Origin of the sequence: Celerinatantimonas sediminis (genome assembly GCF_046054195.1) — a bacterium.
In the GTDB taxonomy this organism is placed as follows: Bacteria; Pseudomonadota; Gammaproteobacteria; order Enterobacterales; family Celerinatantimonadaceae; genus Celerinatantimonas.
In genome coordinates this window covers 115,343-173,013 of record NZ_JBEQCS010000004.1, presented here as the reverse complement: position 1 = coordinate 173,013, position 57,671 = coordinate 115,343, and the positions used below count along the sequence as shown (strand labels likewise).

The 57,671-nt window shown below is 42.3% G+C and carries 57 protein-coding genes (2 of these 57 running past the window's edge); 35 read left to right on the top strand and 22 right to left on the bottom strand.

Going from position 1 to position 57,671, the window contains the following annotated elements:
• From nuoM to ABTQ23_RS07120, 7 genes are all read left to right on the top strand, one after another.
• Positions 1-1,464, top strand: the 3' portion of a protein-coding gene (gene nuoM, locus ABTQ23_RS07150) for an NADH-quinone oxidoreductase subunit M (RefSeq protein WP_408614988.1). Its footprint begins 63 nt before the window's first position; only the last 1,464 of its 1,527 coding nucleotides appear in the window; its start codon lies beyond the left edge, outside the window; it ends in the stop codon at positions 1,462-1,464.
• A gap of 6 nt (positions 1,465-1,470) precedes the next feature.
• A complete protein-coding gene (nuoN, locus tag ABTQ23_RS07145) occupies positions 1,471-2,931 on the top strand; it encodes an NADH-quinone oxidoreductase subunit NuoN (RefSeq protein ID WP_408614987.1) in 1,461 nt (486 codons plus the stop codon).
• A 305-nt stretch (positions 2,932-3,236) separates the two neighbouring features.
• On the top strand, positions 3,237-3,881 hold the full coding sequence (adk, locus tag ABTQ23_RS07140) for an adenylate kinase (protein WP_408614986.1): 645 nt from the start codon (positions 3,237-3,239) through the stop codon (positions 3,879-3,881).
• Positions 3,882-3,989: 108 nt separating this feature from the next.
• Positions 3,990-4,967, top strand: coding sequence for a ferrochelatase (hemH, locus tag ABTQ23_RS07135; protein WP_408614985.1), 978 nt, complete (start codon positions 3,990-3,992; stop codon positions 4,965-4,967).
• 33 nt (positions 4,968-5,000) lie between these two features.
• Positions 5,001-6,308, top strand: a complete 1,308-nt coding sequence (locus ABTQ23_RS07130) for an inosine/guanosine kinase (protein WP_408614984.1) — start codon at positions 5,001-5,003, stop codon at positions 6,306-6,308.
• 199 nt (positions 6,309-6,507) lie between these two features.
• Positions 6,508-8,220 carry a sensor domain-containing diguanylate cyclase gene (locus ABTQ23_RS07125; protein ID WP_408614983.1) on the top strand — a complete coding sequence of 571 codons (1,713 nt, stop codon included), beginning with the start codon at positions 6,508-6,510 and terminating at the stop codon, positions 8,218-8,220.
• Between the two features lie 144 nt (positions 8,221-8,364).
• Positions 8,365-8,859, top strand: a complete 495-nt coding sequence (locus ABTQ23_RS07120; RefSeq protein WP_408614982.1) for an Hcp family type VI secretion system effector — start codon at positions 8,365-8,367, stop codon at positions 8,857-8,859.
• Between the two features lie 158 nt (positions 8,860-9,017).
• On the opposite strand, the gene ABTQ23_RS07115 is transcribed toward ABTQ23_RS07120, so the two are convergent.
• Positions 9,018-9,356, bottom strand: coding sequence for a hypothetical protein (locus tag ABTQ23_RS07115; RefSeq protein WP_408614981.1), 339 nt, complete (start codon positions 9,354-9,356; stop codon positions 9,018-9,020).
• A gap of 255 nt (positions 9,357-9,611) precedes the next feature.
• Here ABTQ23_RS07115 and ABTQ23_RS07110 point away from each other — a divergent pair, with 255 nt between their 5' ends.
• The gene (locus ABTQ23_RS07110; protein WP_408614980.1) at positions 9,612-10,109 is read left to right on the top strand and encodes a TIGR00645 family protein; all 498 of its coding nucleotides are present in this window, start codon (positions 9,612-9,614) and stop codon (positions 10,107-10,109) included.
• Between the two features lie 42 nt (positions 10,110-10,151).
• Entirely contained in the window at positions 10,152-10,751 is a 600-nt protein-coding gene (locus ABTQ23_RS07105; RefSeq protein WP_408614979.1) for a glutathione S-transferase family protein, read from the top strand.
• 1,329 nt (positions 10,752-12,080) lie between these two features.
• Here ABTQ23_RS07105 and ABTQ23_RS07100 read toward each other — a convergent pair.
• Positions 12,081-12,341, bottom strand: coding sequence for a biotin/lipoyl-containing protein (locus ABTQ23_RS07100; RefSeq protein ID WP_408614978.1), 261 nt, complete (start codon positions 12,339-12,341; stop codon positions 12,081-12,083).
• Positions 12,342-12,754: 413 nt separating this feature from the next.
• Positions 12,755-13,216, bottom strand: a complete 462-nt coding sequence (locus tag ABTQ23_RS07095) for a hypothetical protein (RefSeq protein WP_408614977.1) — start codon at positions 13,214-13,216, stop codon at positions 12,755-12,757.
• Between the two features lie 621 nt (positions 13,217-13,837).
• Here ABTQ23_RS07095 and ABTQ23_RS07090 point away from each other — a divergent pair.
• On the top strand, positions 13,838-14,050 hold the full coding sequence (locus tag ABTQ23_RS07090; RefSeq protein ID WP_408614976.1) for a cold-shock protein: 213 nt from the start codon (positions 13,838-13,840) through the stop codon (positions 14,048-14,050).
• Positions 14,051-14,196: 146 nt separating this feature from the next.
• Here the strand turns inward: ABTQ23_RS07090 and ABTQ23_RS07085 are convergent, their stop codons facing one another.
• A complete protein-coding gene (locus tag ABTQ23_RS07085) occupies positions 14,197-14,418 on the bottom strand; it encodes a hypothetical protein (RefSeq protein ID WP_408614975.1) in 222 nt (73 codons plus the stop codon).
• 391 nt (positions 14,419-14,809) lie between these two features.
• Between ABTQ23_RS07085 and ABTQ23_RS07080 the strand changes: the two genes are divergently transcribed.
• On the top strand, positions 14,810-15,271 hold the full coding sequence (locus ABTQ23_RS07080; RefSeq protein ID WP_408614974.1) for a YbaK/EbsC family protein: 462 nt from the start codon (positions 14,810-14,812) through the stop codon (positions 15,269-15,271).
• A gap of 48 nt (positions 15,272-15,319) precedes the next feature.
• Here ABTQ23_RS07080 and ABTQ23_RS07075 read toward each other — a convergent pair whose 3' ends face one another.
• Together ABTQ23_RS07075 and ABTQ23_RS07070 are read right to left on the bottom strand one after the other, a co-directional pair.
• Positions 15,320-15,637 (bottom strand): DUF496 family protein, encoded by a 318-nt coding sequence (locus ABTQ23_RS07075; RefSeq protein ID WP_408614973.1) that lies wholly within the window; start codon positions 15,635-15,637, stop codon positions 15,320-15,322.
• Between the two features lie 150 nt (positions 15,638-15,787).
• Positions 15,788-17,020, bottom strand: coding sequence for an HD-GYP domain-containing protein (locus ABTQ23_RS07070; RefSeq protein WP_408614971.1), 1,233 nt, complete (start codon positions 17,018-17,020; stop codon positions 15,788-15,790).
• Positions 17,021-17,236: 216 nt separating this feature from the next.
• Between ABTQ23_RS07070 and ABTQ23_RS07065 the strand changes: the two genes are divergently transcribed.
• The 3 genes from ABTQ23_RS07065 (at position 17,237) to ABTQ23_RS07055 (ending at position 20,514) form a co-directional block, all read left to right on the top strand.
• On the top strand, positions 17,237-17,860 hold the full coding sequence (locus tag ABTQ23_RS07065) for a flavin prenyltransferase UbiX (protein ID WP_408614970.1): 624 nt from the start codon (positions 17,237-17,239) through the stop codon (positions 17,858-17,860).
• Between the two features lie 2 nt (positions 17,861-17,862).
• Positions 17,863-18,852 carry a YbgA family protein gene (locus ABTQ23_RS07060; RefSeq protein WP_408614969.1) on the top strand — a complete coding sequence of 330 codons (990 nt, stop codon included), beginning with the start codon at positions 17,863-17,865 and terminating at the stop codon, positions 18,850-18,852.
• Positions 18,853-18,975: 123 nt separating this feature from the next.
• On the top strand, positions 18,976-20,514 hold the full coding sequence (locus ABTQ23_RS07055; RefSeq protein ID WP_408614968.1) for a PIN domain-containing protein: 1,539 nt from the start codon (positions 18,976-18,978) through the stop codon (positions 20,512-20,514).
• 60 nt (positions 20,515-20,574) lie between these two features.
• On the opposite strand, the gene fur is transcribed toward ABTQ23_RS07055, so the two are convergent.
• From fur to ABTQ23_RS07030, 5 genes are all read right to left on the bottom strand, one after another.
• Positions 20,575-21,006: a ferric iron uptake transcriptional regulator gene (gene fur / locus ABTQ23_RS07050; protein WP_408614967.1), complete on the bottom strand. Its 432-nt coding sequence runs from the start codon at positions 21,004-21,006 to the stop codon at positions 20,575-20,577.
• Between the two features lie 227 nt (positions 21,007-21,233).
• A complete protein-coding gene (locus ABTQ23_RS07045; RefSeq protein WP_408614966.1) occupies positions 21,234-21,899 on the bottom strand; it encodes a transglycosylase SLT domain-containing protein in 666 nt (221 codons plus the stop codon).
• Positions 21,900-22,015: 116 nt separating this feature from the next.
• Positions 22,016-22,543 carry a flavodoxin FldA gene (gene fldA / locus ABTQ23_RS07040; RefSeq protein WP_408614965.1) on the bottom strand — a complete coding sequence of 176 codons (528 nt, stop codon included), beginning with the start codon at positions 22,541-22,543 and terminating at the stop codon, positions 22,016-22,018.
• Between the two features lie 15 nt (positions 22,544-22,558).
• Positions 22,559-22,852 (bottom strand): LexA regulated protein, encoded by a 294-nt coding sequence (gene ybfE, locus ABTQ23_RS07035; RefSeq protein WP_408614964.1) that lies wholly within the window; start codon positions 22,850-22,852, stop codon positions 22,559-22,561.
• A 156-nt stretch (positions 22,853-23,008) separates the two neighbouring features.
• A complete protein-coding gene (locus tag ABTQ23_RS07030) occupies positions 23,009-23,797 on the bottom strand; it encodes an alpha/beta fold hydrolase (RefSeq protein ID WP_408614963.1) in 789 nt (262 codons plus the stop codon).
• A 188-nt stretch (positions 23,798-23,985) separates the two neighbouring features.
• Here ABTQ23_RS07030 and seqA point away from each other — a divergent pair, with 188 nt between their 5' ends.
• The 10 genes from seqA (at position 23,986) to ABTQ23_RS06980 (ending at position 37,191) form a co-directional block, all read left to right on the top strand.
• Entirely contained in the window at positions 23,986-24,480 is a 495-nt protein-coding gene (gene seqA / locus ABTQ23_RS07025) for a replication initiation negative regulator SeqA (protein ID WP_408614962.1), read from the top strand.
• A 45-nt stretch (positions 24,481-24,525) separates the two neighbouring features.
• A complete protein-coding gene (gene pgm, locus ABTQ23_RS07020; protein ID WP_408614961.1) occupies positions 24,526-26,175 on the top strand; it encodes a phosphoglucomutase (alpha-D-glucose-1,6-bisphosphate-dependent) in 1,650 nt (549 codons plus the stop codon).
• 294 nt (positions 26,176-26,469) lie between these two features.
• Entirely contained in the window at positions 26,470-28,950 is a 2,481-nt protein-coding gene (locus ABTQ23_RS07015) for a glycogen/starch/alpha-glucan phosphorylase (protein WP_408614960.1), read from the top strand.
• Between the two features lie 125 nt (positions 28,951-29,075).
• Positions 29,076-30,104 carry a succinylglutamate desuccinylase gene (gene astE / locus ABTQ23_RS07010; RefSeq protein ID WP_408614959.1) on the top strand — a complete coding sequence of 343 codons (1,029 nt, stop codon included), beginning with the start codon at positions 29,076-29,078 and terminating at the stop codon, positions 30,102-30,104.
• Positions 30,105-30,114: 10 nt separating this feature from the next.
• Positions 30,115-31,095: a FecCD family ABC transporter permease gene (locus ABTQ23_RS07005; protein ID WP_408614958.1), complete on the top strand. Its 981-nt coding sequence runs from the start codon at positions 30,115-30,117 to the stop codon at positions 31,093-31,095.
• Positions 31,088-31,846, top strand: a complete 759-nt coding sequence (locus ABTQ23_RS07000; RefSeq protein WP_408614957.1) for an ATP-binding cassette domain-containing protein — start codon at positions 31,088-31,090, stop codon at positions 31,844-31,846. Before ABTQ23_RS07005 ends, ABTQ23_RS07000 begins: the two co-directional genes overlap by 8 nt.
• 46 nt (positions 31,847-31,892) lie before the next feature.
• Positions 31,893-32,021 carry a hypothetical protein gene (locus tag ABTQ23_RS06995; RefSeq protein WP_408614956.1) on the top strand — a complete coding sequence of 43 codons (129 nt, stop codon included), beginning with the start codon at positions 31,893-31,895 and terminating at the stop codon, positions 32,019-32,021.
• 264 nt (positions 32,022-32,285) lie between these two features.
• The gene (gene ydiJ / locus ABTQ23_RS06990) at positions 32,286-35,327 is read left to right on the top strand and encodes a D-2-hydroxyglutarate dehydrogenase YdiJ (protein ID WP_408614955.1); all 3,042 of its coding nucleotides are present in this window, start codon (positions 32,286-32,288) and stop codon (positions 35,325-35,327) included.
• Positions 35,328-35,759, top strand: coding sequence for a hotdog fold thioesterase (locus ABTQ23_RS06985; protein ID WP_408614954.1), 432 nt, complete (start codon positions 35,328-35,330; stop codon positions 35,757-35,759). It begins immediately after the preceding gene.
• 127 nt (positions 35,760-35,886) lie between these two features.
• Positions 35,887-37,191, top strand: coding sequence for an MFS transporter (locus ABTQ23_RS06980; RefSeq protein ID WP_408614953.1), 1,305 nt, complete (start codon positions 35,887-35,889; stop codon positions 37,189-37,191).
• Between the two features lie 31 nt (positions 37,192-37,222).
• Here ABTQ23_RS06980 and ABTQ23_RS06975 read toward each other — a convergent pair whose 3' ends face one another.
• The 5 genes from ABTQ23_RS06975 to ABTQ23_RS06955 form a co-directional block, all read right to left on the bottom strand.
• The gene (locus ABTQ23_RS06975; protein ID WP_408614952.1) at positions 37,223-37,660 is read right to left on the bottom strand and encodes a YqaA family protein; all 438 of its coding nucleotides are present in this window, start codon (positions 37,658-37,660) and stop codon (positions 37,223-37,225) included.
• 8 nt (positions 37,661-37,668) lie between these two features.
• Positions 37,669-38,370, bottom strand: a complete 702-nt coding sequence (locus tag ABTQ23_RS06970; RefSeq protein ID WP_408614951.1) for a gamma-glutamyl-gamma-aminobutyrate hydrolase family protein — start codon at positions 38,368-38,370, stop codon at positions 37,669-37,671.
• Positions 38,331-39,326 (bottom strand): amidoligase family protein, encoded by a 996-nt coding sequence (locus tag ABTQ23_RS06965; protein WP_408614950.1) that lies wholly within the window; start codon positions 39,324-39,326, stop codon positions 38,331-38,333. The genes ABTQ23_RS06970 and ABTQ23_RS06965 overlap by 40 nt, the downstream gene beginning before the upstream one ends.
• The gene (locus ABTQ23_RS06960) at positions 39,323-40,378 is read right to left on the bottom strand and encodes an AI-2E family transporter (RefSeq protein WP_408614949.1); all 1,056 of its coding nucleotides are present in this window, start codon (positions 40,376-40,378) and stop codon (positions 39,323-39,325) included. Before ABTQ23_RS06960 ends, ABTQ23_RS06965 begins: the two co-directional genes overlap by 4 nt.
• Before the next feature lie 161 nt (positions 40,379-40,539).
• Positions 40,540-41,775 (bottom strand): DEAD/DEAH box helicase, encoded by a 1,236-nt coding sequence (locus ABTQ23_RS06955; protein WP_408614948.1) that lies wholly within the window; start codon positions 41,773-41,775, stop codon positions 40,540-40,542.
• 179 nt (positions 41,776-41,954) lie between these two features.
• Between ABTQ23_RS06955 and ABTQ23_RS06950 the strand changes: the two genes are divergently transcribed.
• The 8 genes from ABTQ23_RS06950 (at position 41,955) to ABTQ23_RS06915 (ending at position 49,281) form a co-directional block, all read left to right on the top strand.
• Entirely contained in the window at positions 41,955-42,482 is a 528-nt protein-coding gene (locus ABTQ23_RS06950) for a GNAT family N-acetyltransferase (protein ID WP_408615044.1), read from the top strand.
• 88 nt (positions 42,483-42,570) lie between these two features.
• A complete protein-coding gene (locus tag ABTQ23_RS06945; RefSeq protein ID WP_408614947.1) occupies positions 42,571-43,110 on the top strand; it encodes a GNAT family N-acetyltransferase in 540 nt (179 codons plus the stop codon).
• A gap of 168 nt (positions 43,111-43,278) precedes the next feature.
• Positions 43,279-45,606, top strand: a complete 2,328-nt coding sequence (locus tag ABTQ23_RS06940; RefSeq protein ID WP_408614946.1) for a glucose/quinate/shikimate family membrane-bound PQQ-dependent dehydrogenase — start codon at positions 43,279-43,281, stop codon at positions 45,604-45,606.
• 144 nt (positions 45,607-45,750) lie between these two features.
• A complete protein-coding gene (locus ABTQ23_RS06935) occupies positions 45,751-46,386 on the top strand; it encodes a hypothetical protein (protein ID WP_408614945.1) in 636 nt (211 codons plus the stop codon).
• Between the two features lie 123 nt (positions 46,387-46,509).
• A complete protein-coding gene (locus ABTQ23_RS06930; RefSeq protein ID WP_408614944.1) occupies positions 46,510-47,055 on the top strand; it encodes a hypothetical protein in 546 nt (181 codons plus the stop codon).
• Between the two features lie 3 nt (positions 47,056-47,058).
• On the top strand, positions 47,059-47,964 hold the full coding sequence (locus ABTQ23_RS06925; RefSeq protein ID WP_408614943.1) for a DUF72 domain-containing protein: 906 nt from the start codon (positions 47,059-47,061) through the stop codon (positions 47,962-47,964).
• A gap of 31 nt (positions 47,965-47,995) precedes the next feature.
• Positions 47,996-48,382 carry a nuclear transport factor 2 family protein gene (locus ABTQ23_RS06920; RefSeq protein ID WP_408614942.1) on the top strand — a complete coding sequence of 129 codons (387 nt, stop codon included), beginning with the start codon at positions 47,996-47,998 and terminating at the stop codon, positions 48,380-48,382.
• A 218-nt stretch (positions 48,383-48,600) separates the two neighbouring features.
• Entirely contained in the window at positions 48,601-49,281 is a 681-nt protein-coding gene (locus tag ABTQ23_RS06915; protein WP_408614941.1) for a class I SAM-dependent methyltransferase, read from the top strand.
• A 30-nt stretch (positions 49,282-49,311) separates the two neighbouring features.
• Here the strand turns inward: ABTQ23_RS06915 and ABTQ23_RS06910 are convergent, their stop codons facing one another.
• Entirely contained in the window at positions 49,312-49,896 is a 585-nt protein-coding gene (locus tag ABTQ23_RS06910) for a GNAT family N-acetyltransferase (RefSeq protein WP_408614940.1), read from the bottom strand.
• A gap of 168 nt (positions 49,897-50,064) precedes the next feature.
• Here ABTQ23_RS06910 and ABTQ23_RS06905 point away from each other — a divergent pair, with 168 nt between their 5' ends.
• Positions 50,065-50,712: an SDR family oxidoreductase gene (locus ABTQ23_RS06905; protein ID WP_408614939.1), complete on the top strand. Its 648-nt coding sequence runs from the start codon at positions 50,065-50,067 to the stop codon at positions 50,710-50,712.
• 113 nt (positions 50,713-50,825) lie between these two features.
• Here the strand turns inward: ABTQ23_RS06905 and ABTQ23_RS06900 are convergent, their stop codons facing one another.
• Positions 50,826-51,596, bottom strand: coding sequence for a DNA repair protein (locus tag ABTQ23_RS06900; RefSeq protein WP_408614938.1), 771 nt, complete (start codon positions 51,594-51,596; stop codon positions 50,826-50,828).
• Positions 51,597-51,623: 27 nt separating this feature from the next.
• Positions 51,624-52,316, bottom strand: a complete 693-nt coding sequence (locus tag ABTQ23_RS06895) for a sensor histidine kinase (RefSeq protein ID WP_408614937.1) — start codon at positions 52,314-52,316, stop codon at positions 51,624-51,626.
• Positions 52,317-52,462: 146 nt separating this feature from the next.
• Between ABTQ23_RS06895 and cysB the strand changes: the two genes are divergently transcribed.
• Positions 52,463-53,449, top strand: coding sequence for an HTH-type transcriptional regulator CysB (gene cysB / locus ABTQ23_RS06890; RefSeq protein ID WP_408614936.1), 987 nt, complete (start codon positions 52,463-52,465; stop codon positions 53,447-53,449).
• A 27-nt stretch (positions 53,450-53,476) separates the two neighbouring features.
• On the opposite strand, the gene ABTQ23_RS06885 is transcribed toward cysB, so the two are convergent.
• From ABTQ23_RS06885 to pabB, 3 genes are read right to left on the bottom strand one after another with little or no spacing between them, the layout of a single operon-like run.
• Positions 53,477-54,853 carry an L-serine ammonia-lyase gene (locus ABTQ23_RS06885; RefSeq protein ID WP_408614935.1) on the bottom strand — a complete coding sequence of 459 codons (1,377 nt, stop codon included), beginning with the start codon at positions 54,851-54,853 and terminating at the stop codon, positions 53,477-53,479.
• Positions 54,854-54,856: 3 nt separating this feature from the next.
• Positions 54,857-55,435 (bottom strand): CoA pyrophosphatase, encoded by a 579-nt coding sequence (locus ABTQ23_RS06880; RefSeq protein WP_408614934.1) that lies wholly within the window; start codon positions 55,433-55,435, stop codon positions 54,857-54,859.
• On the bottom strand, positions 55,435-56,784 hold the full coding sequence (pabB, locus tag ABTQ23_RS06875) for an aminodeoxychorismate synthase component I (protein ID WP_408614933.1): 1,350 nt from the start codon (positions 56,782-56,784) through the stop codon (positions 55,435-55,437). The genes ABTQ23_RS06880 and pabB overlap by 1 nt, the downstream gene beginning before the upstream one ends.
• A gap of 343 nt (positions 56,785-57,127) precedes the next feature.
• Here pabB and ABTQ23_RS06870 point away from each other — a divergent pair, with 343 nt between their 5' ends.
• Positions 57,128-57,671: the beginning of a fumarate hydratase gene (locus ABTQ23_RS06870; RefSeq protein WP_408614931.1), read on the top strand. Its footprint extends 974 nt past the window's final position; only the first 544 of its 1,518 coding nucleotides appear in the window; its start codon is at positions 57,128-57,130; its stop codon lies beyond the right edge, outside the window.

The following is a 57,671-nucleotide window of genomic DNA, read 5'->3' as shown; positions in this document are numbered from 1 at the left end:
CGTTTTAGTCGTGTTTTGCCGCGTTGGATTGCGGTGATTTCGATGGCGCTAACTTTGCTGGTGTCGTTGCTGCTTTGGGGGCAGGGACATTATAGCTTAGCTGTACCGCAGGGAATTCCCCAGTGGCAAGCTGAATATGTATTACCGTGGATCCCACGTTTTGGCATCTCGATTCATTTAGCATTAGATGGATTGTCGTTGCTGATGGTGGTCTTGACTGCCTTTTTGGGATTGCTCGCGGTTGTTTGTTCGTGGCGTGAAATTGAGCGCTATGAAGGCTTTTTCCATCTGAATCTGTTGTGGATCATCGGCGCCGTGATGGGCGTGTTTATTGCCATTGACCTGTTTTTATTTTTCTTCTTCTGGGAGATGATGCTGGTTCCAATGTATTTCCTCATCGCGTTATGGGGACACAAAGGTTCTGACGGGCAAACACGTATTCGCACTGCTATCAAATTCTTCATCTATACCCAGGTTAGCGGGTTAATTATGCTGGTCGCCATTTTAGGCTTGGCATTTGCTCATCATAGTGCAACCGGTGTATGGACCTTTAACTACGAGCAGTTATTGGGGACTCATTTAAATAGTACTGTTGCTTATCTATTGATGCTTGGGTTCTTCATCGCTTTTGCGGTAAAAATGCCGCTGGTTCCTTTGCATGGTTGGCTGCCCGATGCGCATAGTCAGGCCCCAACAGCAGGTTCGGTTGACTTGGCGGGGATTTTGTTAAAGACCGCTGCCTATGGTTTGCTGCGATTCTCACTGCCGCTGTTTCCTCACGCCAGTGCCGAATTTGCGCCAATTGCCATGTGGCTGGGCGTGATCAGTATCTTCTATGGCGCGTGGATGGCCTTTATCCAAACTGATATTAAACGACTTGTTGCTTATACCAGTGTTTCCCACATGGGCTTGGTGATGGTCGCTATCTACTCTGGTAGCCAGCTGGCTTATCAGGGTGCGGTGGTGATGATGATTGCCCATGGTTTATCGGCTGCTGGTTTGTTCATTATCTGTGGTCAGCTTTATGAACGTCTGGGTACCCGCGATATGCGCCAAATGGGCGGTTTGTGGGGAAAACTTCGCTACCTGCCGGGATTGTCGATGTTCTTTGCGGTTGCATCGTTAGGGATGCCTGGAACCGGAAACTTTGTTGGCGAATTCTTAATGTTGTTCGGCAGTTACAAAGTTGTGCCTGTGATTACGATTATCGCGGCTTTTGCGCTGGTGTTCGCCTCGATTTACTCACTTATTATGATTCAGCGAGCTTATTTTGGCCAACCCAAAGCATCGGGTGAGCTGAGCGCGATGTCATCTCGTGAGCTTATTATGTTGTTATCTATTGTTGTATTGCTTGTTGCGCTAGGTTTCTTCCCGCAGGAAATTTTGGTGACCTCACATGCAGCAATGGCGAACATACAACATTGGTTTACATCGGTTTCTTCTAATTCTTATACAGGGCTGTAATTTGCCATGACCATAACTTATCAACAACTGATCGCGCTATTACCACTTTTGATCGTTGGGTTAACGGTTGTCGTGGTGATGCTAGCGATTGTCTGTCGGCGCTGCCATGCCGTTGCGGCATGGTTAAGTGTCATTGGACTTGTAATTGCGTTTATCTCGCTGGGGGCCGTGCATAGTGAAACGCCCCTTAATATTGCGCCGCTGATGAGAGCGGACGGGTTTAGCATTTTTTATAGTGGACTGGTGCTTATCGCATCACTGGCAACCTGCATTTTTGGTTACTCTTATCTCAAAGGTTATACCCATAACCGTGAAGAGTTCTATTTGTTGGTGTTAATCTCGACAACTGGTGGTTTATTGCTGGCTTATGCCAACCATATGGCTGCTTTGTTTTTGGGAATTGAACTGGTTTCAGTGCCTTTGTTTGGGCTTGCAGGTTATGCGTTTGAACAAAAACGCTCTCTTGAAGCATCTATCAAATATACGATTCTATCCGCTGCTGCCTCATCCTTTTTACTCTTTGGTATCGCTCTGTTGTATGCCGAAGCTGGCTCTTTAAGTTTTGTAAAAGTCGGAGCTAGTTTAGAGACGCAACTTCTGCATGCGCCAGTGGTATTGATTGGGTTGGGCATGATGATTGTCGGAATCGGCTTTAAGTTGTCACTGGTGCCATTTCATTTATGGACGCCAGATGTTTATCAGGGCTCACCAACACCGGTTTCGAACTATCTGGCAACCGCCAGTAAAATCGCTATTTTTGCAGTGATTACGCGATTTTTCATCGATGCGCCGGTGACCAGCAATCTGTCGGTGCAGCTGGTGTTAGGGATTATTGCCTTTATCTCTATATTATTCGGTAACTTAATGGCTGTTTCACAGCGCAATATTAAGCGTCTGCTGGGATATTCATCCATCGCTCACCTCGGTTATCTACTAGTGGCTTTAGTGGCTGTAAAAGAGCACCTATTGGCGATGGAAACAATTGGCGTGTACCTAGCTGGTTATCTGTTTGCAAGTATTGGTGCCTTTGGGGTTGTGAGTTTGATGTCTAGCCCTTATCAAGGGCGCGATGCAGATGGTTTATATAGCTATCGCGGACTGTTTTGGCATCGTCCTATCTTAGCCGCCGTGATGACAGTCATGCTGTTATCGCTGGCTGGGATCCCAATGACATTAGGATTTATCGGTAAGTTCTATATCTTGTCAATCGGCATCCAGGCACATTTGTGGTGGCTAACTGCCGCTGTTGTGATTGGTAGTGCGATTGGCCTATTTTATTACTTACGTGTGACCGTGAGCTTGTATCTTGCGCCCCGTGAAGAGTTCGAACGTGATACCACTCACGATTGGGCAACAACAGCGGGTGGACTTGTGACTTTGGTTGCCGCTGTGATTGTATTTGTGTTCGGATTGTTTCCACAGCCGATTATCGAGCTCGCTCAGATGGCACAATTTAGCGTTCATTAATCGAGGTTTAATTCGCAGTTAAACACGAGCAAATAACAGAGAAGGGTAACTTTCTCTGTTATTTTTTTACTAAAAATGCCGTATTTTTAATCATATTTTTAGAATCGACAAAATTTTTTATCTGCAAAAAATCTATCTTTAGCGCCAGGTGGGCGTAGTTAATTGATTGTTTTATCGAAGGTATTTTTTGAATTCATGGTTATTTATAGCGGCATTAATAACGGTGCTACTTGAGAAAATGGTCCGGTAAGTGTAAATTTTACGTTTTTATAAAGCATCGTATTGTTTAAAAAAGGATAAGCGTTATGCGCATTATTTTACTGGGCGCGCCCGGAGCAGGTAAGGGGACTCAGGCACAGTTCATTATGGAACGTTATGGGATCCCTCAGATTTCAACTGGGGATATGCTCCGTGCGGCAGTGAAAGCAGGCACTGAATTAGGCAAACAAGCAAAAGCTGTTATGGATGCTGGCCAACTGGTTAGTGACGAACTGATTATTGCATTGGTTAAAGAACGTGTCTGTGAAGAAGATTGCGCTAAAGGATTCTTATTAGATGGTTTCCCACGCACGATTCCTCAGGCTGACGCGATGAAAGAGAACAATATTGATGTTGATGTTGTGCTTGAATTTGATGTTCCCGATGAAGAAATCGTCAAACGTATGAGTGGCCGTCGTGTTCATCCTGGTTCAGGCCGTGTCTATCACATCGTTTATAATCCGCCTAAAGTTGAAGGTAAAGATGACGTTACCGGTGAAGATCTGATGATTCGCCCGGATGATGAAGAAGAAACAGTGCGTAAACGTCTGGCTATTTACCATGAAACGACTCAACCTTTGGTGGAATACTACAGCAAAGATGCAGAACAAGGGTTGAATAAATATTATCGCATTGATGGTACTCAACCTGTTGCTGATGTTAGTAAACAACTTGCTGAGTTGCTTGATTAATTAGCAATTTTTATGATTGAAAAAGCTGACTTAATGTCGGCTTTTTTTATCGGTTTTGGCCAATAAATGTTAAAATTTAACAGGTTGTGTTAGCTCTTAAGGATCGATATGGCAAATAAGAAGGTGTGCGTTATTCTGGTGAATTTGGGAACACCGGAAAAGCCGGATGCATCATCCGTTCGGACATTCCTTAACCGATTTTTAAGCGATAAACGGGTGGTTTCAATCCCCGATGTGTTCTGGCAGCCTCTTTTAAAAGGGATTATTTTGCCGCTGCGCTCACCGAAAGTGGCTAAACTGTACCAAAAAATTTGGCTTGAAGATGGCTCCCCTTTGCAAGTGTATAGCGAACGATTGGCGGTAAAAGTTGCGCAATTGGTGGGCAATAAAGCGCAGGTTAAGCTTGCGATGAGTTACTCGCAGCCATTACTTGACGATGTATTACAACAGAGTATTGATGAGGGATGTGAAAAGCTTATTGTTTTGCCGCTTTATCCGCAGTATTCGGTATCGACATCGGCCAGTGTGTTTGACGGCTGTGCGCGGGTATTTAATAATAATTTCGCGATTCCCTCATTTGAATTTATTCGCCAATATTATGATTTCCCCGGGTATTGCCAAACATTAGCCAAGCGAATTGAAAGCCGCGGAATTACCTATAGCCGCGAGCACCCATTGGTATTTTCGTTTCATGGTATTCCGCTGCGTTACGCTCAAAAGGGCGACCCGTATCCTTCTCAATGTGAAGCAACTGCGCAATCTGTTGCTAAAATCCTTGGACTTGATAGTTCGGCTTATAAGCTCAGTTACCAAAGCCGTTTCGGTAAAGAACCTTGGTTACAACCTTATACTGATGAAATGCTGACTTCTCTTGCTAAAGATGGTGTTAAAGCCGTTGATATTTTAAGTCCGGCATTTGCTGTTGATTGCTTGGAAACGTTAGAAGAGATAAGCCACGAGCTTAAAGATATATTTATTGAAAATGGTGGGGAACAATTTTATTACCATAAAGCGCTTAATGATGGTGATGATCACGCTGAGTTATTAGCCCAGTTAGTTTTAGCACAGCTTAAAGGGGAGTGTTAAAATGCCTCCAATTTTTAGTTCACAGCAATCAATATGAAATTTCCCGGTCGCCGTAAAACCCAACATTATTTTCCTGTTAGCGAAAAAGACCCGCTGATTCAAAGTGCTAATGCTCATATGGCTGTTGAAAACAGCTATATTGTCGGCATTGATCAGGTAATGGTTGATATCGAAGCCTCGGTGAGTGAAGAATTTATCCGTTCATTTAATTTATCGATTGGCGGTTCAACACTATTAGAAGATGAGCAAAGTGAACAGTTGGCTATGGCTTTGGCACAATTGCCAGATAAAGTTCAGTGTTATGCCGGTGGCACAGTGGCCAATACGCTGCACAATTATTCGGTGCTAGCTGATTCTCCTTCTTATTTATTGGGGGTTATGAGCAATAATATTCAAGTGGGTAGTTATGCTTATCAATATCTTTGCCATACTTCGAGCCGAGTTGACCTTCAGTATTTAGAGCCGGTGAATGGTGCAATTGGCCGTTGTTTTACCTTGATTAGCGAAGATGGCCAGCGCAGTTTTGGCATTAGCAAAGGGAAGATGAACCATTTGCATCAAGAGGCGGTTCCATCGCATTTGATTAAAAATAGCTGCGCGCTGCTTATCAGCGCTTATTTGGTGCGAACCAGCGCTGATGAAACAATTATGCAAGCAACCATGCAAGCGATTGAGTATGCAAAACAGGCTCATATTCCGGTTGTGTTGACACTTGGAACCTATCAGCTGATTGAAAGCGATCCGCTATGGTGGCGTGAGTTTATTGCTAATCATGTGGATGTGTTAGCAATGAATGAAGTTGAAGCTTGCGCGTTAACAGGGCTCAATGAGCCGCTCAAAGCGGTCAATGCTGGCCTTGATATTTGTGATTTGGTGCTTTGTACCGCGGGTGCCGATGGATTATATATGGGCGGTTTATGTGATGCGGATGCTCTGCGTCAAACCCATCATCCTTTAACTTCTGAGTCAAATTTACAGCATTTTAATGTCCATGAATTTAGCCGCGCAATGCGCCGTAGTGATTGCTCAACTATCCAAAAAATCTATAGCCATATCTCACCGTATTTAGGCGGGCCTGTAAAAATTCATAATACTAATGGTGCTGGTGATGGTGCTTTATCAGCGCTGCTGCACGACATCGTCGCAAATCGTTATCACCGCCTAAGTGTTCCTAATTCATCTAAACATGCCCGGCCATTTTTAACCTATTCATCGCTTTCGCAGATTTGTAAATATGCCAATCGGGTCAGCTATGAGGTGTTGATGCAATCATCCCCTCGGTTAAATCGCGGTTTGCCAGAGAGAGAAGAAAGTTTAGAGCAAGGATATTGGGCAAGTTAACGAGCAGTGATATTGCTAGCAAATTTAACTGGCGTAACGTGGTAAATTAGCTGTTGTAACTAAGTTGTAGATCTGTAATTCTATAACTATATTCATTTACCCCTTCTTTTTATATTTATTAGATTGACGCCGTAAAGAGTAATTAATCAGTGGCACAACTTTCAAATGAGTCGGTGTATTATTGGGCTGGCTAGCGATTATGGTATTACGTTATATATTATTTTTTACGGCTTTATTTTATTCACTAGCTGCGATGGCTGTATCTGATAATTATAGCCATTTGGATTTAATCTCATCGATTGATTACTTTCAGGTCGCACCTGATGCAAAGGTCACTTTACCCAAAGCCAAAGAGCGCTTTAACCAAGGGAATGCGATTCATGCAAATCGGCGTTTTCTTACCTTTGGTATCAGTAATCAGGTGACGTGGGTTCGTCTATCAATTGACAATCCTACCCATGAGTTATTGCATCGGCGTCTGACCACTGGCCAGATATGGGTTGGGAGTGTTGATGTCTATCAGCTAGAGAACAATCAGTTAGTTAAACATAGCCATGCTGGTGACTGGAGAAAAGCGGATAAACATCTTTTACCTGGAATTGGTTATGTCTTTGATATGACTATTTTACCGGGTAAAAGTGACATTTATATCCGCTCTCGAGCACTTGATCCTCTCACATTGCCTATCGAATTAGTCAGCCAAAGTGATGCTCGCAATATAAGCACTCGAATTCATATTTCATCAGGACTGCTATATGGGATATTAACCGCGTTAGTTGGATTTAATATTGTTCTATATACCACGTTAAAACAGCTTTATGCATTGTATTACAGTATTTATATTAGCTGTTTTATTGTGATGAATTTTGGTTATAACGGTTATGCATTTGCTTGGCTTTATCCTAATTCCTCATGGCTGCAAAATTATTGCACCCTGTTTTTTATGGTGTTGCATGGAGTTTGTGGGCTGATATTTGTCTCAAACTTTTTACATCTTCGCACGAATATGCCCAGATTATATCGGCTGATCTGTGTTTATATCGCTGCTGGATTAATCTCTATTGTTACGTTCATCATTTTACAAATGCATTATCCAGCTTCGTTTATTTCATTTAACTTCCTCTCTATCACTACGTTGATCATGATTTTTGTAGGGATTATGAATCTTCGAAAAGCTGAAGATGCACGTTATTTTTTGTTAGCGGTCAGTTGTTCGATGCTTGGGTTATTGGCGACGACTTTGTCTGTCTGGGGGATCATTCCATATACGTTTTATGGGTTTCATGGTGCAGCGATTGGGGTGGTTTGTGAGGCAGTGATCTTAGCGGTGATTGTCGCCAACCGCTTAAAAGAGATTGAGAAGGAGCGAATTACTGCGCAATATTTAGCAACCTATGACCCTTTAACGAAGTTATTTAATCGTCGCTCTTTTTTAAGTTCTGCTAACAAAATTATCGATGCAGCTCAGGGCGCTCAGGAACCTGTTAGTTTCGTAATGATGGATATCGATTTCTTTAAATTAATTAATGACACTTATGGTCATCACGTCGGGGATTTAGCGTTAGAACATATTGCACAGCTGTTGCAAAGTCACACTCGTAAAACAGATATTGTTGCTCGCTGGGGTGGGGAAGAGGTGGTTATATTATTAGCCCATACCAAATTAGCACAAGCAATCAATTATGCTGAACATTTGCGTGAGATTATTACATCAAATCCACTTATATATGATGGTAAAGAAATTCGTGTTACCGCAAGTTTTGGCGTTTGTACTCGGATGGGTAATGAAACACTAGAACAACTCTATCAACGTGCTGACTCGCTCTTATATAAAGCAAAAAACCAAGGGCGCAATATGGTTAAAGCTCAGAATTTGTCTAGTTTATTTGCAAATATTAGCTCGTCTGTTTAATCACTTATGAAACTGATTTTATTTTTTAATAAATGATATTGGAGCATTTAGTTGCTTACAAATCATACATCTATTTATAGATAAAAATATTATTAAAGGGTATGATAAGGGCCGTTTTATTTTAATATACTAAGGATCAGTTGTATGGCGAATGTCGCTTATCTGTCGGTCATTGGCGAAAATCAGGGAACCATTAGTCAAGGATGTAATACTCAAGATTCTATTGGTAACCATTATCAAACAGCTCATCAAGATGAGATTACTGTCTTATCTTGGAATCATCAGTTATCTCGTGGTCTAAGTGCGCAATCGCAACAACATCATCCTTTACAAATTACTAAACGTATTGATAAAGCCTCTCCTATGTTAGCAATGGCATGGAGCCGAGGTGAGCGGCTTACCTGTGAGCTTAAACTTTACCGGACTAACTCGAGCGGTTTAAACGAATGCTACTATGTGATTACACTTAAGAATGCTGAAATATGTGCAATTAATCATTCAATGCCACATGTTCATATGAGTGATGCCGACACTCAAGAAATTATTTCGTTTAAATATAAAAATATCGATTGGGAACATAAGATTACAGGAACATCAGGCTACGATGATTGGGATGATAAATCATGGGCAACTCAGTAAACTACATTTATACAACGGTTATTAAATCGCTAATCATATAGCAATAGATGCTTTTTTGATTATGACAGGGCCACATTCTCTTGATGTTGAGCAACTGCTTTTTTAAGTTGGAATGTGGCTCTAGCTCAGTGATATATCACCTGTGAAAAATCGATTTGTTACACAAGATCTTTAAGAAAGAAACTTTTAATTGATATTTCAAGTTCAGGATGATCCATCACATATCCTGACAAAGTAAACGAATGTTGGCCGGTTTCTTCCCCAGTGAGCATTAAGTCGAATTTTTCCAATGGACCAAAAATTGATTGAGCGCTATCGAAAAATTTAAAAATCCCCACTTGGGCGGTGAGTTTGAGATTGGATTCTTTGATATATCCTTGATACAGATAACCGAAATCACCGCCATTAATACTGCCATTATTAATGGTTAATATTCCTTGTCCTCCAACACCATGACTGCCTGTGAAGACAATATGGTAGATGCCATCGGGTATCATAACGCTCCTTAATTTATGAAAGTAAAACGCATCTTACAGCCGTGTTAGACATCTATCCGTTTTGTAATGTGTGCCTACCAGTATAGTCAAATTAAGCCGGTTGAATGAAATTGTGCCATAAATTTGTATGAGATGAGTTTTGTCATTTTGTGTCGATACAATGTGGTTGCCTCAAACAAAGTGAAATGTTAGTAGCAATTATGTTAATAAAACATATAAACTGATTGTATGTGTGAACAACGTTAATCTTTTAATATGGAACGTTTTTTCGAGAAAATGCTGTATGCAGCTCGTTGGGTGATGGCGCCTGTTTATATTGGGCTAAGCTTAGTACTACTTGCTCTAGCTATTAAGTTCTTTCAGGAAGTCTTCCACATCTTGCCTAATATTTTTACTATCAAGGAAGTTGATTTAGTACTGGTGACTTTATCGCTCATTGATATCTCGTTAGTGGGTGGTTTAATTGTAATGGTGATGTTTTCTGGCTATGAGAATTTTGTCTCAAAAATTGATGTAGACGAACACGCTGAACGATTGTCTTGGCTGGGAAAAATGGATACGAGTTCACTCAAGAACAAAGTTGCGGCATCTATCGTTGCTATTTCTTCAATTCATCTGTTAAAAGTGTTTATGAATGCCCAGTCTATCGCGGATGAAAAAATTAAGTGGTATATGTTTTTACACATCACCTTTGTTGGATCAGCATTTGTGATGGGGTATTTAGATAAAATCACTAAAAAAGATAAGTCGTGAGGAATATGTCGATATCCGTATAAAGTTATCGATAGGGGAAATATGACGATCATTTTGTATAGCGCTAAAGGTTCGAATAGTGCTCAACGGGTGGAATGGGTTTTAAATTATAAAGCAGTTCATTACCGCCGAGTTGAAGTATCCAGTCGAGAGTTAGCGACAACATACCTAACTATCAACCCCTTTGGTTATGTCCCCGCTTTATCTATTGATGGCTTAATCTTGTCAGAGTCGATGGCTATTATTGAGTATATTGAACAGCGGTTTACTCAAAACTCGCTGCTTGGTGAATCGCTTGGTATGAGAGCATCGGTTCGCAGGATATGTGAATACGTAAATTCAACGATTCATTCAGCACAAAATCGAACAGTGCTGAATTTTCTGCGTCCTGAGTTGGATTCTATTTTAAAACGCCGGCTTCGGGGTGAATGGATTTCTAAATGTCTTAACGGCCTGCATTCGGAGCTTTGTCTTGATTCTGGTTTCGCTGTAGGGACTCACTTTAGCCTTGCTGATATTTTTGTTGCCCTAATTTATAAAAAAACACTGCAGCATGGATCTCACAATTTGCCTTTTTATGATACTCATTTACGATATATCCGAGATTTTCCCTTAGCTAAGCAATCAGAGCCAATGGCATAGAGTTACAATAAAATGTAATCGGTTGTTATCAATTTTGTGAGAAAAAACAGGTGTATCACAGTGATACACCTATAAAAAATAGTTGTTTTAATTAAGCTTGTTACATATATTTTGTTTGTCTTTGCTACTGACAATGCCTAACTTAAGATGTTTGGATTATTGCCAAAAAACCCACAAATTTACAGTAATTTTGGATAATTGAATTAGATAAAGATCACAAAAATTGGGTTGCCATTAGGAATATGGCAGATAAATAAAATATTATTTTGATTTCAACAGAATAGCCTTTTATTTATAGATGGCTCCGGGGTTTTTCCTAGTGAGAAAGGTGTGATTTAATCATAAATCTAAAGAAATACCTCAAATGGATGAGACATTTCTAATCAAGATAATGCTAATGTAGCGAGGCTTGTTACTATTTTTGCTTGTCCTTGCTGACGACGCCGGCGCTGTTTGCCGGTTTTTTGTTGCGCTCTTTTTGACTTAACACCTTATTTTTTAGTCTCTTTAACTATTTCTTACGATAGTAGCGTTAATTTTTCACAATAAATTCATTAAGTTATTAATTTGACTTCGGTATGGTTAATCGTCTTTTGATATTGATTGTGTAAAAAGTGTTTAATATATCTATAGTTAGTTGATTTAAAAAAAGAGGGTATCAGACAGATACCCTAAATTAGTTATTTTAAATTGCTTGTTGCCTATATTTTGGCAGTCTATTGCTCATGACAATATATGACCCATTAAGCATTGGGTTCTTTTTTGTCATTTTATAAACGATAAAGCATATAATTACTAGTACTTTATGCTTAATTAGAATAGCTTATATTTTAATTGTATCATCCAAAAAACGAGAATTGCCCCATTTGGGTGACATATTCTATGTGTCGTAATGCTAATGTATTAGTGCTTGTTACTATTTTGTTTGTCTTGCTTATAACATCCCGGCTTTTATGCCGGGTTTTTTTGTTCATCATATAAAGTATATGGAACAATAAGTTGTGATATTAAAAATGGCTCAACTAGTTATCTAAATTTAAGTACTTAGGGCGCATACAAGATAATTCTTGATGTAATGGCTGAACCCTCTTTAAGCAAAGCATTTACCCTACAGAATCGTAGATACAAAAGATGTTACTTCTATCACAGTTTATTTTGTTCAACAAAATATACCATACAAGTTGTACTGATCATCCATGAATCGTTTCACTTTTCTGTAGTCTCCTTCGTTGGTCATTCTTTTACCCATTGATTTATAAAGCTAAAAAGAGGGTAGTTTAGTTAGTACAATTACAGCTGCTAAATGGGAACTGTACCAAAGGAGCGCTGTTATTTTTCTTCAAACATTTCAGCGATTGCAATCAGAGAGCCCGCATGAATAGCATCATCCAATGCTGCGACTGCAATTTGCAGTATGCCGTTGATTGGTGATTTAAGCGCAATACGTTGTTTTGAATGGATTATTTCTATTTCGATATAGTCATTACCTTTTATTAAATTTTGTCCTGGTGTGATTAACCACTGAACTATTTTGGCTTTAGCTATTTCGGGCAGTTTTGGCGCGTGGATGGTGATAGCTTTGCTTGTCATTATTTATCCTGTCTATGCAGTACCTTAGCCAATAGATGGCTGGTTCATTATTAAAATATTGCAATGGCTTCAGGGGAATGATCATTTTTGCGATCATAAAATGATCATTTGTAAATTTATATGCCTTTATAATCAATAAGTTGTAATTATAACTTAGCATTATTGTTAAAATATAGGAAGTGTTTGCTTATTTTATTAACCGGTGACATGAAAAACTCTTGGATTGATCAGAAACGCCCATCGCCAATAAGTTATCTGTAATTCTTAAAAAGTACGGTTATTAAATGAGGAGTGTTATTCATTGCTTTGGTCCGTTTTCTTTATATCGAAAAAAGATGGTCTGTGGTGTCAAAGCCTGCTTCTATTGAAGCAGGCCTTTTAGGCACGAGAACTGGAAATAGTTTCTATATGGGCTAATTTATTTCTTGTTCTTGTTCTTGTTCTTGTTCTTGTTCTTGTTCAGGATCAGCTAGTTGCTCTGAATCATCATATGCACAGGTTTGAAACGTATTATCGGCTCCTTGTGTGCATGTGCTGGCGCCACAACCGGTAAATGTTCCATAGAACTGGAAGTGATAGGTGGCATTTTCATCGAGCCCAGTTAGAGTCGCTGTGCAGGTAGCAACGCCGTTTATAAATGCGGTGCAAGTTGCTTGCTGTTGTTGCCCATATGCAGCAGTTTTTCCATAATTAAATAATTCACCGCTAAGCTGTGGACCTGTAGATGCAGCTGTTCCAACTAAGGTGACATTATCTGGAGAAAAACACGCAGATGCGGTGTTAAATGCTGCACCCGCGATAGCTCCTGAACTGATAGCCATGAAACTAATAAACAAAATACCAGCACTTAATTTTCTTTGATTATGAACTGACATTTTAAATATATCCTATGATGTTTTCTGATCCTAAGGCTTCTCAGAGCATGCCCCGTTTTTTGGTGGTTTCTGGGCTCCACAAATGTATCTGTTCTAGCCACAGATAAACTCAATTGGATGTCTGTCTAGGTGAGGCTAATAGTCAGGTATAGGTATCGCATGTCAGCGACTAAGCCAAATAGTTGCCAGAAAGAGGCTCTCAATGGCTTGCACGCGCTGGTTTAGATATGTTGGGTATGTGAAATCTTCCAGAGATGGATAAAGAATCAATAGAGCATATATAGCTATAGGCGAAAGTGAAATAACCAAGTTTAAGAGTTTTTATTAAAAAATATAACTTTTTGTAAAATATAGAAATTAATCTAATTTTTACAAATCAGGATAGTTTGTTTCGGTAAGTAAACAAAGTCCTATAATTTTGCTATTTATAAATGAAAAAATAGTTGACTTCGATAACATTCACACCTATGCTTTAGGCAGCTTAAAAGTAAGTCCAAAGTTTAAAATCTCCATTACGTAGCATTTTGTTGTACTTCGTCCTGTAGTTTCTAAATTCCAATTTATTTTTCCGCTTGTCGCCATGAAAATGGTTTTATTTAATGATTAATACAGGATATGAATATGTCTAATACAATTACTGGTACAGTAAAATGGTTCAATGAATCTAAAGGTTTTGGTTTTATTGAACAAGCTTCAGGCCCTGATGTTTTTGCTCACTACAGCAACATCACTGGTAATGGTTTCAAAACTTTAACTGAAGGCCAAAAAGTACAGTTCATCGTAACTGCTGGTAAAAAAGGTCCTCAGGCAGAAAATATTGAACCAATTCAATAAGTAATTATATCCGTTTGACATAAGTTTCTCCCGAACTTAAGAACTTATGTTGAGTTGGAAAGATAAGCAGACTTTAGGGTCTGCTTTTTTGTGGGTAATTGTTAGACATTGAATGAAGTACTAGCCATAGACTTAATGCAAATTTACTAATCTAGTTTTCCTTTTATCATATGTTGTTTTCCGTAAGACTCTCTCACAAGCAAGCTGATCCTGCGGTCAATTTTGGCCCGTCGTTCACTTAGTGCTGAAATTTGCTGCAACTGGGTCTCATTTGTTGCTGGTAAGAGCGGTTTTATTTTTGACCATATCTGGTTAAATTCATCAATTAAACTGACTATTTCATCGGATAAAATCAGATTCGTTTGCATGACACACCTTTGGGAGTAAGGTTATTCATCACTTTCACTAAAAGAGTAAGATATCACTTCTTATTCTAATATGATTTATATCAAAATCCATTAAATCAACAGGGTGTTTTAATGATTTTATTATTTGATATTTCTAATGAATGCCATTCTAGTTAAATAAAATAGTAATAAGTGTGAGTAAATATATACTTTTGGCTGGTTTATTTAATAAGCAGAATAGGTACTATAAATATTCTTGAGTTGTCATATAAGTTTCATTTATCTATACCAAAACTTAGACTATTGAAAATCTTGTTATAAAAATATATGTTTATAAATTAAGTCAGATAGTTATTTATTACTTGCAGAAATGCCTATGTAATATTTCTTTGTATAGGTTATGGAGATAAAGATGTCGCTTGAAGCAGTAAAAGAATATTTTGGCCAGTATCATCTTGATGAACGAATTGTCACGCTCGAGGATTCAACTGCAACGGTTGAAGAGGCTGCGCTTGCTCACCACGTTGATCCGGATCAGATTGCAAAAACACTCTCATTTAAACTCGACGACCAACCCATTTTAGTTGTTGTTGCGGGGAATTCGAAAATTGATAACAAAAAATATAAAGAGCAATTTTCTAAGAAAGCAAAAATGTTGAAACCTGATGAGGTTGTGACACAAACCGGTCATGTTATCGGTGGGGTTTGTCCTTTTGGCCTTAAAAATGAGATGAATATCTACTTGGATGTGTCGCTTAAAAAGTATCCTGAAGTGATCCCCGCTGCTGGCGACCCGCATTCAGCAATCCGTTTATCGCTTGGTGAACTAGAACGTTACTCAAATTATCAGTCGTGGGTTGATGTGTGTAAATAAATTTAAGTTAGACTAAAAAGCCGCTCAGGTGAGCGGCTTTTTGTGTAATTATTTATTCGCTTTGGCTGTGCGAATTTTACGGAACAATTCTCGACGTTCTTTTGAGAGTTCTGCATTTTGGATAGTGTATTCGTCTACCCTGTCTTCATAATCGTTTTTCATGTTTTCGATAATTGCCATCACTTCACGAAATGACATATCTTCATGAATATAATCAGATAAGTTACTCAGCAGCTCAACACGTTTGCGGTTATCGCGAATTTTTTTTGCAATATCAATCATATCTCGTTTGAGCTTATTACGCCGACGGGCCATAGATACGAGCTCTAACACTTGAGACATCTGCTGATTGTTCGGTTTTTCCATGAAAACTCCAATCTTTTCTTTATTAAAATGATCACTCTAAATCTAGATACGACTAATGTACCTTTTCTTGCTCAAAGGGCAAAGGGGATTGAGGAATATTTTATTGATATGTCGCAAATAACGATATTTTAAAGCTAAAAGAGAAACTTGTTAGCTTTGTCGTCCATACAAATAACCAATCCGAAAATGAGCCCACCGTTGTGCAATGTCGGCCGGTAGAGCTGTCTCGGGCAGTGTTTTAGCAATTGCAGTTGAGATGAATTGTAAGTTTTCAATGGGAATGTCTTCAAATTCTTGGGTAAATGGAGTGCTGAGTTGTTTGATAAACGGTTTAAGTTTGTCATCGTGATTGCTAACACTAACTAAAGCCAGCTTGGCGTTTTCCAATTGAACGATAGTCCCAGGTGGATAAACGCCCAAGGCGTTAGCAAGCGCTTCCACAATAGTTTTATTAAATAGCTTGTCTGAATGTTTCAGCAGCACGGCAATTGCCAGTTGTGGTGGAATTGGTTTTTGCCAAGGATTGGGATTGATCAGTGTTTCATAGTAGTCCGTCACATGCAGCAGTTGAGCGTGTTCGCTAATCTGTATGGCTGATAACCCTTTGGGATAACCACTACCATCGAGTCGTTCATGATGCATCGCAACGAGCTCTATGACCTGTGGCGGAAAGTTTTGATTCTTTTTTAACAATTCGATGCTGTAGCCCACATGTGCCTGATAATAGTTTTTTTCTGCGGTATTGAGCGCTTCCTTTTTATTACGAATCTGGAAAGGGACTCGCAACATTCCGATATCTTGGATCAATGCCGCCAGAGCCACGCTCTGTGTTGCCTCCAGAGAAAAACCGAGTGTTCTGGACACTAAAATTGCTAAAACACACACATTGATACTGCGATTGAATAAATTATCATCTTGTTTGGCATTTAAAATTAGATAAACATTTGGTTTTAACTGGCTTTCAAAAATAGGTGTACAGAGCTTTTCGACACAATGTAGCAGCTCTGTATAAGAGAGTACGGGTTGGGATGTAAAGTGAGCCATCGCATTTTTTAGGATCCCCACCTGATCAACATACCAGCGAGCCGTTTGTCGCTGATGTTTTTTCTCCTGCTGACTAAATAGCTCTGCTTCACTGACTTGTGGTAGCTGGTCATCGATTGAGTCATAAACAATAGGCGGAGGCAGAAGTGACTCTCGCACATTCGATTTTGCCAGATTTACCTCAATCTCACTAAAGGGCAGATTTTGTAAAACAATCAACTCCTCTTCGTTTCTGATTTTAAAATTATTAAAGAGAAAAGGGTGATTGGTCCAACCAATCGGAAGACAGACATAATGGCCAACTTCAAGTTTATTGAGTGGCAATTTGGTAACCGACATAACTTATACTCCGGTGCCAATGACCAATGAAATGTTAGTCACATAAATAAACTGCAACTTATTCAGCGTGTTGCTATTACTATAGTGTGGGATTAGCGATTTATCGAAAAATCGAGCTGAATCGATGTGTTTTTAGCGTTCATTGCAAGTCTGCTTGGCCTTTGGCTTCTATTTTGGCAGACTTAAACAGGTTTCTTTTTTTGATAGGGTTTGGCGTTGCAAGCAATTACATTAGCGATTACCGGGGCATCAGGGGCACCGTATGCACTGCGTTTATTAGAGACTTTAATTAGTGCCAATCGGCAAGTTTATTTATTGCTAAGCTCTGCGGCGAAGGTCGTTTTGGCCACAGAAGCCGCGCAAAAATGGCCATCATCTGATGAGCAATTTGACAAGTTGATGTGTGAGCAATTTCACGCTCAAAGTGGGCAAGTAGTACGCCTTGGTAAGGAGCAGTGGTTTTCGCCAGTTGCCTCGGGTTCTTCGGCACCTAAACAGATGGTTGTTTGTCCCTGTAGCATGGGAACTTTGTCTGCAATTTGTCAGGGCAGTTCCGATAACTTAATTGAGCGCGCAGCTGATGTAGTGATTAAAGAGCGTGGCCATCTGATATTGGTCCCAAGAGAGATGCCATTGTCAGCGATTCATCTAGAAAATATGCTTAAGCTTGCCCGTCTTGGGGTCGACATTATGCCAGCAGCTCCAGGGTTTTATCACCAGCCGCAAACGATTAACGATTTGATTGATCATGTGGTTGGACGGATTCTCGATCATCTCGGTATTGATCAGTCAATTATGCCTGCTTGGGGATACGATGGCTGTCGTATAAATGGAGAATAAATTTGGTTGATACGTTCAATGATGAGCAAAGCTCTCAGTCATCACAAGCGCTGATTAATCTCGGAGTCAGTGCTTGTTTAATGGGAGAGAAAGTCCGCTATGATGGCGGCCATAAAAAGTGCGATTTTCTTTTAGACAAACTTCATCCTTGGGTTCGTATTACGCCGTTTTGTCCCGAAGTGAAAGCTGGCCTTGGTATTCCTCGTCCTGCTATTCGCTTAGCTCAAATTGATGAACAGCTGCGAGTTGTCGGTACGAAAGACGCTACTGTTGACGTCACTGATGCGCTCAATCGTGCTAGTGATGATCTTTGTCTGCAGGCTCAAGGTTTAACGGGATTTTTATTTTGTGCTAAATCACCGAGTTGTGGCATGGAACGGGTCAAGGTTTATGATGAAAAAGGAAATCCGCTAGTTTCAACTCGCGGGGGAATTTTTGCTGATAAAATTCGCCATCAATATCCTCTTTTACCATGTGAAGAAAACGGGCGTCTCAATGATGACTTACTTAGAAATAGTTTCTTAACTCGGCTCTTTTGTTATGCTCGCTGGCAAGCCATGTTACGTGAAGGATTAAATGGCGCGCAGTTACTTGATTTTCACAGTCGCCATAAATATTTGTTACTTGCCCATAGTGAGCGATATTATCGAGAAGCTGGTAAAGTGCTGGCCAACCTTAAAGCACGGCCGATTGAAGTGATTGCTCAAGATTACCTAACACTCTTAATGACAGGTTTAGCCTGCGTTGCTACGCGTAAAAAACATACCAATGTGCTGATGCATATTCAGGGCTACTTTAAAAAACATTTAGAAAAATCAGATAAGCAAGCGCTCACGCAGATGATTTTGCGTTATCAGCAGGGGCTGTTACCTCTGGCTTCACCCATTGAAATTTTAAAGCATCACTTACGTCACTATCCGGACGACTATCTGCAGATCCAATATTATTTTTCGCCATTTCCTGCGCAATTAAATACAAGCTCTGTTATTTGATTCAGGTTTGCTCTGTTTAAAGTGTGGCTTTTATTTGGCTAATTAACAGCAAAATGTCGCAATACGAGCGCTAACTTTTCTATCATTACTAAGAGGAGAGATAGATACCGCAGGAGGCGCGCGATGAGAGTGTTGATTGACTTAGACCATTTCATTTTCGATTCTTGGGATTTCTTGTTCCCCGCAGACCCTGAAAATCTATTTACAGCTTTGCATCAAGTCAATGCGACGGTCTGCTTTTATCCGGTATTTAACGATACAGTTTGCGCCCAATACTTTATGCATGTCTTAATTCCGCTGTTGAATCGATATAAAATTCATTATGTGAATTTGCAACAGGAGCATAAAACAGCTCGAGCTTTGCGCCAATTTACCGACTACGATGGTGATCACCATGGTCGATGTTTAGATTCTCAGCTACTTAATCAACTCTATGGTGAGAAAGTTGATTTTCTCATTAGTGAGTCGGGCGAAATCAAGCGCAAAGCAAAATTGTTGAATCTTTATGAATATGTCTATGACGCGGATGAATTTTTGGAAAAATTAGTCGCAGAGCGACGTTTGCCACCAGCGAATTTAGACGTCACGTTGCAAAAACAATACATGCATGAGGTCAATTTTAACCAAGTCTTCTTTGAAAGTTTTCGTAATGATTATAACGATTTCGATGATTGGGTACGCGATAAATCGAAAGCCAACGAATTTGCGTATGTTGCTCAAACCTCTCAGAAAAAGATCCTCGCATTTTTATGTCTAGATGTAGAGATCTTCGATGATTGTCCGCGCTTTGTAACGCCTGAAATGCCAGCGAAAAAACGGCTTCGAATCGCCTCTATGAAAGTGGCAAGCAATGGCTTTAAGCTCGCAGAGCGAATGATGCGGATTGTTTTTGAAGCGGCTAAAACACATCAAGTGGATGAAATATATATTGAAATTTTCAATCACGGGAAGGGTAAATTACGGTTGATTGAACTATTGCAAAAGTGGGGCTTTTCGCTTTATGGGCACCGACAACATGCAAATAATTTTATGGAAGAGGTGTTAGTGCGCCCGCTATATCGAGGTGAAATACAAAGCACGGGGACACTCAGCCAGATTTATCCCTGCACACTCAGTAGTGCTAGGGGATGGTTGGTTCCGATTCGAGAAAGCTATTATGAACAACTTTTTTCATCGGATGTGACAAGCTATCTAGGGCAGCCTCATCATATAGAGTATTTTCCCCAGAATAATGCATTAACTAAGTTGTTGATTACTCGAATTGCTCCGGCTGAGTTGCAATCAGCGGATATTCTGTTTTTCTTGTGCCGGCATGTTAATGGCGCGATTCTTTCACATATTGCAGTAGTGGTTGAAATCAACACGCAGATGCAAAACGAAAAACAATTTATCGAGTATTGTCGTAAATACAGTGTGCTCAGTGATACTCAGCTGCGCTCACATTGGTATTCAAGCCATTTACAACCCGCGGTGATTCGTTTTTTAGATCTTGGTGAATTGCCGCGTACATTGTATGAATCAGATATTGAAAAGTTAGGGCTTTTCTCGAAAATGCCGCAACATATGGAAAAGTTAACCGCTCGAAATTTACGAATATTATTGAGAGCGACTCATATTGAATTCCCAGTTTTAGCCGAGCATTGCGAACAAACGGTACTCTAAGAAAAACAAAAGCCACTTTTAAAAGTGGCTTTTAATCGATGAGAAAGCTCTAGCGAATAACTATTTTTTATGATGCGGACAACTGTCATCAATACAGTTTCCGTACAAATAAAGACTGTGATTGGTCAATTGGATATGATGCTCATCAGCAATCATTTTTTGCCGTTGTTCAATCAGCTCATCGCGAAACTCAATAACTTTCCCACAATCAAGACACACCAAATGATCATGATGGTGTTGACTGTTTAATTCAAAGACAGACTTGCCACCTTCAAAATGATGGCGAGTGACAATGCCTGCATCATCAAATTGATTGAGTACTCGGTAAACCGTCGCCAGGCCAATTTCTTCGCCTTGATCGATCAGTTTTTTATATAGATCTTCGGCACTAATATGGGCTGAGTCTGGTTGCTGCATCAGATCAAGAATCTTGATCCGTGGCAGAGTCACTTTTAATCCGGCTTTTTTTAGTGCTTGGTTGTTATCTGGCATATAAAACTATTCGCTTGATTAAATGAAACGATTAGGTACCGCAAACAAGCATTATAATACTTACTTGCATACAATAGCGAAGGCTTTTCCTAATCAACCCCAGAGTTTGTTAAATTTACCATGAAATTTTGCTAATACCTATCAATTTTACATTATTTATCGGTAAAACTGATTTAATAGCGATTCACTAAAACAAAATTATCTTAATAATCATATCTATTTGACTATTAACCAGAAAATTCATGTGTGTATAAGGCCATGATTTTTTTTACATAACGCTGGGTTTCTGGATAAGGAGGAATGCCATTATAACGACGGACCGCATTTTCGCCTGCATTATAAGCTGCCAATGCCAGTCGAGGTGAGCGAAACTCATTCAACAACATCTTTAAATAACGACTGCCAGCATCAATGTTTGCCTTTGGATCAAATGGGTTTTTAACGTTAAATCGTTTAGCGGTGGCGGGCATCAACTGCATGAGTCCCATGGCGCCTGCACGTGAGACTGCTTTATGCTGCCAGCTGGATTCAACTTCGATGACGGCTTGTAATAACTTTTGTGGCAGTTGGTAGCGAGTCGCTGCTTGGTTAACAAGTTTCGCCAAGTGGTTGCGATGAGATATGGATGGTGCCGGGGTTGTTTGAGTTTTTGTTGGTAACTGTGGTCGATGGACTAATGCTGTAGCAACTTCTTGAGTTGTATCTGCTGTTTTGATGCGAAATCGCGCTGGCATTTCACTGCCACCAGCAGAGCGCATTAACAGCTGCCATTTGTCTGAGCGCTGGGTCTGACTAAAATGCATCTGACCTTGTGCATCTTGCCAATACCATACCTCAGCAAATGCGAAAGGGACAAAACAGGTTGTTAGTAGAAAAATGAGCAAAAGCCGCATAAAACATTATCTTCAAAATATCTTTAACAGATATAGATAACGGCAAGGGGAGGGAAATATTTAACCAAAAGTTGCCCCCGAAGGAGCAAACTTTAGGATGCGATTAAAATGAAAAATTAATCGGCTAGTTCAGCGAGGCACATTTCATCATAAATTTGTTTACACCACTGCTTAACTCGTTGTTCGGTTAACTCTGGCTGACGGTCTTCATCAATGCCCAGTCCCACAAAGTGGTTATCATCAACGAGCGCTTTAGATGCTTCAAATTCGTAGCCTTCAGTCGACCAATTACCGACAATGATGGCGCCGCGAGCTTGAAGAATATCGCGAACAGTGCCCATGGCATCCAGAAAATATTCAGCATAATCTTCTTGGTCACCACAGCCAAAAATAGCCACGACTTTGTCTGAAAAATCGATTTTCTCGAGCTCTGGATAAAAATCATCCCAATCGCACTGTGATTCACCGTAATACCATGTTGGGATCCCGATGAGTAACAGCGAGTATTGTTCTATATCTTCTTTTGTCGATTTGGCAATATCATATACATCGACCATATTTTTGCCCAGTTCATTCTGAATCATCTGAGCAACGGCTTCGGTGTTACCGGTATCGCTACCGAAGAATAATCCAACGCTTGCCATAACTTATACCTGTATCTATCGTTGTGATTCTGTCATTAAGACGGCTACATGCTCAATGAGCACTTGTTCAATGAGTTCACTGCGGCTGAGTCCTTGCTCTGAGGCTAATAGATTCAGAGCGCTAAACAAATCATTACCCACTTTCAACTCGATTCGCTTGAGCCCTTTCTGGCGATCGCGGCGAAGCTGATTGCGTTTGTTAACCCTGAGTTGTTCTTTTCTCGAGAGTGGATTTGTTTTAGGCCTGCCAGCACGCTTTTCATTTGCAAACAGATCGATCGTCGTCCGATCCGTGTTTTGTTTTGCCATAAACCTACATACTAGCATTTTATCAAACCTGACAAGTCTGTCAGATTTATGCGACTACAACTTTTATCACATTATATGCTTTTTAAGGCACAACGGATGCGCTATAGCCCTCGCGTGATTTTAGATGCGGACTATAGCACAAAGCTTCTGCTCGTGTTAATTCTCTGAAGCGAAAAAATCTTTCACTAGACGATTAAATAGGCGCGGTTTTTCGGCGTGTAACCAGTGACCGGCCTGTGCGATTACTTTCAATTGGGCTCGGGGAAACTGAGTCATAATCGCTTGTTGATAACTTGCTTTTATATACTCAGAATTCTGGCCTTTAATAAATAGGGTTGGTTTTGCATAAGAGTGTTCAGAAAAAGGCCAGTCAATCATCTGAGCATAGCTTTGCTCAAGGTTATCGACATCAAATAGCCAGTGCCACTGGTCATTTTCTTTTTTTAATGACTTTAGTAGGAACTGACGAATTGAGGGCTCAGCAATATATTTATCTAGCGAGGCATCTGCATCGCGGCGATTTTCAATCGTTGCCAGATTGACGCTTTTTAGTGCGTTAAACTCTGCATTATGGCCATGTTTGTAGGCAACCGGAGCCATATCTGCAACGATAAGTTTATTAACTCGCTCTGGCGCTATAAGGGCGGTTGCCATTGCCAATTTACCGCCCATGGAATGTCCAAGTAGATGGCAGCTTTCAATGTGATGAGCATCAAGCGTTGCTAGTAGTGCCTCAACCTGCGTTTGGTATTGCATTGAAGGCAAGCGGGGCGATTGGCCATGATTTAGCGCATCAACTAAATAGACTTGGAAGGTTTCGCTAAGCTCTTTGCCGAGCGCTTTAAAATTGTCGCCGCTGCCGAACAGTCCGTGAATAAGCAATACGTTTTGTGGTGAATTTTCGAAGCCCTGATAGTTAAGTGGCTGAACGTAGAGTGGTTGCATAATTTAAATTATTTTTAGGTGTTGAGCTCTATTGTCGGTGATTGCGCTAAATGGCTCAAGGTTAAGTGTATGCGGATATAAAATTGTGAGTATTTTTCAATTGTGCGAAAACAAGTTGTCGAGAAATTTCAGTCACTATGTATAATATTTGCAATGAATTTAGAGCAGAATGGTTTATTTTTACTTAGATGAAGTCTATTGAAATTGATGAAGAACTCTATCACTACATCGCGAGCCAAACTCAGCATATAGGTGAAAGTGCATCGCAAATTTTGCGGCGATTGTTAGATGTTGACCTTAACGAATCCTCAAGCCAACTGCCACAGCAAAGCGCTCAGGATTGCCTTGAAAAGCTCCATGCCTTTACCAATAGTGAAGAATATCAAGAGATTGGTAGCTCGGTTGGGCGATTTATTGCGCTGCTAAGCTGCTTATATCAAAGCGATCCGCAGGCATTTACCCATGCCAGCGAAATAAAAGGTAGCAAACGAGTTTACTTTGCAACCAGTGAACAAGAGTTGCTTGCAACGGGAAAAACGACCAATCCTAAAGCGATTCCACAGTCGCCATTTTGGGTGATCACCAATACCAATACTGGGCGTAAGCGGTTAATTTTATCGCAACTGATGGATTCAATGGGCTATGGGAAAAACGATATAGAGTCTGTTGTCAGTACTATTTAATATTCGTATAACGAATAGTTACCTTATTAACGGGAAATATCAACTATGGCAATTCATCCACGAGCAGGACAACCCGCTAAGGCTGAGGATTTAACTAATATTCCGCAGCTGATGAGCGATTATTATCTTATCTCTCCTGATCCGAGCAACGTGGCCCAGCAGGTAAGCTTTGGTACCAGCGGCCACCGTGGCTGTGCCAGTGATGGGGCATTTAACCAAGACCATATCTTAGCTATCAGCCAAGCGATTGCTGAATATCGTAAAGAGCAGGGCTATCAAGGGCCGCTCTTTTTAGGTAAAGATACGCATGCGCTTTCAGAAAGTGCGTTTCGCACGGCTATTGAAGTCTTTGCGGCCAACGGGGTCAGCGTTTTTTATCAGCAAGATTTCGGTTTTACACCCACCCCTGTTATTTCACACGCAATTTTAACTTACAACGCAGAGCATAGCGATAAAGCCGATGGCGTTGTGATTACCCCTTCGCATAATCCACCGCGCGATGGTGGCTTTAAATATAATCCTCCTAATGGGGGGCCGGCTGATACGAATGTCACCAAAATCATTCAAGACCGAGCTAACGCGCTTTTAGCAGCTGATCTGGCGGGGGTAAAACGGTTGGCTTATCCGCAAGCGATTCAATGCGCTGAAATTAAAGCTTACGATTACATCACGCCTTATGTGGATGACTTGAAAAATGTTGTCGATGTCAAAGCCATTCGGGATGCCAAAATTAAAATTGGTGTTGATACCCTAGGTGGTTCTGGTGTTGCTTATTGGCCGGTGATTGCTAAAACCTACGGGCTTGATATCGAAGTGGTCAATGACCGTATTGATCCGACATTCTCTTTTATGTCACTTGATAAAGATGGCAAAATCCGTATGGATTGTTCATCTCCTTATGCCATGTCGGGACTTATTCAGTACAAAGATCATTTTGATATCGCCGTCGGTAATGACCCAGACTATGACCGCCATGGGATTGTGACCAAATCGGCTGGACTGATGAATCCAAACCACTATTTGGCGGTTGCGATTGAGTATCTATTTTCGCATCGACCTAATTGGTCTAAAACAGCTGCAGTTGGTAAAACCCTTGTTTCAAGCTCGATGATTGACAAAGTGGCGCAAAAACTGAATCGCAAACTGTGTGAAGTCCCGGTGGGATTTAAATGGTTTGTTGATGGTTTGTATAGCGGTGAGTTTGGCTTTGGTGGCGAAGAGAGTGCTGGCGCTTCATTTTTACGTTTTGACGGTAGTGTTTGGAGCACCGATAAAGATGGGATCATTTTAGCTCTGTTAGCTGCTGAAATTTTAGCTGTGACCGGTCACGATCCTGCTTGGCATTATCAGCAGTTGGTTGAATCATACGGCGCGCCTATCTACCAGCGCTTTGAAGCCAGCGCGAATGCTGAGCAAAAAGTGGTGCTTAAATCACTTGATCCATCACTGGTTGAAGCCAAAGAGCTCGCTGGTGAGCCAATTATCGCTAAGCTGACTCAAGCTCCTGGCAATAATGCTGACATCGGTGGCTTAAAAGTTGTCACCGAACATGGCTGGTTTGCAGCGCGCCCATCTGGGACGGAAGATATTTATAAAATCTATATGGAAAGCTTTAAAGATAAAGATCATCTCGATTTAATCGAAAAAGAAGCGCAGCAAATTGTTTCAGCTGCGTTTGCCAAAGCTGGCCTTTAAGTTTAAAACCGGGTTTGGATATTCAAACCCGGTTTCATTTTCTACCTTTAAATACCTCATAAATAGCACTGTATTCATCACGTTGTTTATTTTATAAACTGTGACATTTGCCACATCTTAGGCTATACCTTGTCAATACGCGTAACATTATCTTGGCTCCTTATCTGTGAGTCTTATGATGTATACAGGGTGTAAGGGCGGATTGAATCTATCGGGTGGGGATTTAATAACTTCAGCCTGTAGATCGTTGTTCGATTCGATTACCAAGTCTGGTTTAAATAGGATCGTAAATTTATGGTTAATGTTCCCGCTGCTGCCGAAGACTTTCCGTTTTATCTCGATAAAGACGCATTTAAAGATTCGGTTCTTGCTCATCTGCACAGTACCTTAGGCACCATCGAAGAAAAAGCTAGCCCACAAGCGTGGTGGAAAGCCACTTGTGCGGCTATTAATGAACAGGTGTTTGTCGGTTTATCTGAAACGCATAAAAAACACGCAACCATCGATACCCGAGCGGTTCATTATTTATCGCTGGAATTTTTGATGGGGCGTTTAACGCGCAATAATCTATATAATCTTGGGATTTTTGAACCAGCTCGAGATGCGCTCGCTGAACTAGGGCTTGATATCGAAGATTTATGCAATGAAGAGCCTGATATGGCACTCGGCAACGGTGGCTTGGGGCGGTTGGCCGCGTGTTTCATTGACTCGCTGGCAACGCTTGGTTATCCGGCGATTGGTTATGGTATTCATTATGAACATGGGTTATTTCGTCAAGAATTTCGCGATGGTCACCAGATAGAGCGACCTGACAGTTGGCGTGATTTTGGTAACCCTTGGGAAATTTGCCGCCCTGAATCTATTCAGAAAGTGCCATTGTTTGGCTATGTCGAAACCGTTTTTGGTGAGAATGGTCAACTGCGCAAAATATGGCATGCTGGCGAGATGGTGCGCGGCGTTCCTTGGGATATTCCTATCGTCGGCTATGGTGGGCATACCGTGAATATTTTACGGTTGTGGGAAAGCCGAGCAGATGATTATTTTGACTGGGATGTGTTTAATGCGGGTGGGTATGTGGATGCTCAAGCTGAAAAATCCAGAGCAGAAGCCATCTCTAAAGTTCTCTATCCAAATGATGAAACCCCTGCAGGCAAGCAACTTCGTTTAATTCAGCAATACTTTTTCTGCTGCTGTTCGCTTAAAGATATTGTTAAACGTTATAAACGTCGGCATGACGATTTTAGTCAGTTTACCCAGCAAGTGGTCATGCAGCTTAACGATACTCACCCAACGATTGCCATTGCTGAGCTTATGCGTTTATTGATGGATGAAGAAGGGCTGGATTGGGAAAATTCGTGGGGAATTTGCCAAAAAGTCTTTGCTTATACCAATCATACCTTGTTGCCTGAGGCATTAGAAAAATGGGAAGTTGGATTATTTGAATCTGTTCTGCCTCGCCATCTAGAGATTATTTATGAAATAAATCATCGCTTTTTAGATGACGTGGTCGCCAAAAAATGGCCAGGTAATGATGAGATCAAACGAGAACTGTCAATTATCCAAGAAGGGCCAGTGCGGATGGTTCGTATGGCTTATTTGTGTGTGGTTTGCTGCTTTAAAACCAATGGTGTGGCGCAAATGCATAGCGACTTGGTGAAACAGGACTTATTTCCAAAATTCTACGAGCTTTGGCCAGAGCGATTTACCAATGTCACCAATGGCATTACACCGCGGCGTTGGCTCAAAGCCTGTAACCCTGAGCTTGCTAATCTTTACGATGAATGTGTCGGGGAACATTGGCCTACTAATTTAGGACTTCTAAAAAAAGTTGCTGAATATGCAACTGAGAAAGACTTTCAGCAACGCTTCATGGCAATTAAGCATCATAATAAACAAAAACTAGCAGCATTGATTCACGATTCGATGGGTATTGATGTGAATCCTGAGGCTATTTTTGATATTCAGATTAAGCGATTGCATGAATATAAACGCCAGCACCTGAATTTATTGCATATTTTGACACTTTATCGGCGAATTTTGCAGGATCCTACTTTAGATATTCAGCCTCGAGTCTTTATCTTTGGTGCTAAGGCGGCCCCTGGTTATCGGTTAGCCAAAGATATTATTTTTGCCATTAATAAAGTGGGTGAAAAAATAAATTCCGATGAACGGGTAGCAGATAAGCTAAAAGTTGTCTTTATGCCTAACTATCGGGTAACGCTCGCTGAAAGGATGATCCCAGCCGGCGATCTTTCTGAGCAAATTTCGACCGCAGGTAAAGAAGCCTCCGGCACTGGCAACATGAAGTTTGCCTTAAACGGCGCGTTAACTATCGGGACTATGGATGGTGCGAATGTTGAAATTCGTGAGGAAGTAGGGGATGAAAATATCTTTATCTTTGGCTTAACCGCCGAAGAGGTCAGCCTTAAATTGAAAAATGGTTATAACAGCCGAGATTATTACTACAACAATCCTGAGCTTAAAGCTATTTTGGATTGGCTTGATAGTGACTATTTTACCCCGAATGCCCCGGGGCAACTTTCATCAATTAAACACAGTTTGCTTGATGGCGGCGATCCGTATTTATGTTTGGCTGATTATCAAAGCTATATTGATGCTCAGCAAAAAGTCGATGAAACCTATCGGGATAAAACCAAATGGGCAAAAATGGCCATCATGAACGCAGCTTGTGTTGGTAAATTTAACTCAGACCGCTCAATTAATGACTACGTTAAAGAAATTTGGAAACTCAAGCAGCATCCTGCAGTGAAGTAGATAACGTATAACAACAGCCCGTGCATTGGGCTGTTGTTTATCCAAATCAACTTATACAAATCAACGAGTTTAGATTAATCTCAGGGATAAGGGCATAATGGCGATAGATTTTTAAGGAGTTTGTTATGTTGCCTTTTACTAGTGATTATCTCAGTTATCTTTTAACTCATCCCAATGACTCTGAATATGCGAAAGCTGAACTTCCAGGTGGCGAGCAAATTGAACTCATCGGAGTCGGGGCATTAGTCATTACCCCAAAACATCTGGCGAATCATTGTAAAGCCATTGTTTTATCTGCTGGCATTCATGGTAATGAAACCGCTCCTATTGAGTGGCTTAATCAGCTGTTAGATGATCTTTTAAAAGGAACGCAGAGTACCCGCCATCCATTATTGTTGTTATTTGGCCATCCTAACGCGATGATAGCAGCCAAACGAGAGCTTGAATTTAACCTTAATCGCCTGTTTTGCGGTGCTTGGCAACAAGGCAATAGCCAAGAACATCAGCGGGCAGCTCAGTTAGCCTCTTGGATGGCAGATTTTTATCAGCGCTTTGACGGGGAACGCCTGCATTATGATCTACACACCGCTATTCGCGGTTCTGTGCATGAAAAGTTTGCGGTGGCGCCTTTCATTCCGCAGCGTCCTCACAATGTATCGCAACTGGCTTTTTTACAGCATTGTGGTGTGCATTGCGTTTTATTTTATCATCAGAGTACTCAGACCTTTAGCTATCATAGTGCCGCAGTTCATGGCGCCGAGGCTTTTACCGTTGAATTGGGGCAGGTAAAACCATTTGGTCATAACGATCTCTCAAAGCTTGATGCGCTGGATAACAGCATCCGTCAGTTAATCACCCATGCGCGAGTTGATTGGGGCAATGTAAGTTATAAAGACTGTCATTGGTATCAAGTGACTGAAGAAATTATTCGTCATCATGAGGATTTAGCGTTTAACTTTGCAGACGATTTAGCCAACTTCACAGAATTTGCCGATGGTGCGCTTTTAGCAATCCAAGCTGGTGAGCCAATCCTTGTCAGCGATGGGCCAAAGGCGGTTGTGTTCCCGAATGCTAAAGTTGCGATTGGTCAACGTGCAGCCATTTTAGTCAAAGCAATGAGCATTGCCCAATGCCAACACTTAACAAAACAATAAGGTAGGTCATTTGCAGCCTCTTAATTGCATGCGTCTGGGCGGCGCAACTTTAATTTTGCTGGTCGCTTTTGCCGTCCATTTGCAAATCGGTCAGATGAGCCTTAGTTGGCATGCACTGTTTGATTCATCGACACTGGCCCATCAGGTTTTTTTTGAACTGCGCCTACCTCGAGCGTTAGCGGCTATTTTGGTGGGGGCATCGCTTGGTGCTTCTGGCAGTATTTTACAGACTGTTTTACACAATCCATTAGCTGAGCCTGGGCTCTTAGGAATTTCTTCAGGCGCAAGTTTAGCTGCGGTACTGGCTATTGTTCTAAGTGCTTTATTGGGTTGGTCATTGCCCGTTTGGGGCATCACCTTAGCTGCTTTTGTTGGGGCAGTTGTGATTGCCTTGTTGCTCTTTTCTTTGGCAAGAAGGTACCAGTTTGGCAGCGCTACATTGTTATTATTTGGCGTTGTGATTGGCATTATCACAGGCGCAGGTATCACTTGGTGTTTGTATTTTTCACCGGATCAAAATTTACGGCAATTATTGTTTTGGCTGATGGGCTCGCTAAGTTTTGCTCACGGTCAGGTGTATCATCTTGGCCCACTATTTTTACTTGTTTTAATTCTGCTCGGTTACGATAGCCGCTATTTAAACTGGCTTTTATTGGGCGATAGATATGCGTTTTCTGCTGGAGTCGATATTCATCGGGTGCGACCAAGGCTCATTTTATGGGTGTCGCTGTTAAGCGCTATTAGCGTTGCCTGTGCTGGCAGCATTAGTTTTATTGGATTGTTAGTCCCGCATGTGATTCGGCGTATATATGGCGATGAGCAGCGTCAATTGTTATGGTTAAGCGCAATTTTAGGCGCAGCGGTAGTACTGATTGCCGATGGCTTAGCGCTCACAATTATCCCGGGACAAGAACTGCCGATTGGCGTGATTAGCGCAACTATCGGTGGGCCAATTTTGTTCGTTCTGTTGCTGAGGCATCCTTATGATTGAGGTCACAAATCTTAAGGTTCGAAATTATCTTGTCATCGAACAGCTACGAATTGAGCGTGGCAAGATGGTTGCATTGTGTGGTGCCAATGGCGCAGGCAAATCAACTCTTTTAGAAACGCTTGCCGGTTATATTGTGCCGAATGTTGGACAAGTTGAGTTTCTTGGTAAATCTTTAGCTAGTTTTAGTGTGGCTGATTTAGCACTCTATCGAAGTTGGCTTTCGCAACAGCCGCAGCAGCGCGTGTATTTGAGCGTTTATCAGCAGCTTCATTTGTGCGCGCATACTCTTGGCGATTCTGCTCAGCCACTTGCTCGAAAGGTGATTGATGAAATTATTGAGCAGTTGTCTTTAACACCACTTCTGAATCGGCGACTGGTTGAGCTCTCTGGAGGAGAACTGCAGCGAGTCAGTCTGGCTAGCATTCTTGTCGGTAGTGATTTAAGGCTAAAACCTGAGCATTGCCTATTGTTGCTTGACGAGCCATTAAGTGCATTAGATCCGCAATTTCAACATGTTGTGATTCATCTATTACAGAGCCGCTGCCAACAAGGGCAGAGTATTCTTCTGTCGTTACACGATCTGAATTTGGCAACTTTTTATGCCATGGATGTATTGTTACTTCATCAAGGTAGGCATAAAATAACGGGGCCTGCTCAGCAGGTCCTAACCGCGCAGCGGCTTGCTGAGTTATTTGGTGTTTCGATGGCTCAAATTAGTATCAACGGACATACCCAACTGATATTAGCGTGAGTTCCCGTCTTGTCGGTCCAACTAAAAGTTGCACGGGAGGCAACTGATGCTTTGGAAGAATCTGCCAGACAATGATGATACGTTCTTTTATTTAGAACATAACAGAGATGAACGTAAGCGTGCAGCTAAACGTCGCCATCGGCTTACCCAGAGCCGACGCCGGATGCGCCGCTAATTTGCCCTTATTATTTTTGCCCCTGTCTTTACAAGACAGGGGCTTTTTTCATGGTATACTGATTCTCTAAATTATCATTAGCCGATGATTTTTAAAGCTTATTGCAGCGATATAACTAAGCCTTATTAAAAGCCCTGAGATGTTTATTATCTTGTTTTGTTTACTTAAGTTATATTGGTGTCTTGAGCAAATAATAAAGCGTTTTTATTACACGCAACACAACATCTGTTTATAACTAAAATCGTCTCGTGCGGCACATTTACTATGATTCCTAGATTGTCCGAAACGCCTCCTCTGGCGGCAAATTATCAAAATTATCTTGAGCAGCTTAAACAAAATGGTTTTAGCGGTGAAATTGAAACTCGCTATTCGAGCCGTCTTGCGGTGGCAACTGATAACTCGGTTTATCAGCTTTTGCCGCAGGCTGTCATTTTCCCCAAAGCTATTGATGATATTCAAATAGCCACTCGCCTGGCCCATGACCCGGCAATGCAAGCGGTGCGGCTAACCCCTCGTGGTGGCGGGACAGGCACTAATGGACAGTCGCTTACCGATGGTGTGGTTGTCGATTTATCGCGGCATATGAATCAACTCGTTGAGCTTAATGTTGAGCAGCGCTGGGTAAAAGTGCAAACCGGGATGGTCAAAGATGCGCTGAACGAGTTGCTCAAAGAGCATGGTTTGTTTTTCGCGCCAGACTTATCCACGAGTAACCGCGCAACGCTTGGCGGAATGGTCAATACTGATGCTTCTGGTCAGGGTTCATTACAATACGGTAAAACCAGTGACCATGTGTTGGAGCTTACCGCGGTAACGATGGATGGTGAGCGTCTTACAACAGGGCCGATTGCATCTGATGTGGCGCGTCAAAGTGATAATGTCATGCTGCGCACCGTCGCCGAAGTGTGTATTGATAATCGGCCATTGATCGATGAAAAATTTCCGCCTCTTAACCGTTTTCTTACCGGTTATGACTTAAAGCATGCTTATGACGTTGAGCGCGATGAAATAGATTTAACTCGATTGTTGTGCGGCAGTGAAGGATCGCTGGCATTTATTTGCGAAGCTAAACTCGATTTAACGCCAATTCCACAATATCGCACGTTAGTGAATATCAAATATGCCTCATTTGAAGCTGCGTTGCGCCATGCGCCCGCATTAGTTGAAGCGCAGGCACTTTCTGTTGAAACCGTTGACTCGAAAGTTCTCAATCTCGCTCGCGAAGATATTATCTGGCACAGCGTCCATCATCTTTTTGAACAAGTTGATGACCAGCCAATGGATGGGATTAATATTGTCGAATTTGCTGGCAATGATTATCAGGCGCAGCAAGCAAAAGTGAATGCTCTTTGCGCTAAACTCGATAAAGCCCAACAAGAAAACACCATTTTGGGATATCAGCTGTGCGACGATTTAGCAAGTATTAACCAAATCTATGCTATGCGTAAAAAAGCGGTAGGTTTATTGGGCAATACCAAAGGGCGACAAAAGCCTGTTCCGTTTACTGAAGATACCTGTGTTCCACCCCATAATCTTGCTGATTATATTATGGAATTTCGCTCTTTGCTTGATTCGCACGATCTTCAATATGGGATGTTCGGCCATGTTGATGCGGGGGTTTTACATGTTCGGCCTGCTCTCGATTTATGCGATCCTGAGCAGGAAAAAGTGATGCGTTCAGTTTCGGATCAGGTTGTGGCATTAACTGCTAAATATGGCGGTTTAATGTGGGGCGAACATGGCAAAGGATTTCGCTCTGAATATAGCCCCGCGTTTTTTGGTGAACAGCTATTTTTAGAACTGAGAAAGATTAAAGCAGCCTTTGACCCTCATAATCAGCTCAACCCTGGCAAAATTTGTACGCCAATTGATAGCGACGAGTCACTCGTTTCAGTTGATAGTGTTAAACGAGGTGCACTGGACAGGCAGATTCCAGTGAATGTTCGAGACAGTTTTCGCTCTGTGATGGATTGTAATGGCAACGGCTTGTGCTTTAACTATGCCACTAGCTCGCCCATGTGTCCGTCGTTTAAAGTAAGTTATGACCGGCGCTTTTCACCAAAAGGGCGAGCGGGCTTAATGCGCGAGTGGCTGCGCCAGTTCTCACAGATGGGAATTGACCCAAGTGAGATAGAGCAACAAGCGCTTCACGGTAAAAAGGGCGCTGATCATTGGCTGGCAAAAGTTCGTCATTCTTTGGCAAAACGCCATGGTGAATATGATTTTAGCCACGAAGTGATGGACGCAATGCAGACCTGCTTGGCTTGTAAAGCCTGCGCCACAGGTTGTCCGATTCAGGTGGATGTTCCGCAATTTCGTAGCCGCTTTTTGTTCCTCTACCACAGTCGTTACTTGCGGCCATTAAAAGATTATATGGTCGGATATGTGGAGAGTTATCTGCCGTTAATGGCTAAAGCTCCGCGTTTGATGAACTGGGCTATCTCATCGAAAATGTCACAAAAGATGACTCGGCAAATGGTCGGTATGGTGAACGTACCTAAGCTCAGTTATCCACCATTGCAAAAACGAGTTCCTAAGTCGCTTCAAACTGAGTTCGATTTGAGCGCATTAAAAAAGCTCAGCCAAGCGCAAAAAGCGAAAACATTGCTGATTGTGCAAGACCCGTTTACCAGCTTTTATGAAGCAGATGTGGTGGCGGATTTTGTAAAATTGGTGGCAGCATTGGGATATCATCCGGTCTTAGTTCCGTTTAAACCCAATGGCAAAGCACAGCATATTAAAGGATTTTTAGCTCAGTTTGAGAAAACCGCTCGCACAAGTGCTGAGTTTTTAAATAAAGTTGCCAACCTTGATATCGCCATGGCAGGTGTCGATCCGGCGATGGTTTTATGTTATCGCGATGAATATAAAACGACCCTCAAAGATGAGCGCGGCAACTTTAATGTTCTACTGGCTCAAGAGTGGCTTTCTCAAACCTTAGAAGCCATTGAAGCTTACCCTAAAAGTGAACGGGCGCCATTTTATCTGTTAGGCCACTGCACGGAAAAAGCGTTGCTGCCAGGCTCTGATGGCATTTGGGCTAAAATATTTAACCACTTTGGCGCTGCGTGTGAAGTCCAGTCAGTTGGGTGCTGTGGAATGGCTGGTACCTATGGGCATGATGCCTCTCAGTTAGAAACCTCAAAAGAAATTTATGCCATGAGCTGGCAGAAAACGCTAGAATTTCTACCTAAGGAGCAGTGTTTGGCAACCGGGTATTCGTGCCGTAGCCAAGTTAAACGCTTTGATGGCGTCAAGTTACTGCATCCTGTTCAGGCATTATTACATGTTGTCCAAGGAGTTTAAGTGAGTCAGATTTGGCAAAAAGAGATAAGCTTGGAGCGCTTAAATGCGCTCATCCCAGGGACGATGTTAGAAGCAACTCAGACTCGCTTTAGCGAATTTGGGGATAATTATCTATGCGCGACTATGCCGGTCACCAATGCCGTGCGCCAACCGGTCGGTTTACTTCATGGCGGTGCCAGTGCAGCTCTGGCAGAAACTGTCGGCAGTGTCGCTGGTTTTTTTGCCTGTCCGGATGGGTGTCATATTTTAGGCTCTGAAATTAGTGCCAATCATCTCCAACCGATGAAAGAGGGCTGTGTGGTTGCCAAAGCCACACCGATTCGATTGGGGGGACTGTTGCAGCTATGGCAGATTGATATTCATGACCAAGCGCATCCTCATCGACTAATTTGTAGTGCCCGTCATAGTGTGATTGTTCGGCGACCTAAATAAACTTTCCGCGCAGCTTATTCTTAGCTGCGCTGTTATCTCATTGTTCTATCTATATGTTTTTGAATACTTGTCAAATGACTGACAGCATGTTGGTATATAAAGACAATCTTAATTTTATGGAGGTTTAATGGCTGAGAAAGTATCACAAACGCTTTACGAAAAAATCGGCAGTGAAGAGGATGCCAGAGCCTGCAAAGATATAGATGATTCACAATGTAAGATTGTTGCTGGAAATTTCTTTAAAATCCTTCTCGCTCAATTTTTAAGCAAAAGTGGCGATGCATTAATGAATCCTAAAATCACTTTGCCTTGGGTGATGCAATCACTTGGTGTCCCGGCAGTGTTTCTAGGATGGCTTGTTCCTATTCGTGAATCCGGTTCAATGTTACCCCAGCTTATTATTGCCAGTTTTGTCAGAAGATTGGCCGTGCGGCACAACGTTTGGGTCGTCGGTAGTCTGCTGATGAGTTTGTCGATGGTGGCGGTTGCACTGACGATTCATTTTAGTCATGGCATGGTTGCTGGATGGCTAATTATTTTGTTTTTGAGCATTTTTAGTCTTTCCCGAGGGCTCAACTCGGTTGCCTTTAAAGATGTGCTCGGCAAAACGGTCGAGAAAAAACGCCGGGGTCGCATCAGTGGTTTTGCCACCAGTGGCGCAGGGTTGGTTACGGTGATTGTCGCTGTGGCAATTAGTCTTGATGTTGCTCAGCAGCATAGCCTAACCGTTTATACGTTAGCATTTGTCTTAGCGGCAGTCTGTTGGACTTTAGGTGCGCTTATTTATAGCCGTATCATTGAAGAGCCTGGCGCAGTTGATGGTGGCCGAAATGGTTTCTGGTTAGCATTTAAGCGGTTATCACTGCTTTTTAAAGATAAACCGTTTGGTTATTTTGTTCTGGCTCGTGCTCTGATGCTTTGTTCAGCTTTAAGTGCACCTTATTATGTGGCGATTGCTCAGCAGCAAGGACAGTCAACTTTATTGCAACTGTCATTTTTCTTAGTTGCTGGTGGTGTTGCTGAACTAGTTTCTGGTCCTTTTTGGGGATGGTTTGCAGATCTCTCGAGTCGTAAAGTGATGATTATCGCTTCTTTAGTCAGTGCGGTTTTAGGGGCGTTGATTGCTATTTCTGTTGGTAGCGGTTTGATTACTCGCTATGGCGCATGGCTCATTCCTGGTGCCTATTTCTTGCTTACAATCGCGCATCAAGGGGTACGATTGGGGCGTAAAACTTATCTGGTAAATTTGGGTAAAGGCAACAAGCGAACTGATTATGTATCGGTGAGCAATACCTTAATTGGTGCGATTTTGCTCTTTACTGGGTTTATTAGTTTATTGCAACCGCTGATAGGTTTAGGGGGAATCTTGGCGGTGCTTGCACTAATGGGCTTTTTAGGGGCACTGCTGGCAACTAAGTTGCCCGAAGTTTAAATCGATAATTTACTCATCTGGCTTAAGCCATTTAAGAAAACCAACCTTGAGTCAGATGAGCTAAATAGACAACACCAACATAACGCAATGTTTTACCAATTCCGACTAAAATTAGAAAGTTTACTATCTTAACTTTCATAATACCTGCAATCAGCGTTAGAGCGTCACCGCCAACTGGGAGCCAAGCAAATAATAAGCTCCATTGCCCATAACGATTAAACCAGCTCTGCATTTTATCAATCTGTTTTTCTTTGAAATAAAACCAGCGTCTATTTTTAAAATGTAGAATATAAAGTCCTAAATACCAGTTCACCACTGAGCCTAATGTGTTGCCAAACGCTGCAACAAACACTAAAAGTGCAGCGCTATGTCCTTGGTTGAGCATCGCATAAAGAACAACCTCTGAATAAAACGGCAATATCGTTGCGGCGAGAAAAGAGGCGCCGAATAAAATGAGATAGCTAAGCATAGTTGGTCTTATTGATCTCCACGATATAACTTCGCCTGAGCGATTAACCAATGAAATAACTGGCGCTGGCTGTGCCGGTAGAATAGATATTCTGGGTGCCACTGTACACCGAGCATCGTGTGGTGATTCATGTGTTCAATTGCTTGAATGAATTTATCTTTATCGGTTGCCGCAATACTAAATTCAGGTGCAACTTGGCAAATTGCCTGATGATGCAGACTATTGATTTGAATTTTAGGCTGATTCATTAGCTGATAAAGTTGAGAAGGCTTGGCCAGATACGCCGTTTTGCGTGGCAAGATGGTATTGAAGTTCGATGTTTTTTGGCGCATTGGTCGAATATCATCATAAAGTGTTCCGCCACAAACAACGTTCAGTAATTGATAGCCGCGACAGATCCCAAGCATTGGTAGATGCCGCTCAAGCGCATAGCGAATGTAGTGAATTTCAAGTTCATCTCGGGGCTGGTCGTATTTAGCTTTGGGCATCTCCTGTTCGCCATACAGTGATGGATGAATATCATCGCCACCGCTGATAATCAGCGCATCCAGACGGTTAATGTTCGCACTATGGCGAACACTAATTCGTTTGGCTCTGGCGCCACAACAGCGCAAAATATTCGACAATGCAACCCATGATGGCGACCAGTATTTAGCGTTGCCTGTGACGCCTATGAGAGGTCGTTGTCGATTTTGTCGAGTTGTTGCCATACTTTCTCCGAATAACGATTGGCCAGACGGTCATCAACAATCCAGTCTTGGGACATCTGCGCCAATAAATCAGGATTAGCTGCAATCGCTTCAACAACGCACCAGATATTCCAACTTTGCGATAAATTCCAATCGGGTTTCTCAATCTCACAGTTGGGGAGCCGGTAATGTAACGTAGGGCGCGCATTAACGAGCGGATCGTTTAATTTACTAAGGATCCGTGACTCATCTAGATACATGAAAAGAGGCAACATATCTAGCGCCCGGTTGCGAGTTGGGTTAAACGCCAAGTAATCATCAATTATTTGTGAAAGCGGCTCATCGCCTTGATAACCAATGACCAGTTCACTGTATGGTTCTGGGTAGACATTAATATAGTGTGTGACTCGGCGGATGAGGTCAACTTTATGGCGCTTGATTAACCAATGCTGGGCTAATACAAAGCTTTTTAGATAGCGAATAATCATGCTGCTATCGTTGCTTGGAAGTTCGGGATTAATGTGCACGCCAAAGGCGTAAATTAACGATTTACCCGTTCCCAATGCGCCATTATTTCTGAGTGATTCCACCATTGGTTGTAATTTATCAAGCTCGTTAACCGCAATCGGCGGGCAAACAACTTCAACTGGTACCACAATAGTTGCAAGTTTTGCCATCCACTGCATAAATGGGTCGTCAGCTTTGGTCGTCCCCAGCTCTTGAGCTCGCTGAGCAATGCGTTCGCGAGCGGTGGTTTTGGCAAATTGCCAATCGATTTCGATTTTGAATGTGCCCAAATCGGTTTTTATCTTGCCTTCAGCCTCGGAAATAAGCTGTAGTTCGCCATTAAATGTTTGAGCAATAACCTGTCCGGTTGTTTTTAGATCAATCCCGGCAAATTCTAGCTCAAATCCAACATGACGGGGTTGCCCTTGGCTATTGGTAGTTTGCTGGGGCTGAAAAAAATGTCTTTTCATGATGACCTCGTTGTAACAATTCGAGTAAGAGTGTGCCAACCCATGCTTTGTGACACGACCAGAGCCACTGTAAGCATAGGCACTGCGATGATTGCGCCGACGATTCCCCACAGCCATCCCCAAAAGATAACTGAGACAAATACCACAATCGGGTTAACTTTAAGTCGCATGCCATGGACCAATGGGTCAACGAACATGCCGATAATAGTGGTCAAAACCAAAAAGATAGCCGCTGGTGTGAGAGCCAGCCAAAAATGGTGAAAGTCACTAATGGCTACTGCAAAAATTAGTAGGGTGACAGCAGCAACGCCGATGTAAGGAATAAACCTGGCAAAGGTGACTAACACTAACCAAATCCATGGCATTGGAACATCTAAATACCAAAGGATTACACTGGTAATCAGCCCTGTTGCCAAGTTGGTAAGAAATGCTGCCCCCAAATATCGACCGACTTCTCCGGGGAGTCTGCGCCACAGGTTAATCAACTGACGGCGCCGAAAACGATTATGACTCAGGCGTATTAAATTAAAAATAAGGCCATCACCACTGACCAGTAAAAACAGGGTCAACGTCATAATGAGCAACAGCAATGTCACGCTACTTTTTAACTCACTCAGCAATTTATTCAGCCAGTTTTGCTGTTGGTAGAGGACTTGCCTGCGTGTGTCTGACTGGCTAATGACCTGGCTTACAGCATCAGATACTTGCTTGGATGTCTGCTTAATCGAGCTTATCGTATCCTTTAAATCCTGCTCTTCATCGAGCATCTTTACCAGGCTTATGGGGGCCTGTTTAATCCAGTGAGTAATTGCCGGGGTCGTTAAGTAACCAGCACCCACAACCAAGCTGGAGCTAAAAGTGATCATAATGACGCTGGCTAGGATCTTTGGAATATGCCATCGCATCAGCAGCCGTACCGGAGGGGAGAGCGTCAGCGCTAATAAGCACGAAGCAACAATAGGAAACAGAAATGATCGTGCTAAAGACAGTGATGCAACCACCAAGACACAGCACAAAAGCGGAATACACCAGCGATAGCGGTTTATCCACACAGAAAACGGTTGCCGATTTTTAGATATCGGTTGAGTAATAACTTACCTCGCCATTAAATCTACTTGCTATTAAGCATACCGTATTTTGATAAATGGCCCAAATAGGCAGTTACCCAGGGGCTAATCACAAAAGATGGATAGCCCCTTGGCCTTTATCACGGTTAAGATTTAGCTGGCGCAGCTTTGCGGGGACGATTACGACGCGGCGCGTGGTGGCGACGATTTGGTTGGGATTTCTTCGCCGATTGAGCACTTTTACGACTAAATGAAGCGCTAAAACCTGCAACATTGAGTTCGTTAATGGGTGAGCTAATGAATTTTTCAATGTCATTTAACAGCGGCAATTGCTCTTCGCTAACGAGTGAATATGCGGTTCCTGATTGTCCGGCTCGCCCCGTACGGCCAATACGATGCACATAATCTTCAGGGATATTAGGCAAGTCAAAGTTGACGATTTGTGGCAATTGTTTGATATCTAGCCCGCGAGCTGCGATATCTGTTGCAACTAACACTTCGATGCGACCATCTTTAAAACCATTCAAGGCATTGACTCGGGCATTCTGGCTTTTATTACCATGAATAGCCGCGGCGTTAATGTTCGCTCGCTCTAATCGTTGGGTTAGGCGATTGGCACCATGTTTGGTGCGAGTAAATACTAGAACTTGTTGCCACTTGTTCTCAATCACTAATTGTTTCAATAGACCCGTTTTGTCATTGTTATCGACCAGTGTGTAGAATTGGTCGACTTTGCGAGCGGTTTGGTTTTCGCGATCAACAGTAATTTCAACCGGCTGATTCAGCAGGGTTTGCGCTAATCGGCGGATCTCGCCAGCGAAGGTTGCGGAAAACAGCAGATTCTGACGTTTTGCTGGGAGTAATTTCAAAAGCCTGCGAATGTCATGAATAAATCCCATATCTAGCATTCGGTCTGCTTCATCAAGTACTAATGTCTGTACTTTGGATAGATCCAACATGCCTTGCGAACAAAGATCAAGCAATCGCCCAGGGGTTGCCGTTAATAGTTCACAGCCAGGAATTAACTGGCGGATCTGGTTTTTAGCACTGACGCCACCAAAAATAACTTGGTGACGAATCCGTAAGTTTTTCGCATACGCTTTAATATTGGCATCAATTTGGGCTGCTAATTCGCGTGTCGGCGTTACAATCAGTGCTTTAACTTCTTTGTTTTGCGATGGCTTTTGCATGCGCAGTTGCTCAAGCAACGGCAATACAAACGCCGCGGTTTTCCCGGTACCGGTTTGCGCTGCTGCTAGTACATCTTTGCCCTCAAGAATAACAGGGACAGATTTTGCCTGAATGGGGGTTGGCTTGGTATATCCGAGCGCATCTAGAGATTCAGTAATGGGTTTGGATAAGCCTAGTTCGGCAAATGACATAGCAACTCGCATTTAATAAAAGACATAACGAAATGAGCCGCAAGTCTAGACTAAAAGCGGTTTATTAGCCAGAAATAATCTTTATCTAGCGCCGCAGACACATAGGATTTAGCCGTTGCTTGGGCTAAACTTAGCTCGTTTAAAAAATGTTTTAATAAGGAAACGCCTTGAGTAGCGAAATGACCGTCTCTATCCGCCGGGCGCAACTCGATGAACTTGAATCACTGCATCGATTAGTTACCAAAGATCCTCTCTGGAGTGAATTTAATGGCCCTTATTTCTCCTATCACGAACCGACCATCGAGCAATTTGCCCAAAACGTTTTTCTAAGGCTCTGTAGCGGTGAAGATATGCAATTAATTTGTGTAAATGATGAGCCAATCGGATCGGTGAGTTATTACTGGGAATGTGAAGCAACTCGGTGGCTAGAAATGGGGGTGATTATTTATGACTCTCAATATTGGTCAAAAGGCATCGCTAGCAAGGTTCTGCCTTTATGGATTGATCATCTGTTTAGTGTGTTTGATATTGCTCGAGTTGGATTGACTACATGGTCTGGTAATCCGGGAATGATGCGCTGCGCAAGTAAAGTTGGGCTTAAACAAGAAGCACGTTTGCGCATGGTTCGATATTATAAAGGCCAGTATTACGACAGTGTTAAATACGGTATTTTGCGCCAAGAGTGGCAGCAACTAAAAATTCAGTAGTTTTTCGTTTTACTCCATTCATCGATTTGTCATCCTCATCCGCTACATTCAATCTGATCTTATTCTAACCAGCATTGGAGTTAGTGCCATGCTTCTTGAATCTGAACAGGTTCGGTTTCGCTCACTAGAGCTTGCAGATGCGCCAGTGTTTGTGCGCTGGAGCGAAAATCGACTGGTGACACAATATAGCTTGTCACAGTTTAATTGGCCTCATTCGCTGCAGGATATTAAAAACTGGTTAAGTGGTATTAATCAGAATCATCAAAGTTTTCATGTTGGCATCTGCTGCAAAAAGACGGGCGAGTTAATTGGCTATGCGGGAATAACTCAGATGTCGATGATTAACCGAAGCGCAGAGTTTTTTATCTTAATCGGTGAACAGCGCTATTGGAGCCGCGGAATCGGCAGTGAAGTTGCACGATTAGTGACTGAATATGGGTTCCAGAGATTTAATCTTAATCGTATTTTTTTAACCGCTTACAGCAATAATATTCAAGCGATTAAAGCTTATGAGAACGCGGGTTTCATCCATGAAGGTGTGCTTCGTCAGGCGGGGTTTCGCCAAGGCCAATATCTCGATAAAGTGATGATGTCAGCTTTAGCCAAAGACGCGCGGCACAAGACCTAACTAGCCTAACTGCTGGCTATCCATCATAGAGGCAACAATTGCTGATATCGACTTGATTGTTGGCTAAATTTTATTCTTTATAGATGTAAAATATCCCTAACATCCCTTGATTCTCCACTACACTTTAAGTTGCGCATTTATATCTTAAAACGAGAAAGGATACAGGATATGTTAATTTTTGCAGTTTTAAGCTTTCTAGTCGGCGCAGTCTTGGCAATAGGTGGAGCCTACCTGCTATACAGTGGCGGCAGTATCTATTATCTGCTGGCAGGGATAGTACTTGTTATCAACGCGAAACTTGCTTGGCAAAAACGCAAACAAGCTTTGTGGCTGTATGGTTTGTTTTTGATAGCAACCCTTTTATGGTCATTGTGGGAATCTGGCTACTATTGGTGGGCTTTGGCCACCCGAATGGGACTGTTCTTGATTATTGCTATTCCACTTGTGCTTAGTCAGCTTGGGCGGAACAATCCAAAAACGTTGTTGCCGCTATGGTTGATTGTTGCGGTGGTAACATTAGGTAGTTTGCTCAATAGCCCGTTTGATCAAAGTGGTAAGTTACCCGATAAGATTGTCAATCAAACCCCCAATATTGGCGATGTTCCAGATGATAGCTGGTATGCCTATGGCCGGAGTAATTTAGGGCAGCGATATTCTCCGCTGGATAAAATTACCACGGCTAATGTGACGCAATTAAAGCAGGCATGGGTCTATGAGACTGGCGATCGAAAAGGTCCGAAAGATGTGACTGAAACGACCTATGAGGCAACCCCATTAAAAATCGGTAACACCTTATATTTGTGTACGCCACATAATTGGTTAGTTGCTCTAGATGCTGATACCGGGGCAAAGCGTTGGGTTTTTGATGCCAAAGTCCCGCCGCAGATGCAGCGCCAACATCAAACTTGTCGAGGTGTGTCTTATCAGCCCGCTAGCGATGGCAAAATTATCGCCGCGCAAACAGTTGATAAAAAATCTGAACTTTTAGATCCAGTTCAGTGTGATGCTGAACTGTTTTTGCCGACATCAGATGCACGTCTGATTGCACTTGACCCGGCCACTGGGGCGCGTTGCGACAATTTCGCTGAGCATGGTGAGTTAGATTTAACCAAGAATATGCCGTTTAAGCAGGCTGGCTATTACTATTCAACATCACCGCCACTTGTGGCTAAAGGGGTGGTTGTGGTTGCGGGCTCAGTTAATGATAACTATGCGATCAATGAACCTTCTGGTGTAATTCGAGCCTATGATGTGAAAACAGGGCAACTGGTTTGGAATTGGGACGCTGCTCATCCAGAAAAAACTGAACCTATCAGTGATGGTGAAACATATGCAGTCAGCTCGCCAAATAGCTGGTCGGTCGCAAGCGCTGACCCTAAATTAGGGCTCATTTATTTACCGATGGGTAACCGTACCCCCGATCAATTGGGAATGTATCGTACTGCCAATGAAGAAAAATACTCAACATCAGTTGTGGCTTTAAGATTGGCAACCGGTAAGGTTGCTTGGGTGCAACAGTTCATTCACCATGATTTATGGGATATGGATACACCGGCACAACCTGCGTTATTGGATCTAAAAACTGATGATGGAATGCAGCCAGCTTTAGTGGTGCCAACGAAACAGGGCGATGTTTATGTTCTTAATCGTAAAACGGGGGAACCCATTATCCCGATTACTGAACAAAAAGCCCCTCAAGGAACCATTGCTGGCGATCACGCATCGCCAACCCAGCCTTCATCAGGGCTTAATTTTAAACCCAAACCTTTAACTGGTGCTGATATGTGGGGCGCGACACCACTTGATCAGCTTTGGTGCCGGATCAAGTTCCGCTCATTGCGTTATGAAGGGCAATATACGCCGCCATCACTGCAAGGCACGATTGTCTATCCAGGGAACTTTGGGGTCTTTAACTGGGGAAGTATTGCTGTCGATCCCAAACGGCAGGTCATGTTCGGGATGCCGTTGTATTTGGCATTTACGTCAACATTGGTGCCTAATACCGGGCAAGATATGGGGAAAACGAACACGGGTGAACACGGACTTAATGCCAATACAGGTGGCCCGTATGCGGTTAATCTAACGCCGTTTCTTTCACCTCTTGGTGTGCCATGTCAGCAGCCTCCTTGGGGATTTGTTGCTGGGGTGAATTTAAGCAATGGAAAAATAGCTTGGAAACATAAAAACGGCACTATCTATGATATGACGCCGCTACCATTGCCAATTACGATGGGAGTTCCTGGTATTGGTGGGCCAATTATTACCGGTAGTGGTGTAGTCTTTATGTCGGCTGCGGTTGATGATTTTATTCGGGCGTATGATTTAACTACGGGTAAAGTTTTATGGAAAGCTCGATTGCCTGCTGGTGGACAAGCAACACCGATGACGTATCTCAATAGTAAAGGTCAGCAGATGGTCGTCCAGGTTGCGGGTGGCCATGGTTCGATTGGTACCACAATCGGTGATTATGTGGTTGCTTATAAACTAGCTGATTAACTCCTTTCACCTTTCAATCTAGAGTCTCCTATTTAGGATAGGGGACTCTTCTTTTTGATGTATTGTGATTAATTATAATCACATTTTAAATTGTGATTAATTATGGTAACTTAGTAATTCGTTCGCGCCATGGAGCAGCAGGTCATGAATACAGTGGCGGTAATTACGGGTGACATCGTCAATTCTCGGGCACTTGGCCCAACTGATTATGACAACACATTAGATGTTCTTAATAAGACGTTAAAATCGTTATTAAAAACTGAGTATGATGCCTTTGATATTTATCGGGGGGATTCGTTCCAGATCTTATTCCAAAATGCCAGTTTCAGCTTTTATGCCGCTTTAGTTTTGCGTTTAGCTTTAAAAGCTGCGCAGCCTAGCGTTGATATCCGCCAGAGCATCGGTATTGGCAAGATTGATGCGATTCGCGATAGCGTTAAAAGTTCCACTGGGGATGCGTTTACGCTCTCAGGTATGGGGCTTGATCGTTTGAAAAATACCCAACTGCTAGGGGTTCAAACAGCAAACCAAAAATTTACCGATAGAGTTGAGTTGGTCAGTAAATTCTTAGATGTTCATCTGTTGTCACTGACCGCTATCCAAGCGCAGGTTCTATTAACTTACTTGAGCGCAGAGGATAAAAGCCATGCAGTATTAGCGGCTCTTTTGGGTAAAAAACGCAGCAATACGACACGGTTACTCAATGCCAGCCATTATCAGTTAGTGGCTGAATATCTGGATTATGTGCATCACTGGTTCAAGATGGAGTATTCGCAATGATCTTATTTGCAATGCTTTGGTTTGGGTATTTGCTGGTTGATTTTTATCTGTCCTGCGCGCTAACTCGCCGCACTCTGCGGTGGTATTTTTATTTATCATCATCATCTGCCTGTCGGTATGGCCGTGGTTGCAGCAATTGTGATGGGCGTTATTTACCTTGCAACGGTTCTATCAGAGCAGGTTTATGGCCGTTATTGCCAAGCGATTCTCATCCGTCAGTTAATTCATTTAGTTGTTATCGTGGTTGCTTGTGCAGCTCTCAGCCCTCAATTTGTTCATGAGCTCATGGTTTGGGTGGCGAATAGTAATATTATCTTTATTGCTCTGGGGTATTTACTCATTTTAAAACCCGCATCAACATTGGTTGGCATCTTACTTAAACCCTGGAGTGAACACTTAACTAAATCGCAAGATACGCCCACTAGCTTAGCGAATGCGGGACAGTGGATTGGTTATTTAGAGCGCTTTATTGCACTGACATTTATTTTAAGCCATCAATATGCTGCGGTTGGATGGATTTTAGGCGCTAAGTCAATATTCCGCTTTGGCGAATTGCGTAACTCGCACGATAAAAAATTGACTGAATATATTATGGTCGGGACATTGGCAAGTTTCGCCGTAACGATTTTAATCGGGGTTTTAGTCAATAGTCTTCAAGAAATAGGGTAGGGTTTGATAGATAAACAAGCACCATCGACATCAACAAATATTGGCGTTTTGCGCGTAGGTATGGCCATGTGGTCACACGAAAAATGGCGGGAATGCCTATATAGTGGCCCTCGGGATCAATGGTTAGCCGATTATGCAAAAGTCTTTTCAACCGTAGAAGGGAACACTACTTTCTATGCACTTCCTAAAATTGCATCGGTACGCAATTGGAGTCAGGCGGTTGGCGAGGCGTTTCGATTTACCTTTAAGTTGCCTCAAAGTATTACTCATCAAGCTCAGTTACGTCACACGCAAGGGTTATTGAGTGAATTTTTTTCAACGATGGCACCTGTTGCGGAACAAACCAGTATCTGGATGATCCAACTGCCGAAACAATTTGGGCCCCAGCAGTTACCTGATTTAGAAACTTTCTTAAACCAGCTCCCCAGTGATAGAACATTTGGGGTCGAGGTGCGTCATCCGCAGTTTTTTGCCAAAGGAGCGGCGGAGCAGCAATTGAACCGATTGTTAATGGCACAAAAAGTCGAGCGGATAATGATGGATACTCGCGCGGTTTTTGCAGCTTTACCTACAACAGCTGCTGTCATTGAGGCGCATGCTAAAAAGCCGCACATCCCTGTGCATGTATTAGAGTCTGGGCAAACACCTGTTATTCGCTTTATCGCGCATCCGCAAATGTCGGCGAACGACCAATTTTTTCAGCCTTGGCTCGCTAAACTATCAAAGTGGCTTAGTAACGGATTAAATCCTCACCTGTTTATTCACACGCCAGATAATACACTTGCTCCACAGTTTGCCGTTTATCTGTATCAACAGTTAGCGGATTTTTGTCAGAACCAGAAAAACTTCTCGTTGCCTAGTCTAGAGCTGCCAGAGTTACCAGGTAGTCAACAAATCGGCATTTTTTAGTCAGTGGCAGTAAGTGTAAAGGAGAGAGATTATGAATGTTGGTGAACAACTCATTAGTTTGGAAAAAATATTATTAAGTCCTGCTATTAGGCATTGTATGGAGCAATTTAGTGCGCTTTTAGCGGATGATTTTGTTGAGATTACAGCTAAAGGCGAGCGTTTAGAACGAGCCCAAACCATGTCAGCCGATGTGTACGGTGATCATTGGGAAGTTGATATCCATGCACTTGAACATCGCCAGATTTCACACGATACCCATCAACTGATCTATCAATGCATGATTAAACTGCCCGAACGGCCAATTAAATACACGCGCCGTACCAGTTTATGGCGTTGGAATGGTGAAAACTGGCAAATGGTTTTTCACCAAGCATCGTTGTGCTCTGCTGCCGATTTTCATCAAGATGACGGCCAATAACGTTGGTCAGCAAGCCGTCGCTCCGAGTAAGAAAACCATCGACATCACATAATTGTGTCTGTTTAAGGGAACTTTTTGGCCTTGAAACGTCTAATGTTTTTATGGATGATGAACTTCAATGCCGGAGAGTTTATAGGGGTTTTCCTGCATTGGCCTGATTTAAATAAGCTTTTAAGCTGGCTAGTCATGTGCATTTTATTCATTTTTATGGGGGAGTAATGCCCGAGAATCAATCTTTATTTCGGCGTTTGACTGCGCCGATGAGCGCTCTTTTTCAATTTGATTTTATCCAGTCTAAACTTCTTTTCGCCCGTCAATTTCTCTTAACTCCACGTACAGTTGGCGCAATTGCTCCCAGCTCTCGCTTTCTTGCTCGCAAAATGGTTAAACAGATTGATTTTACTAGCGCGCGTTGTATTGTCGAAATTGGCCCAGGTACAGGGGTTTTCACGGAGTTATTAATCAAACGTCGTTCTGATCATTGCCAGATTATTTTGATTGAGACCAACGAGGAGTTTGTTCGCCAGCTCAATGACAAATATGGACACCTTGATAATGTGCAGATTATTCATGATTCAGGTGAGAAGATAAATCTGTATAAGATGAAGTATGGGATTGAACATATCGATTACATCGTTTCTGGTATTCCTTTTTCAAGTTTGCCAGCACAAGTTTCGACTAATATTTTAGCAACGGTTAATAAAGCTTTGGCAGCCGATGGTCGGTTTATTTTATTCCAATATAGTTTGATGAAGATTAAAACAATTACTGCTTGGTTTGATATTACTTTTATCGAACGCAGTTGGGCTAATTTACCGCCTGCCTATGTGTTTACTTGCCGCAGTAAACGACCTCAAGAAACGACTCGAAATGAGTCAGTAGAACTGCCCATCGATTAATTGCTCTGGCGGTCTCAACCGCCAAATATCCTACCGAAGTGATGTTAAAGTGAGATGCTCTTTATGGGTGGAATAATGAGTTAAGTGCTCGATTTGCCACTTTTTGAGGCTGTACTGGTAAACGTGAGCGGGCAGGACATGCGGTTCATCCCGAACGGTTTTGTCGTAAACAAAACCGGCTTTTTGTAGAACCTTTTGGGATGCATGGTGGTTAATGCGCACGGTTGCATTAATTAATTTTAGCTGACATTGTTCAAACCCCATTTGCAACATTGCTTTTGTGGCTTCAGTTGCATAGCCTTTTCCCCAAGCTTGTATTGCAAATCGATAGCCTAAATTGAGAATATGTTGGCCAGCAAACTGCCTTTGAGTAAAGCCGCCAAATCCCACTATATTAAATTGAGCTTCGAGCGAGCTAATTGCCCACATTCCATAGCCTTGTTGCTCCCACTGGTTAATCCATTGCTGTAAAGTGTCGTGTGCAATATTAATATCAGCAATAGGACCTTTGGGATTAAAAACATTCGTGGCTGGGTCTGCATATATCCGATAAAAATCACAGAGGTCATTAATATTGGGTTTTCGTAAAATAAGCCGCTTGGTTATTAAATTCATTTAAGTACTACATCAATTACTAATACCATCGCTAGTGTAGTGGGTTTAAATGTCAGAAATATGAATAGACTCACTCTGGTAATTATTTTATTCGTCCCCATGTTAGTAGAACAACTCTGTTAGTTTGATTTTATCAGGGACCATTCATCTAGTTTTTAGGAGGTGAGCATGCGACCTTTAGTGATTGGGGCCAATGGCCAAATTGGTCGACAGTTAATCAGCCAACTGCCTTTGTCTGGCCATCATTGTACGGCAATGGTTCGCAGCAATGATCAATTTCAGCAATTAGAAGAACGGGGTATCGCAGCTGTGCGGGCATCCCTTAGTGATTCTGTCGAACACCTGACAAAAATTATGCAAGGTCACGACAGCGTGATTTTTACTGCTGGCTCTGGTGCTAAAACAGGAGCGGATCAAACTTTGCTGATTGATCTTGATGGGGCAGTCAAAGCCATGGAAGCTTCCACCCAAGCCGGTATAGAACACTTTGTCATGGTCAGTGCCATTGGCGCACATCGGCGTGAACGTTGGAACGAAGCGCTAAAAGCTTACTATGTAGCAAAGCACTATGCTGACAAAGAACTGATTCGTAGTGGACTTAATTATACGATTGTCCGCCCGGGACGATTAAGTAATGAACCTGCTAGTGGCAAGGTGCTGGTTGCTTCTGATATCTGTCAGGAGGGTTCTATTGCCAGAGCTGATGTTGCTGCCGTTATTTGTACTGTGCTTGGCGATAAACGCTTTTATGCTCACAGTTTTGATCTATTAGCTGGTAGAGATAATATTCAACAGGCTCTTGAAGCAATTCTTTAAAGTGATAAACAGCCCTTAAATGCAGTTGAGCTAAAAAAGGTCAAAGCATGAATCTTTGACCTTTTTTATGAATAAATAATAGCGATAAAAAGCGAGTTATAAACCAATAACGGTTACCACTTTTTCTTCGGTTGAAACAGCATATCCAGTTCGTCTTTTTCTTTGAGCTCTTTGGCTTTCTCTTCTTTTTGCTTGGTTTGAACTTTTTTGAGTTTATCGCTCATTTCATCATTCATTTGATGCATGTACGCTAGCCGCTGTTCTAAATATTCGTCTCGATCACTTAAATTGCTGACAATTGAAATGGCTTTATTTAATAATTGTCGAGCGGTACCCCATTGGCGAATCGCCTGTGATTCAACCGCTCTTTTAATGGTATTTTCAATGTTTACTTTTAATGTCATCAGCTCTAAACGACGATCTTCAGAGACAAAGATAGGGGTTGCAATTCGGCCTCGTGCATGTTCTGAGCGAATCACACCACGCAAGCGCTTAATGACTTTAAGCATTTGCAACGCTTCAGCATCACTGTCAGGCATTCGCAGTTGAGCAGGGCTCTCAATACCGCGATTTTGTAGTTGTGCCAATTGGTTTTGACTGGCGCTAATCCTCTCGTTTAATCCTTTAACTTCTGGGTCGATTTTTTTTATCTCTTCTAAAGCGTGCATGATCCGCTTGTGTAATACGACCATGATCTCTTTTGAATAAGGTAAGCGAGCGGAGTTGAGTAACAAATCTTCGCTTTCGCTAATAATCACTTTTTGCCGAGATATCGCAATGCGTTGGTCAGCTTGTTGTTTTTGCTTATATTGCAAAACGATGTTATATCCGATCACCAGAAATAACAGAACGCCAATTGCAACTAACACCAATGTGAAAATCATAAAAGCTAGCCAACTTCCTCTGTAATTTTAAGGCAGGTGCAAGGTAAATATACCGCCGCCTAATGCACCACCATTTGTTAAAGTAATTTCGCCGTGGCGATCCGCTTTATGATGTGCTTGCGCTGTCAACTGGGCAAAAAATAAACCTAACCCGCTATGTTCTTTGCTACTTTCCCAAGGTTTTTGTGGCGTATTCTTGATTGATTCTATTATATCACTGCTAAAACCAACCCCATCATCGAGAATACTTATCTCTAATTGGTTATCGGCCGCTTTAGCAATGATTTGAATATTTTTTTTCACAAAACGAAGAGCGTTACTGAGTATATCATTGAGAGTATAAGATATTAACTGGTTGTCACAATACCAGAGTAAATCTTCGTCACAAATAATATCAACGGTGATGTCTCGGCGCTTAGTTAACCAGTGAAAACGAGCTTCTACGTCATCAAGCAAATCGCGAATAAAAACTTCTTCAATATTAATCGCAAGTTTATTGCCTTGGTTTTTGTACATTGCCAGCGTTTGTGTGAGCATGATGCTCATTTGTTCTGACTGCTCTCTTAGGTGCGTTAACTCTTGTTGTCTTTCTGATTCGTTTGTATAAGTTCTATTTGCTATTGCTTCAATGGACTGGTTGAATAAAGTTAATGCATTCTTTATATCGTGAAGCGCAGTTGCCATAACTGCGGAAAGATCGAGAGAATCAGTGCAATACACTTTAGAAGCCTTTAAAATCATAGTTAACTTAAGCAAGCTTAACGGGCATTGCTAAGAGCGTAAAGTTAATCGTTAAAATAGTTGCACCTGTAAGCAAAAAGGCGAGCCAGTGCGGCGGTTCATTTGACCACAAGTTGAAATAGCCCATGAAATTACAACAATTACGATACATCGTCGAAGTGTTAAACCATGATCTGAATGTCTCGGCAACGGCTGAGAGTTTGTACACTTCTCAACCTGGAATTAGTAAACAGATCCGTACATTAGAAGACGAGTTGGGAATTCAGATTTTTGAACGTAGTGGTAAACATTTAACACGGGTGACTTCGGCCGGTAATGAGATCATTCGTATCAGCTCAGAAATTCTGGCAAAAGTTGAAAGCATTAAAGCAGTTGCAAGCCAGCATACTCATCCTGATCAGGGCACGTTGAACATTTCAACGACTCATACTCAAGCGCGTTATGCGTTGCCTGAGGCCATCCGCGGATTTATTCAGCGTTATCCAAATGTATTACTGAATATGCATCAAGGCACACCATCGCAAATTGCCGATGCTGTGGCAAAGGGAACGGCTGATTTTGCTATCGCAACGGAAGCGATGTATATCTTCTCTGATTTAATTACCTTGCCGTGCTACCACTGGAATCGTAGTATTTTAGTTAAAGCCGAACATCCGCTTGCTAAAAAACATCTGCGTGGTGAGTTAGTCACCATCGAGGATGTCGCTCGCTATTCATTGGTAACTTATATCTTTGGATTTACGGGTAAATCTGAATTAGATCACGCATTTAATGACGCTGGTTTGAAACCTAAAATTGTCTTTACCGCAACCGATGCCGATGTGATTAAGACCTATGTGCGGGTGGGAATTGGGATTGGTGTATTAGCCAGTATGGCGATTGACCCAGAACAGGATAAAGATCTCGTTGCCATCGATGCAAGCCATATTTTCCGTGCGAGCACGACTAAAATTTGTTTTAGAAAAGGCACGTTCTTGCGCAGCTATATGTATGACTTTATCGAACGGTTTGCGCCGCATTTAACGCGTAACCTTGTGGATCAAGCCGTGCAGACTAAATCGCAAGAAGAGCTTGATGCGTTATTTGCTGATATTGAATTGCCAGTCTATTAACTGGCAATAGCACTCAGCATCCTAGTTTTAGCATTCAATAATATTAACCGCGAGGCCTCCCCGAGCGGTTTCTTTATATTTGGTCTTCATATCCTTCCCAGTTTGCCACATGGTGCGAATTGCCTTATCCAAAGAAATCGCATGCATGCCTGTTCCTCGAAGGGCTAATCGACAAGCATTCAGTGCTTTAATAGCGCCCATTGCGTTGCGTTCAATGCATGGGACCTGAACTAATCCACCAACAGGGTCGCAGGTTAAGCCTAAATTATGCTCGATGGCGATTTCTGCTGCGTTTTCAACTTGCTCTGCTGTGGCGCCCATAATGGCTGCAAGGCCCGCTGCTGCCATTGACGAGGCAACGCCAACTTCACCCTGACAGCCAACTTCGGCTCCTGATATTGAGGCATTTTGCTTATATAAACTGCCAATTGCAGTGGCAGTTAAGAAATAAGTCTGACAGTGATTGGCCTCAAGCGGGCGGATGAATTGATCAAAATAGGCAAGTGTTGCTGGGATTATTCCAGCTGCCCCATTGGTTGGTGCTGTGACTACGCGCCCACCTGCGGCATTTTCTTCACTGACTGCCAGTGCATAGAGATTCACCCAGTCAAGCACGTTGAGTGGGTCACCAGAGAGTTTTTCCATCGACTCTAATTGTTGATGCAAAATAGGGGCTCGTCGTTTTACTTTTAACCCACCTGGCAAAATTCCTTCGCTTTGAATGCCCCGGTCAATACATTGCTTCATTACGTTCCAAAGCCTTTGACAATATTGACTCACCGATTGTTTATCATGAAGCAGTTGTTCATTGGCCAGAACGATACTGGCAATGCTAAGACCATTCGTTTCGCAATGGTTTAGCAGTTGTTCAGCACTTTTAAATGGGTAAGGCTCGCTTGAGGTAAAAGAGTCGGGCATTGGTTCTTGCTCCTGATACTCTTCTAGAGTTGTAATAAAACCGCCGCCAAGTGAAAAGTAAGTCTTATCAATGACGCTTCCATCGCTAAAGCGTGCATGAAATGTCATGGCATTATTGTGCCCAGGATGACTTTTTCGGCGATGAAAACTAATCGCGCCACGTCGTGGAAATACAATCGGATGTTGGCCAGCCAATTTCAGTTGCTGCGTTTTTTCAATTTCTTCCAGATAGCTATCTATTTTGTCGCAATCAACACTTTGCGGTAGTTCGCCTAAGAGCCCGAGAATAATAGCCTTACCCGTACCGTGGCCTCGACCTGTTGCGCCTAAAGAGCCAAAAAGCTCGATGTGTAAACTTGTCTGAGTATTAAATTGGGGTTGTTTGATAAGCCACTGAGCGAATTTTTCAGCAGCTAGCATGGGGCCAACAGTATGTGAACTGGAAGGGCCAATGCCAATGGAAAAAAGATCAAACACACTGATCATAACCTACCTCGGTAATAACGATTTTCGACCTGTTACTCGGCAGGCCAACCCATATAAAACGCCAGCGGTTGCACCCCAAATAACGCGGTTATTCACTTCAATAAAGTAAATAGTTCGCGTGGTTTGACCATCTGAGCTTTTAAGGCGCTGATAATGCCTTGGTTGTAAGAAAGGTTCCAGTGGCAAGTGGAATATTTCTGTCACCTCTGCCGTGTTTGGATAGAGTTTAGGCTTATTTTGGAGTAATCCAATATAAGGCGTCATGGTAAAACGATTGCCTGCGTCTTGATTGGGCAGTTTGGCGATTAATTCGACCTGATGTTGTTCAAGGCGAATTTCTTCATATGCTTCGCGAAGGGCGGTCGTTGACAAGTCATTGTCTTGCGGGTCAAATCGACCACCCGGGAATGCAAACTGTCCTTTGTGGTGACGTAACGTATTGCTGCGGCGAATAAAAATCAGCCGCCAGTGTTTATTCTGCTCAAATACTGGCAACAGCACAGCCGAGGCAATTCGTTGTGAGCGATTATCCACTATGGAATAACCTGGTGAGAGAATAAGCTTTGATAGCCAATTTTGCATCAGGATAACGACTCCAAAACAGGAAGTATTTTAGCAAGTTTATCAAAACATTCTTGATATTCTTCATCAGCGTTTGAATCTGCGACGATACCTCCACCTGCCCAAGTATAAAGCGTGTTTTGATGCGCAACGAGAGTGCGAATCGCGATGTTCGTGTCCATTTTAGTATTCTGACTAATATAACCGATAGCACCGCAATAGATGCTGCGTCGATGGGGCTCAAGCTCATCAATGATTTGCATAGCGCGAACTTTCGGGGCCCCGGTAATTGAGCCACCTGGAAAACAAGCGCGAAGCAGATCTTCGCCAGTTAGATTATCGATTAGCTCAGCTGTGACTGTGCTCACTAAATGATGCACCGCTTTGAAACTCTCAATCGCAAATAATTTGGGAACCTGAACACTACCCGGTTGGCTGACTCGGCCTATATCATTGCGTAACAGGTCGACAATCATGACATTCTCTGCGCGATCTTTAACTGATTGAGCCAGTTCCTGTGCTAATCGCTGGTCTAGGATTGGGTCTTCGTGTCGAGGTCGGGTGCCTTTAATAGGCTTAGTTTCTATATGTTGGCCGTCTAATTTTATAAACCGTTCCGGCGATAGCGATAAAATAGTGCCTTGTGGAAAATTTAAATAGGCGGCAAATGGCACCTGATTGGCTGAAAGTAGTTGCAAATAAGCATGCCGCAGATCGCCTTTAAAACTGCAAGAGAATTGTTGTGTCATATTCACTTGATAACAGTCACCACTGTTAAGATATTCTTTAATTTTATTGATGCAGGTTTTATAGGTTGGTTTATCTAAGCTGCCATGCCAGCTTGAATTCATCGAAAACGGCTCAATTGGCATTGGGGTTTGTTGATTAAGCCATTGCAGGCGCTGCTCAAGTTTAAGCTCACCATCGTCTTGGGTATTTACAACCAGTGTCGTAGTTTTATCAATACGATCAAAGATAAGCGCCCAGTCATAAAGTGCGCAGAGCATATCAGGAAAATTGGGGTGGTCGCGTTTGGCACTTGATAGATTGTCTTGACCTAACTCATAGCCAAAAGCTCCGACAAGCCCGCCACAGAAGGGCAATTCACAACTCTGTTCATTTCCAAGCCATTGCTGACGTAATTGCTGGCAAAGTAAAAAAGGCTCTTTTGAGCTGGTATAACTGCCTTTTGGAGTTTGTACTGAGGTTAGTTGAGCGGTTGTTTGCAGCGTAACAATAGGCGCTGCAACTGCGATACTATAACGGTCCTTTCCATCGCCGCCTGTCTGTAATAATTGGCTCCAGTTTAAATGAGCCACGTTGGATATAAAATCTTGTAGGGTGAAATCTATTTTTCTTTGAAAGATCATTTTGTTAACTCAGTTGTAATATTGCCAAATAGCATAAAGAGGCGGTATGCTGAGCGATAAATGTGAGCACATTGTTCTATTTATGTTGTCATTTTGCCTGTTTTTTAGCTATTCGTATTAGACTGCTGCCTCGTCGTTTTCAATTGTAAACACTTTGTCGTTTTGGTGCTTGTGCCTCATCAGCGACATTGAAAGCATGCTAGATTGACCATCATTTAGTCACAAAAAGTCAACAGACTAAAGATATTGCTAATATATAAAGAGGCGTCTGAGTGAAGTCAAATGATTCGATTGGTTAATTGACTGGTATTCGAAATCCCCATTTATAAAAGGAGACGGTGCTATGACGGTCATCCAAAAACAAGATCTGGTAGATAGCGTTGCAGATGCATTGCAGTTTATCTCTTATTATCATCCTGCTGATTTTATTAAGGCAATGAGCGAAGCCTATGAGAAAGAGCTCAACCCGGCGGCTAAAGATGCCATTGCGCAAATATTAATTAACTCACGAATGTCTGCACAGGGGCATCGGCCAATCTGTCAGGATACTGGCATTGTTACAGTTTTTGTCAAAGTTGGGATGCAAGTTCGATTCGATTTTAATGAGTCGCTGCAAAGCGTCATTGACGAAGGTGTAAGCAAAGCTTATATCAACAGTGATAATCCGCTGCGTAAATCATTGGTGGATGACCCCGCAGGGAGTCGTAAAAATACTGGAACGAATGCCCCAGCGGTTGTTCACACTGAGTTAGTCGCTGGTGATAAAGTTTTGGTGGAAATTGCAGCTAAAGGCGGCGGCTCAGAAAATAAAGCCAAACTAGCCATGCTTAATCCATCTGATGACATCGTTAAGTGGGTTGAGAAAGTATTGCCAACGATGGGAGCGG

Bases quoted from the DNA above. Each gene is read 5' to 3' on its own strand.
- nuoN (WP_408614987.1), top strand. From the start codon at position 1,471: ATGACCATAACTTATCAACAACTGATCGCGCTATTACCACTTTTGATC.
- adk (WP_408614986.1), top strand. From the start codon at position 3,237: ATGCGCATTATTTTACTGGGCGCGCCCGGAGCAGGTAAGGGGACTCAG.
- hemH (WP_408614985.1), top strand. From the start codon at position 3,990: ATGGCAAATAAGAAGGTGTGCGTTATTCTGGTGAATTTGGGAACACCG.
- ABTQ23_RS07130 (WP_408614984.1), top strand. From the start codon at position 5,001: ATGAAATTTCCCGGTCGCCGTAAAACCCAACATTATTTTCCTGTTAGC.
- ABTQ23_RS07125 (WP_408614983.1), top strand. From the start codon at position 6,508: ATGGTATTACGTTATATATTATTTTTTACGGCTTTATTTTATTCACTA.
- ABTQ23_RS07120 (WP_408614982.1), top strand. From the start codon at position 8,365: ATGGCGAATGTCGCTTATCTGTCGGTCATTGGCGAAAATCAGGGAACC.
- ABTQ23_RS07115 (WP_408614981.1), bottom strand. From the start codon at position 9,356: ATGATACCCGATGGCATCTACCATATTGTCTTCACAGGCAGTCATGGT.
- ABTQ23_RS07110 (WP_408614980.1), top strand. From the start codon at position 9,612: ATGGAACGTTTTTTCGAGAAAATGCTGTATGCAGCTCGTTGGGTGATG.
- ABTQ23_RS07105 (WP_408614979.1), top strand. From the start codon at position 10,152: ATGACGATCATTTTGTATAGCGCTAAAGGTTCGAATAGTGCTCAACGG.
- ABTQ23_RS07100 (WP_408614978.1), bottom strand. From the start codon at position 12,341: ATGACAAGCAAAGCTATCACCATCCACGCGCCAAAACTGCCCGAAATA.
- ABTQ23_RS07095 (WP_408614977.1), bottom strand. From the start codon at position 13,216: ATGTCAGTTCATAATCAAAGAAAATTAAGTGCTGGTATTTTGTTTATT.
- ABTQ23_RS07090 (WP_408614976.1), top strand. From the start codon at position 13,838: ATGTCTAATACAATTACTGGTACAGTAAAATGGTTCAATGAATCTAAA.
- ABTQ23_RS07085 (WP_408614975.1), bottom strand. From the start codon at position 14,418: ATGCAAACGAATCTGATTTTATCCGATGAAATAGTCAGTTTAATTGAT.
- ABTQ23_RS07080 (WP_408614974.1), top strand. From the start codon at position 14,810: ATGTCGCTTGAAGCAGTAAAAGAATATTTTGGCCAGTATCATCTTGAT.
- ABTQ23_RS07075 (WP_408614973.1), bottom strand. From the start codon at position 15,637: ATGGAAAAACCGAACAATCAGCAGATGTCTCAAGTGTTAGAGCTCGTA.
- ABTQ23_RS07070 (WP_408614971.1), bottom strand. From the start codon at position 17,020: ATGTCGGTTACCAAATTGCCACTCAATAAACTTGAAGTTGGCCATTAT.
- ABTQ23_RS07055 (WP_408614968.1), top strand. From the start codon at position 18,976: ATGAGAGTGTTGATTGACTTAGACCATTTCATTTTCGATTCTTGGGAT.
- fur (WP_408614967.1), bottom strand. From the start codon at position 21,006: ATGCCAGATAACAACCAAGCACTAAAAAAAGCCGGATTAAAAGTGACT.
- ABTQ23_RS07045 (WP_408614966.1), bottom strand. From the start codon at position 21,899: ATGCGGCTTTTGCTCATTTTTCTACTAACAACCTGTTTTGTCCCTTTC.
- fldA (WP_408614965.1), bottom strand. From the start codon at position 22,543: ATGGCAAGCGTTGGATTATTCTTCGGTAGCGATACCGGTAACACCGAA.
- ybfE (WP_408614964.1), bottom strand. From the start codon at position 22,852: ATGGCAAAACAAAACACGGATCGGACGACGATCGATCTGTTTGCAAAT.
- ABTQ23_RS07030 (WP_408614963.1), bottom strand. From the start codon at position 23,797: ATGCAACCACTCTACGTTCAGCCACTTAACTATCAGGGCTTCGAAAAT.
- seqA (WP_408614962.1), top strand. From the start codon at position 23,986: ATGAAGTCTATTGAAATTGATGAAGAACTCTATCACTACATCGCGAGC.
- pgm (WP_408614961.1), top strand. From the start codon at position 24,526: ATGGCAATTCATCCACGAGCAGGACAACCCGCTAAGGCTGAGGATTTA.
- ABTQ23_RS07015 (WP_408614960.1), top strand. From the start codon at position 26,470: ATGGTTAATGTTCCCGCTGCTGCCGAAGACTTTCCGTTTTATCTCGAT.
- astE (WP_408614959.1), top strand. From the start codon at position 29,076: ATGTTGCCTTTTACTAGTGATTATCTCAGTTATCTTTTAACTCATCCC.
- ABTQ23_RS07000 (WP_408614957.1), top strand. From the start codon at position 31,088: ATGATTGAGGTCACAAATCTTAAGGTTCGAAATTATCTTGTCATCGAA.
- ABTQ23_RS06995 (WP_408614956.1), top strand. From the start codon at position 31,893: ATGCTTTGGAAGAATCTGCCAGACAATGATGATACGTTCTTTTATTTA.
- ydiJ (WP_408614955.1), top strand. From the start codon at position 32,286: ATGATTCCTAGATTGTCCGAAACGCCTCCTCTGGCGGCAAATTATCAA.
- ABTQ23_RS06980 (WP_408614953.1), top strand. From the start codon at position 35,887: ATGGCTGAGAAAGTATCACAAACGCTTTACGAAAAAATCGGCAGTGAA.
- ABTQ23_RS06975 (WP_408614952.1), bottom strand. From the start codon at position 37,660: ATGCTTAGCTATCTCATTTTATTCGGCGCCTCTTTTCTCGCCGCAACG.
- ABTQ23_RS06970 (WP_408614951.1), bottom strand. From the start codon at position 38,370: ATGGCAACAACTCGACAAAATCGACAACGACCTCTCATAGGCGTCACA.
- ABTQ23_RS06965 (WP_408614950.1), bottom strand. From the start codon at position 39,326: ATGAAAAGACATTTTTTTCAGCCCCAGCAAACTACCAATAGCCAAGGG.
- ABTQ23_RS06955 (WP_408614948.1), bottom strand. From the start codon at position 41,775: ATGTCATTTGCCGAACTAGGCTTATCCAAACCCATTACTGAATCTCTA.
- ABTQ23_RS06950 (WP_408615044.1), top strand. From the start codon at position 41,955: ATGACCGTCTCTATCCGCCGGGCGCAACTCGATGAACTTGAATCACTG.
- ABTQ23_RS06945 (WP_408614947.1), top strand. From the start codon at position 42,571: ATGCTTCTTGAATCTGAACAGGTTCGGTTTCGCTCACTAGAGCTTGCA.
- ABTQ23_RS06940 (WP_408614946.1), top strand. From the start codon at position 43,279: ATGTTAATTTTTGCAGTTTTAAGCTTTCTAGTCGGCGCAGTCTTGGCA.
- ABTQ23_RS06935 (WP_408614945.1), top strand. From the start codon at position 45,751: ATGAATACAGTGGCGGTAATTACGGGTGACATCGTCAATTCTCGGGCA.
- ABTQ23_RS06920 (WP_408614942.1), top strand. From the start codon at position 47,996: ATGAATGTTGGTGAACAACTCATTAGTTTGGAAAAAATATTATTAAGT.
- ABTQ23_RS06915 (WP_408614941.1), top strand. From the start codon at position 48,601: ATGCCCGAGAATCAATCTTTATTTCGGCGTTTGACTGCGCCGATGAGC.
- ABTQ23_RS06910 (WP_408614940.1), bottom strand. From the start codon at position 49,896: ATGAATTTAATAACCAAGCGGCTTATTTTACGAAAACCCAATATTAAT.
- ABTQ23_RS06905 (WP_408614939.1), top strand. From the start codon at position 50,065: ATGCGACCTTTAGTGATTGGGGCCAATGGCCAAATTGGTCGACAGTTA.
- ABTQ23_RS06900 (WP_408614938.1), bottom strand. From the start codon at position 51,596: ATGATTTTCACATTGGTGTTAGTTGCAATTGGCGTTCTGTTATTTCTG.
- cysB (WP_408614936.1), top strand. From the start codon at position 52,463: ATGAAATTACAACAATTACGATACATCGTCGAAGTGTTAAACCATGAT.
- ABTQ23_RS06885 (WP_408614935.1), bottom strand. From the start codon at position 54,853: ATGATCAGTGTGTTTGATCTTTTTTCCATTGGCATTGGCCCTTCCAGT.
- ABTQ23_RS06880 (WP_408614934.1), bottom strand. From the start codon at position 55,435: ATGCAAAATTGGCTATCAAAGCTTATTCTCTCACCAGGTTATTCCATA.
- pabB (WP_408614933.1), bottom strand. From the start codon at position 56,784: ATGATCTTTCAAAGAAAAATAGATTTCACCCTACAAGATTTTATATCC.